Source organism: Psychrobacter sp. H26 (assembly GCF_059073035.1).
In genome coordinates, this window is the sequence record NZ_JCACRW010000001.1 from 3,056,588 (window position 1) to 3,114,258 (window position 57,671).

The following is a 57,671-nucleotide window of genomic DNA, read 5'->3' on the forward strand; positions in this document are numbered from 1 at the left end:
AGATAAGTGATAGGCCGAGTAAAAAGCCAGAAATATAATCGGGAGCATTCATAATAATAAGGTGCTTAGCGTTTAGAGCATCGGTGCAGAGAGTAAGAATGTTGACACTTTGCGTACTGGCAGGTCAGCAAAAACCTGTTAAGATACGCTATTGAATGAAGGTATGCAATACAGGCACAATAGGCATGTATTAGATGAGGGGCAGAGCGCGTCATGGTAGTCAGTTTGACAAGAATGCTAAAGACATTTGGGCAAGCTCAAGATGATTTGCCAACGCTCGCTGCCAAAAATGTGCAGCAGTTAGGGGCCAGTCATCATGTAGAGGATGTCAATCATACTAGCGATGAGCATAATAATAGCAGCGCTCTGTTGAACTCCGAACGTACTGCAAGCCCTGAACGTACTTCGCTGACACCGCCTGAGCGGATAGATCGTATATGTCATGCTTTGGCGCAAGTCAGCGATATTCACTCAGCAACGCCTTTGACTGATCAGTATTTAGCCAATCATGCTCAAATGCGCCCAACCAATAGACCGCCTTTTGACCCAGATACTTTGTGGTATCTCAAACATGGACGTTGTCCGATTATGACTGAGCTTATTGACGTGGTCGATGAGGCCACCCTAAATGCTATGCCTATAGAAGCCGTTGCGATACTCGACCGTATCAATGGTAAGCTAAAGCGCTATCGCGAGTGGAGTAGCGAGCTAAACGAACAACAACAGCAACAACATAATGAGCGCCAGTTCGTCATCGACAAGCTCGTATCCGAAAGTATCCCCGAAGCGCTATACCATTATGAGCAGCTACAACGATTTAGCCCGCACCGCACCAAGAACAACATGGCACAAGGTAAAATGACTGCTGGTGATATGTTGACCGATTTGTTTTTAGAGATTGATTATGAGCTTGATGAGTTGTTAGATGAGCTGCATCAAACGGTGTTGAATCGTCTTGCCTCGACACATCGTTATGTCAAGAGCCGTACGCAAAGCTAATGGTTTTCTTGTTTGCTGTGAGCAAGTCATAACTTATAAACACAATCGACTCAGTACATAACAATATAGGGCTTTAACAGAGCCTTATTTTTTTGTTTAATAAAAGCAGTGCCCTATATATGACTGGCTATATTGAAGCTACTTAGCTGAGCGTATGGGCTAACATAATAAAAATTTACCACACCATTCTGCCGAACCATAAGGATACTCTGATGACCCAAGTGACTGCCATGCTAGTAATGTTTGTACTATACGGGGTGCTGCCAGCCGCTGGGTTATATCTAGGATATCGCGGTATCAAAAAAGTCACAGCGCCCAAAATGCTCGAATATACGGCGATGCCGCAATTGGGATATATTCCAGAAAAAAGCTTGCCAGTTGACGTAAAAGCAGCACTTGATCAAATCAATCAAAAGGGCAAAAAGTTACGTTTGATTTATGGCGATACCAATAATGATGGCAAAATAGATGATAAAGATACCATCAATGAAACCTATATCATGATTCAGAATCTGATGGACAGACATATCCCGCAAGCAGTCGCAGACTATCGCCGCTTGCATGATTTAGATGGGGCAGACGGCGCGCGCGCTGATACTACCAAAATCAAACACTCAGACGTTACTGGTAAACAAGCCTTGCTAGGTGTGCTCAAAACCATCGATGTTCAGTTCGATGATCTGCTAAACGCGTCGTACCATCAAGATGGACAAAAACTACTCGCGACCAATCGCTATTTGCAGACGCGCTTTGATAATCCAAATGCGAACTCAACAATGCAGTCATTGAGTGAGCTGGATGAAAATACAGAAACAATCCAATCTCCTATATCAAAAAATTCTGGATCAAAGAATACCGTTGAGACAAGCGAAACAGTAGACAACATCAAGCTGTAAGTGATAACGATGAGTAGGGATATACAGAATTGATTAATAAGTAACGAGTGTATATGAGTATATTAATAGGTACTGGCATCGTAGCAACTGCCGCTGCCTTATATCTGGGCAAAAAAGGCTGGCACGCGCTACACAAGGCAGTTGGTATCACACCAGGTGTGCTCATGTATCAAGATAGTAATGCCGCATTATCATTAGCTACAACAAGTTGGCAACAGCTAAGCCTACATAAAAAGCATCTAAAAAACCTATCTGAACAGCAGCTAAGACAACTACAGAGTATAGATAACAAAGTCACTTACTATCAAGGATATCAGAAGTCACAATCAGCGCAGAACAAAGTACCAGCAGCGACTGAGCAGCAATTTGTGCTGAACAAACTACTGCAAACTCGGCTACCTGAAATGCTGGCCAGTCATCACCATTTAATGAATACTTATGCAAGTACTGACCACGCAAGTAACGAAAAAAGAATAGAAGCCAATAGATTGCTACAAAAAATGTTAGACAATATCGAGCAGCGTCTAGATATGTTAATGGCGCAAATAGAGACGCAACATCTACAGGACTTAAAAGCTATGGATAGTTACATGGACAGCCATGATAATTAAATCATTATCCATATGTTTTATATGCTTAGTACGAAAACCATGTATAAAGAATCTATCAGACAGACAAAATCTCAGACATACAAATATAGAAAAAGCTGCCAATGACTATGTATCATTGGCAGCTTTTTTATAACACGTCTAATGCTGTAAGTGTTTTACAGAAAACTTAGACTAGCGCTTATTATTGCGGTCACGAGTGTTACGTGTACCGCGGCTTGCAGGGCTAGCGCTACTTTTAGGCTTTGCACTGCTATTACGGTTGTCGCTACCGCTGCGGTTATCACTACGACTGTCCGTAGTACGGCGTGCTTTGAGCGGCTTGTTTCTGATACGTTCTTGCTTTTCTTTGGCTGCGCCATGCAGACCCGTACCATAACGTGGGCGTAAGCTTACTAAGTCCGTCAACGTATTGATTTCTTTTTTATCAAGCTCTAAGAAACGACCAGTACGTAGCTCTTTCGGTAGGGCAATCGTACCATAGCGCGTACGGAGTAGGCGGCTGACTTTTAGACCTTGAGACTCAAACAGACGACGTACTTCGCGATTACGACCTTCTTTTAACTGGACGTGATACCACTTATTGACACCTTCACCGCCACCGTCTTTGATATCATCAAACTGTGCCATACCGTCTTCTAACATGACACCAGAGGTCAATGTGCGAGCGATATCAGGAGTCACTTCACCCAATACACGTACCGCGTATTCACGAGTCACTTCACTAGAAGGGTGCATCAAGCGATGCGCCATTTCACCGTCATTGGTAAACAATAGTAGACCAGTTGAGTTGATATCCAAGCGTCCAACCATAACCCAGCGATCATGAGTCAGTTTTGGTAGGCGCTCAAACACAGTTGGACGACCTTCTGGGTCTTTTGCAGAGCAAACTTCGCCTTCAGGCTTATAGTATGCCAATACACGACGACGTTTCTCATTTTCAGCAGTATATTTAATCTGACGACCATCAACGCGAATCTCATCACCCTGTGAGACGCGATCACCAATGGTTGCCGGTCCGTTATTGACAGAGACGCGACCAGCTTTGATCACTTCTTCCATTTGACGGCGTGAACCAAGCCCCATACGGGCTAGTGCTTTCTGTAATTTTTCATCTTTCATCTTGATGTCCTTGAGTCGGTGGGTTTACATTTCTCAATGTATGACTGTTTATAGCTTCTAGACATTGGCCTAAGTATAGACAATGTTCACTACTACTAATTAATAGGTAGATAGCATATTTGCTTTTAGCGGCACATATTATACTAATAAATTGGAATGATTATCGGACTTTTTGATCTTTTATTTTATTTGCTTAATAGCTGTTATTCTTCACAAAATCCGCATATGACATGGTAAGTGTGAACTTACTTCCTAGATGGGTTTTGAACTTGGTTAGGTAACAGTTTTAGGCTAAGTTGACAGGTTTTTTATTGTGTCCTTAAAGACACTGCTTGAGATTAATGTATGTAAAACAATGAATTAACTGTAGAGTAAAAGTCAGTATGAGTACAGAAAGTATCGAAATAGCTTTTTGTATCAATCAATAAGAACATTGCTTACTGTTAGCTAACTTATGTTATGATGCCGATTATTTTTGTTAAAGATGTAAAGAAATAACATCAAGGCAAAAGCAGCAATATAGAATTGTTTTCTTAATCGTTTTACGTGATTGCAGTAACAGAAGAGGCTCTTTGATATGAGACAGACAACTAAGTTGTTAAGTACAGCGTGTTTGTTAGCTAGCAGTATGCTTTATGGGTGTGCTACTACAACCATCAATTCTGGGCTTCAAGCTGGAGAGTTACCACCGAGTGGCTCTTTTACTGCAGACAACGGTATTGATTTTAATGTACTGCCACTGACACTCGCCACATTACCGCCTAAGCAAATCGCTCGCTCACAAATGAGTAGCAACCTGTCTAACCTAGTACGATCGTCTAATAGGATGAATTACCGCATTACGCCATCTGATGTATTGAGTATTGTTTTGGTGGACTATCCTGATATTAATGCTGCAGGAGCATCTGGTTATCCTGTTGATCAGCAAGGGTTCATCCAGTTTCCGTTGATAGGACGTATACAGGCGAGTGGGCTCAGTGTGCCACAATTCACTGCAAACTTGAGTTCACGATTACAGCGCTATCTAAAATATGCAGACCCACAAGTGAAAGTTGCTGAATATCGGGGCAATAAGTTTTTTATCGATGGTGAAGTTAACAAGCCTGGTCAATTCAATATTGCCGATGAACCTGTGTCACTATATAGTGCAATATCTATGGCTGGTGGTACGACGAGAGAAGGTAACTCAAACAGTATCGTGTTGAGAAGAAACGGTACTGATTATCGTATGGGGTTACAGTCTCTGCAGCAGGCGGGATTATCAGCCAATCAAATTTATGTCCAAGATGGTGATTCTATTCGTGTCAGTAGCGAAGATATCAATAAAGTATATGTCTTGGGAGAGTTTGGCAAAGTTGCACCTGTACCTATTATTGACCAAGGATTGAGCTTAGCGCAAGTGATTGGGGAGTCAGCTGGACTGAACTCTAATACGGCTAATGCGGCTAAGATCTACGTAGTGCGCGATCAGCCTGAATATCAGCGTACAAATATATACTATGTAGATATGCAAGCGCTCACCAGTTTCCCACTGACTAGCCGGTTTGAGATGTTGCCGAATGATATCGTCTATGTTGACCCAACAGGTCTGACGCGCTGGAACCGTGTTATCAGTGCTTTGTTACCATCAACTTCAGCAATCAGAAGTTTCTCAACTTTATAGGAAACGATCAGTATGGCGTTTGATAATATTTTGGTTGTCTGTGTCGGTAATATTTGCCGTAGTCCAATCGCTGAAGCGTTATTAAAAGAACAATATCCGCAAAAAAACGTTGATTCTGCTGGACTCTCCGCAGTAGTCGGTAACCCAGTGGATCCAAATTCACAAGCAGTAATGGATCCATATGATATCAATATGTCGAATCATATCGCAAAGCAGATAAATGAAAAGCTGGTTATGAATGCAGATCTTATATTTACCATGTCAGATGGCCAAACCAAATGGATAGAGGAGCGGTGGCCACATTGCCGTGGCAAGACCTTTAAGATAGGGCATTGGATTAATAAAGAAATTGCTGACCCTTATAGACATGACATATCATTATTTGAGATAGCCAGGCAAGATATTGTCAACAGTCTCACGCCTTGGGCCGATAAAATTAGTTAAAAGTCTAATATCTAATGAACAGTATTAAGTGATAAACATATGGTTATGAATACAGATACAAAAAATGTGGGTCAATCTAGTACAGAGGCCGATGATGATATTGATCTTATGGCACTGCTATTTGCTATTCTGCGTGGCTGGAAAACCATATTGTTTTTCGCATTAATAGGTTTACTAATCGGTGTGCTTTACGGGCGCTATGTAAACCCTACTTTCAAGTCAGATGCTTTGATACAAATAGAAGAGAATTCTCAAGGTGTATCTGCGTTAGGTACAAGCGCATCAGAGCTAATTGCTCCACAGGCAAGTAAAGCTCAAACGGAATCTGAATTAATAAGATCTCGGATGATACTTGAACCTGTTGTTGAGAAGCTAAACTTACGCATTAGATTGACCGACCCTTCTATCGGTTATATAGATAGAATCAAGAGTGATCGTGTCAACACTCAAATAAACAATTCTGAAGGCGTGTCACTACGTACGGAAGATGGTGACGCTCAAATTAGCCAATTCAATGTATCACAGGGTTACCTTAATCAAACATTTACGCTAACCAAATCTGCAACTGGTTTTGTGTTGAGTAATGGGTTTGATGACTTTAAGGGTCAGTTAAATAAACCGCATTTGTTTAAAGGTACAGATGGTCAGATTCAGATCACTGTGACTGACTTACCTCGTAACGTTCATCCTATCAACGTAGTTAAGCAGTCGTTGCAGATCACTACTGATGCGATAAATAGTAAATTATCTGTGGTTGAGCAAGGTCAAAAAACAGGTATTGTTGAGATGTCTATGACCGGGTCTAACCAACAGCAGGTTAGTTTGATATTGAAAGAAATTATTCTTTCTTATATAGATCAAAACCAAACGCGAGGTTCTGAGGAAACAACCAGAACAATCAAATTCATGGAAACTCAGATTCCGAACCTGAAGAAAAAACTAGAAGACTCAGAAGCCGTTTTTAATAAGTTTCGTGAAAGTAATGGCACGATCGATGTGAGTAAAGAAGCCGAGCTACTATTGGCAGAGAACTCTCAGATTGATACACAGATTAACGAGCTTAGATTAAAAAAAGCTGACCTGACTACTTACTATACAGCAGAACATCCGTTAGTCATTCAGATTAATGAACAGCTCGAGGTGCTCAATAGTAGGAAACAGAATATAGATAGAACTATCGAAGGGTTACCGGAGATACAAAGAGAGTTCTTACAGCTTTCTGAAGATACTGCGATTAATAGAGAAATATATCTAACGCTACTAAAAAACTATGAGCAGCTAAAAGTCGTGAGAGCTGGTCAAATTGGCTATGCTCGTATTATTGATTTGCCTATCAATACTTTCAATGCTATTGCGCCAAACAAGCCGCAAATTTGGGTATTAGCAACACTATTAGCTACTATGCTAGGTATATTGCTAGTGTTAATAAAGAATTTACTTAGAAACGTGGTGAAAGATCCTGAACGTATCGAAGCAAAAACTGGTGTACCTGTGGTAGCCACTATCCCTCGTTCACCTCTACTGACAAGACTACGTAAAGATAAAAAGGCACCAAATCGTCTGTTAGCATATGCTGATAGCAACAGCTTAAGTTATGAAGCCATCAAAAGTTTAAGAACTAATTTGATTTTTGGTATGCCAACATTAGAAGAGTCAAGAAAAAGAGCAAAAGTTATACTGATTACTGGAGAAAGCCCTGGTGTTGGGAAATCATTTATTTCTGCTAATTTGACAGAAGTTTTTGCTCAGCTCGACAAAAAAGTGCTGGTCATGGATGCAGACATGCGCTTAGGCGAGTTGCATAAGATGTTCAGTATGAATCAAGATAATGGCTTAGCCGATTACTTATCACAACATGATAATACATCGAATACGATACCATCTGAGGAGCTGGGTCATTTTATTCATTCTACAGGTATAGATAATATTGATTTTATGCCAAGAGGCGAGCATCCACGCAATCCTGCATCGCTATTGTCTGATAGCAGGCTCAGTAATCTGATGACAGAATTAAGCTTACACTATGACTATATTATTGTTGATACACCGCCGATACTCGCGGCTTCTGATGCAATGATACTGGCACAATATGCCGACAAAGTATTAATGGTAACGAGATACGATAATTCAATTGAAGGGCAGTTGGTTTATGCTGTTAATCAACTGAATAAGGCCAATATAAAAGTAGATGGTATTATCTTAAACGACGTGCAGCAGGGTATCATGAGCAAATACAGCTATCACTATAGCTATGCATATGGTAACAATCAGTAGTATGCTTTTAGATACCTTAGTATTTAAAAGTAACAATGACTAAATAGACAAGTCATACGTTCAAACAGTCATCATACAGCGTTACATATAAACCAAAGCTTGAAGGTGTAAAATTGTTGCAATCTATCGCTCAGTACCTGTTGTCGCTACCAAGATATGTCAAGCGTATAATCCTTATTAGCGCAGACTTTGTCATGGCTATTGCGTGCCTGCTATTGTCACTGTTATTGCGCTATGGTTATGTCGAGCTTCATATTAGTTTATGGGCACTAAGTCTTTATGCGCTAATACCTGTTGTCGGGTTATATCTGGTGGGATTTTATCATGGTGTATCTAGAGGGTTTCTTGATACAGTTATGAGTGGTGTATTACAGTTATTTTTCGTGCTGATAATTTTTTATGAACTAATTATCTACCTTGATTTGCTACCACAGATACCTCGATCGACGCCTATTCTGTTTCTGTTTCTGCTCTATATATGGCTATGGAACAGCCGTTTAACGATCAAAGAGCTTTTGAAGCGATGGCAAGGCAAACGGCTTGAGGATGAGCCTATAGATTACGATAATATTTTGATTTATGGTGCAGGTGAAGCAGGTCAAGAGTTAATGAAAGGCTTGAGCAACTCACATAAGTATAGTGTGATTGCTTTTGTTGATGATGATAGGCAATTGACAGGTGCCCATGTAATGGGTAAGAAGATTTATCATACTGATAATTTATTGGATATCGTAAATACCCTTGATATTGCACAAGTGTTTTTGGCAGTGCCTTCTATTAGCCGTGCTCGCAAACGTAAGATTATTGAAAAACTTTCACACATCTCTATCAAGATAAAAGAGCTACCAAGTCTACAAGAATTGGCTGACGAAAAAGTCACGGTTAGCCATATGCGTAAGATTGATATATTAGATGTATTAGACCGTCAGACTGTAGAACCTGACGAAAACTTACTGAAGAAAAACATAGCAAAAAAGTCTGTCTTGGTAACTGGGGCTGGTGGCTCTATCGGTAGTGAATTGTGCCGTCAAATCATCAAAAATGAACCAACTTGTTTGGTGTTGTATGAGCTGTCAGAGTTTGCTCTTTATAGTATCCACCAAGAGCTTTTGGCAAAACAAGCCAATCACAATGAATATCAAGATATTCAAATCGTATCCGTCATCGGTAATGTCACTGACGAGCATAACCTTATGCGGATATTTCAGACTTATCATGTACAAACAGTTTATCATGCAGCGGCATATAAGCATGTACCTATGGTCGAACATAACCCATTCCAAGGGGTTATTAACAATACTCGTGGCACTTATCACTGTGCTCGTGCTGCCATTCTAGTAGATGTTGAAACATTTGTATTGATATCTACTGATAAGGCTGTTAGACCTACTAATGTCATGGGTGCCTCAAAACGGTTGGCGGAGCTCGTATGCCAAGCACTAAGTCATGAAGCTAACTCAATAAAGCCAGATAGTAAAACCTGTATCAGTATGGTGAGGTTTGGGAATGTATTAGGCTCATCAGGATCTGTGGTGCCTGTTTTTACCAAGCAAATCGAACAAGGTCTGCCTATCACTGTAACCCATCCTGATGTCACACGTTATTTTATGACTATCCCAGAGGCGGCCAATTTAGTAATTCAGGCAGGTGCTATGGCGCAAGGTGGTGAGGTTTTTGTATTGAATATGGGTGAGCCAGTAAAGATCGTTGATCTCGCTCAGCGTATGATTCATCTAAGTGGACATGAGGTAAAAGACGATAAACATCCCAATGGTGATATCGAAATTGTCTTTACTGGCCTTCGTTCTGGCGAGAAACTTTACGAAGAGCTCATAATTGGTGATGACAACGTTGAAAAAACGGCTCACCCTCTCATTATGCAAGCTATGGAACATAGGTTTGCTTTAGAAGAGCTTGAGCAGACCTTAGATAAGTTGTCAGAAAAATCTCAATTATACGACGTTGTGTGGTTGAAATTGCAGTTCAAATATTTTGTAGTTGGATATAAAGAAGACACTACAGTGCACTCCTAATTTGGAAAATACTCATTAATAAGGTTGGTTGATAAATTCTATGTTAAATATTAACAATATTAAAATTGCTGTTATTGGTCTTGGCTATGTGGGGCTACCGTTAGCGGTAGAGTTCGGTAAACATCACTCAGTTATAGGCTTTGATATCAATGCTGAACGTATTGCTGCTCTCAATACAGGTATTGATCATACTTTAGAGGTTAGCGAAGCGGAGCTAGCAGAAGCCACATACTTAAGATATAGCTCAGACATCAATGAGCTGAACGACTGTAACTTCTTTATTGTTACTGTACCTACTCCTATTGATGACTATAAGCAGCCTGACCTGACACCTTTGATCAAAGCGTCAGAAGCTATCGGTAGCCTAGTAAAGAAAAACGATATCGTAGTCTATGAATCAACGGTTTATCCGGGCGCGACTGAAGAAGTCTGTATCCCAGTATTGGAAAAAACTTCTGGATTGGTATTTAACCAAGACTTTTACGCAGGTTACAGTCCTGAGCGTATTAATCCGGGTGATAAAGAGCACCGTGTTACTAATATCTTAAAAGTAACGGCTGGTTCAACGCCTGAGATTGCAGACTTTGTCGACGAAGTCTATAACTTAATCATCACTGCTGGCACTCATAAAGCACCTAGTATCAAAGTGGCAGAGGCGGCTAAAGTTATTGAAAATACACAGCGGGATGTCAATATTGCACTCATTAACGAGCTAGCAGTTATATTTAATAAAATGAATATCGATACTGAAGCAGTGTTGGAAGCTGCTGGTACTAAGTGGAATTTCCTACCATTTCGACCAGGCTTAGTCGGCGGTCATTGTATTGGGGTTGATCCATACTATTTAACGCATAAAGCCCAAGCCATTGGATATAACCCAGAGATTATATTAGCAGGTCGCCGCCTAAATGACAGTATGGGCGAGTATGTCGTTACTCAATTAGTTAAAACCATGATAAAAAAGCGTATTCAAGTTGAAGGTGCTAGAGTTTTGGTATTAGGCTTGAGTTTTAAAGAAAACTGTCCTGATGTGCGTAATACTAAAGTAATTGATATTGTTCATGAGTTAGAGGAATATAACATTGAGGTCGATGTCTATGATCCTTGGGTAGATACTATAGAGGCTCAAAGAGAGTACGGTATTAAGCCTGTCAATGAGCCTGCAGCTAATAGCTATGACAGCATTATCCTAGCAGTGGCTCACAGTGAGTTTGTCGATATGGGCGTAGCACATATAAGAAGTTTAGGTAAGCCTAACCATGTGCTCTATGATTTGAAGTATGTATTCGACAAAGAAGACACAGATATCCGTCTATAAGCCTATATAGTCTTACAATAACAGCATGCGAGCAACACTATGACAGCGACAACCTATAATAAAGTGAAAGAAACATTAGTAAAGATGCCTAAGACGTGGCTCATCACTGGAGTAGCGGGTTTTATCGGCTCCAATTTGCTTGAGACATTATTATTGCTCAATCAAAAAGTGGTAGGGTTAGACAATTTTGCCACAGGTTTCCAGCATAACCTAGATGAAGTAAAAAGCTTAGTAAGCATTGAACAGTGGGATAGGTTTACTTTTATAGAGGGTGATATTCGTCAGTTGACTGATTGTTCGAAAGCATGTCAAGGTATTGATTACGTGCTGCATCAAGCAGCGCTAGGATCGGTACCACGCTCTATCGCTGATCCTATCGCGACCAATGAGACTAACATTTCAGGCTTCTTAAACATGCTGGTAGCCGCTCGTGATGCTAATGTTACTAGCTTTACTTATGCTGCTAGTAGCTCAACGTATGGTGATCATCCAGCACTGCCAAAAATTGAGGAAAATATTGGTAATCCTTTATCGCCGTATGCGGTGACTAAATATGTCAATGAGCTATATGCAGATGTTTTCTCACGTACTTATGGTTTTAAGACGATAGGTCTGCGATATTTCAATATTTTTGGTAAGCGTCAAACTCCTGATGGTGCCTATGCGGCGGTGATACCGAAATGGACGGCCGCTATGATCTCGGGTGATGAGGTGTTCATTAATGGCGATGGTGATACCAGTCGCGATTTTAATTTTATTGAAAATGCTGTACAGGCTAACATTTTGGCCGCAACTGCTACTGAAGAAGCTAAAAATCAAGTTTACAATGTGGCAGTAGGTGGACGTACTACCCTCAATACGCTGTTTTCAGCGCTTACAGAGCATTTAAGTACTAATGGCGTTAATTATACTCAAACAGCAATCTATCGAGATTTTAGAGCAGGAGACGTGCGGCATAGTCAGGCAGATATTACTAAAATACAAAATGCATTAGGCTATGCTCCTCAGTTTGATATAGTTGACGGTATTGAGAAGGCGATGCCTTGGTATGTTGAGTTTTTAAGTTGAAAAAGATAGGGTGGATCAATAGTTATTCTAAGAAGATACTGATGAGATTCTCCAAAAAATTAGGAAGTACTGACTCAGTAACCGTTTTCAAAGGAATGTTCACTTTAGCACTAGGTTCAAGTGCAGCGAGAATAATAGGTATTTTGAGCATTCCAATTATTACACGTATATATACTCCTGCTGATTATGGCTTGTTGGCGCTATATATATCTATTACTTCCATATTAGCTTCACTAACAACTCTAAAGTTTAGTACTGCATTGCCGTTACCTAAAGCAGACGCTCTAGCTATCAATTTGATGGCTCTGAGTATATTTATACTCATTAGCTTTTTGACACTTCTTTCTTTGTGTTTGTTTCTGTTTGGCGAAATAGTTCTTAGATGGTTTGATATGTCTGAGATTTTAAATTTGAGATGGTTAATAGTTCTCGGCGTTGGAGGCTCTGCTCTTTATGAAATACTCAGTCTATGGGCCACAAGGAAAAGAAAATATAAAATCATAGCTAAAACTCAATTTGTTCAATCTTTGTTAGGTAATGGAACTAAGATAATATTAGGACTATTGTCATTTAAAACAGTAGGACTAATAACTGGTCAATTTCTTGCACAGAGTACTGGATTGTTCAAACTCATTAAAGAGTTCATATATGATTTTAAAAAATTAATTCCTTTTATTACTAAAAAGAGGATGGCATTGGTTGCAGGATATTACAGAGAGTTTCCATATTTCCGATTGCCTTCTCAGGCATTGTTACAACTGTCTAGTAATGCACCTGTATTAATGATGGCCGCTTTATATGGTAAGGAAGTAACTGGTCAACTTAGTTTAGCTATTCTAGCAGTATCACTACCTACAGGTTTGATTGGTCAAGCTATGGCTAAAGCTTTTTATGCAGAAATAGCAGTCATTGGTAGAAGAGATCTAAATAGGATAAAAACACTGACGATAGACGTACAAAAAAAGCTATTTATCTTAGGCTTGCCACTAACAGTTTTAGTTATGGTACTCGCTCAACCTATGTTTTATCTAGTATTTGGTTCAGAATGGGCTATAGCTGGAAAATATACTACAATTTTGGCACCGTTTGTGCTGTTACAGTTTACTTCAAATCCTTTGATGCAAGTTCTAAATATTGTAGGCTCTCAAATAACTTTTTTAATAATAAATATTATTAGAATATTAGGGTTGGGGGCATTGTTCTTTTTGTTTAGAGGTTACACTTTGTCGCCTCAAAGTTTTGTAATTGTGCTTAGCTTTTATTTGTGTATCTATTACTTAGGTACAACAGCTTTTATTTTTTTTACGGTAAATAAATCTGCTTCTCAGCAAGTAAGAAGAGCGGTATGAGTTTTCTATATGATGATGGAGTTTGTAATGTCTAACAATACTTTAAAAGTATCAAAAGGTGTTTTAAGAGGTAAAGTGAGGGTAAGTGGAGCAAAGAATGCTGCTTTGAAATTGCTTACTGCTTCAGTATTAACTGATGAGAAAGTTGAATTATTTGACTCTCCTAATGGGTTGTTAGATATGCAAATCCATATCGGTATGCTTGAAAAAATGGGTAAAAGTTGCTCTCAAAAAGATGGTTATTTATGCATTGAGGAAGATAAAGGGCTGTTAAATGAGCTGTTATGGAATGATCGTTCTATTAGGAACTCTTTGCTAATTCTTGGGTCACTAACTACACGTTTTGGTGAAGGCAAAGTTCCACTTCCAGGCGGATGCCCACTGGGCGATAGAAAATATGATTTACACGTAAAAATACTTGAAAGTATGGGAGCTAAGGTTTGGGAAGAAGAAGGGTACTTATGTACGAAAGCTAGTAAGAGCCTGATAGGCTGTGATATACATTTGCCTATCCGATCAACAGGAGCTACAGAAAATGCAATACTTTGTGGAGTGCTTGCGGAAGGAAATACCAGGATATGGAATCCACATATTCGCCCAGAAGTTCTAGATTTAATAGAAATGTTGAATAAGATGGGTGGAAAGATTAAGGTGTTCGGCCAAAAATCAATTGAGATAAATGGCGTGAAGAAACTAAACGGTGTTAAGCATCGTGTTGTACCTGATAACATGGAAGCAGTTACATGGGCTATTGCTTCGGCAATAACAGGTGGAGATATAGAAATATTGAACTTCCCTTTTGAGCACTTAGAGGTACCCTTGATATTTTTGCGCGAAAGTGGAATGAAGTTATATAAGGGTGAAGATTCTTTGATTGTAAGAGGAAGTACTCCTTATCCTATAGAGATAAGTACAGGGCCATATCCAGGTATCAACTCAGATATGCAGCCTCTTTTTGCTGTTTATGGTGCTCGCTCTAAAGGTGATTCTAAGATTGTAGATTTACGATTTCCTGGTAGATATGGCTATGTAGAAGAGTTAGCAAAAATGGGTGTTCAGTATACAATTGAAGGTGATATGCTGAAGATTTCTGGCGGCAGTGAACTAAATGGGGCTAAAGTAAAGGCTGTCGATTTGAGGGCTGGTATGGCGTTGCTCTTAGCTGGCTTGATAGCAGAAGGTGAAACAGTAATTGAAGATGCTTGGCAAATATATAGAGGTTATGAAAACCTAGATGAAAAATTAAAAGTTTTGCTTTCTAGTAATTAATAAAGAAAGTTAATTTATGAGTAGTACTAGATATCATATCTAGTACTACTCATATAAAAATATTTTCCAAAAACGGTATTCTATTAACTGTATATGTATGAAAAAGCACTAAGTAATTGGTTTGGTAAAGAGTACATTTTGGGGAAACTACATTGTTTATATATTGATATTTAGTAAATGAGAGGAAGTATTTTGAATATTGAGAAAAATAAAGATCTAACTGAATTTAGCGCGTACAAAATAAAAAGCTCTTGCAAAGTAGCATATTTTCCTGAGTGCGAAAATGATTTAGTTGAGCTTTATCGAAACAATCCCAACTTAGAATTTACTATTATTGGTAACGGAAACAATATTCTTTTTGCAAAAGAATATTACGATCGTCCATTTATCATTATGAATGGAAATATGAATAAGTTTTCTGTAGAAGAAAATAAAATTTGTGCAGAAGCAGGTGTAACTTTACTAGAATTAAGCGAAGCTGCTCTTAAAAATAGCTTAACGGGATTAGAAGCTTTCTATGATATACCAAGCTCTGTAGGTGGGGCTGTTGTTATGAATGCTGGAAATAAAAATACAGAAATAAAAGATGTTTTAACGAAAGTTAGATACTTGAGTTTAGAAGATTTTGAAATTAAAGAGATGTCTAATTCTGAAATTAAATTTTGTTATAGAAGTAGTTTTTTTCAAAATAATAGCAATAATATTGTCTTGAAAGCTTGGTTTAAGCTAGAGCATGGTAGCTCTAGTGATATATATAGTTTAATGGAAGAAGAAAGAAAAGTTAGATGGGAAAAACAACCACGAGAGTATCCTAATTGTGGAAGTGTTTTTAAAAGGCCTAAGAATAAATTTGTTGGTCCAATGCTTGATGAATTAAATTTAAAAGGTTTTACTATTGGAGGAGCGCAAATTTCACATAAACATAGTGGGTTTATCGTGAATACAGGAAGTGCAACTGGTGAAGATATTATTTCACTAATCAATGAGATTCAGAGAAGGGTTAAATTGAAATTTAATATCGATTTAGAAGTAGAACAGAGAGTGATCATATAATGAAAATATTATTTTTTATCTCGTTACTTACACATGGAAGAGGCGGTCATTTATATAGTTTATTCCACATAGCTAATCGAATTGCATCAAAGCATGAGGTTGAAATAGTATCGATTGGTCCAGGCGATAATACCACAATTTCAAATCATCCAAACTATTTATGTCATGTTGATCTTGACGGCAAAAATTTAATTCAATTCAAAAGAAAAATGGATCATATTATTGAAGATTTTTCACCTAATATTGTTCATTGTTTTGATGTAACGTCTTTTAATATTATAAAGCCTTTATACATATCGAAAAATTTTAATATAGTTCTTACCAAATGTGGAGGATCTAATCCTAAGTTTTTTCCTTACGTGAAAAATCTTATTTTATTTAGTGTTGAAAATAAGCGTTGGTTTGAAAGTAATAACAGATATAAAAAATCAAATATAGCATTGATACCTAATAGAGTTTCTAAAATAACTACTGAATTTTCTGACATAAAAAGGTCTGAAGAATTTTTTACATTTGTTAAAATTGCTAGAATAGGTATAACGTATAAGCAAAGTATTTTACATTGTATAAATCTCATAGATGAGTTATATCGGAAAGACAAAAGTTTAAAAATCAGACTTTTTATAATCGGTGTTGTAGAGTCTGAAGAAATATTACTTGAAATATCAAATAGTAAGTATGTTCTTGATGGGACAGTAGTGATTTTAACGGATGATAAATACACTAGAAATGCTTCTAAAATGCTTTATCTAGCAGATGCAGCGATTGCTACAGGTAGAGGCGTTATGGAATCTGCATCATTAGGAATACCTACATTAACTGGAAACTCTTTGAGTAGTATACCTATGCTTATAACAATGGATACATTCGAAGATGGGTTTAAAACAAACTTTTCTGGAAGAAATGTATTCTCTGAAAAGGGTAACAAGGATAATTTACTAAATATACAAAGAGTAATAGTTGATCCTGCGTATCGCACAGAAATTTCAGAGTATATGAAATCAATATTTGAAGAGAATTTTAATGTAGAGAATTCATTAGCTAAATATGAAGATTTTTATATTTCTTTAGTAGGTGAAAATAATGGAAAGAGAAAATTTTTTCAGGATTCTCTTTTTGGACTAAAGAGCTTACGCAACTTTCATAAAAATTCTATAATAAAAAAGTAGTTTTCTTCCTATTTAATAGGAACAACGTAAAAAAAGGATATGGTTGTGAGTGTTTTTTTATTTACTCTCCCAGATGGTTCATTTGGTAGTGCAGGTCAAAGTTGGAAGATTTTAGACTTAAAGAAGCTAGTGTCTAAATTAGAATTTGAAGTTGTGATAAAAAATATTAATGAGATAGGAACTACCTCTTTCAATGATAATGATATCTTGATTTATACTTCTTCTGAAAATAAAGAAATAAGAACATTCCTAAAAAATAACCTTTTCTATTTAAAAGATAAAATTCGTCTTATTCCAAGCTACGATATATTAATGGCTCATGAGGATAAAAGCTTTCAAGAAGTATGGAAAAAGAAAGAAGGGTTTGGAAATATAATAGGTAAAAGTCTATTTGATATAAATGATCATATTCTCCCTTTTCCAAAAGTAGTGAAAAGTGCTCAGGGTGCTGGTAGCTCTGGTGTTTTTTTAGTCAGAAAAAATTCTGACCTGAAAAAAGTTGAAAAATCATTTTTCAGCAAAACTCCAAAAAATAAATTAATAAGCATTCAAAGGAAAATTAAACTAAATCGTGAAGAATACGAAAAATATCAATATAGAAGAAAAGCTTTCAATTTATTTATAGAGCAAGAATTCATACCAAAATTAAAGCATGATTTTAAAGTGCTAGTATTTGGGGATCGTTATTTTACTTTAAAAAGATCTATAAGAAAAAATGATTTTAGGGCAAGCGGGAGTGGGAAATTCGAATTTATTGTTCCACCTCAAGAAGTTTTGGATTATGCAAAGAACATAGCCAGTGTTTTAGACAATCCTTATTTGTCATTAGATATCGCACAATCAGAGTCTGGGTGTCACCTAATTGAATTTCAAGGTACCAATTTTGGCCCTTATACGTTGTTAAATGCTCCATATTTTTACAAATGTGTGAGTGGAGATTGGCAAAAGACAGATAACTCCAAGGATTTAGAAGACAATTATGCACATGCACTCAACCAATATATGAGTAATATATATGACTAAGAAAGTTGTCCATGTAATTATTGGATTAAACATTGGTGGTGCAGAGTTGATGCTAAAGCGTTTGGTACTAAATAGCCACCGCAAAGGGCTTTTTCAACATGAAGTGATATCTCTAATGGATATGGGACCCATTGGCAGAGATCTAGAGGAGCAGGGCATCACTGTGCATGCACTAAATATGTCTTCTATAATTTCTAGCCCGATCGTATCGTTACGTCTATATCAGTTATTGAAAAAAATAAAGCCTGATGTCGTGCAGACATGGATGTATCATTCAGATTTAATGGGTGGGCTTGCTGCTAAAAAGCTAGGTATCAAGAAGATTATTTGGGGCGTACGTACTACTGATGTTTCGCAAGGCAATTCTAAGTTGACATTTTATTTGAGTAAGATATGTGCAAGACTTTCCTATTATATTCCCGATAAAATAGTTTGTGCTGCTCAAGTGTCAAGTAATCATCACACATCTATGGGTTATGACACAACAAAAATGCTAGTCATTCCAAATGGTTTTGATATAGATAAATTATGTGCCTCGCAAGAAGATAGGGTCTACATTAGAAAGAGTAATAGCTTGTCTTCTGAAGACATTGTTATCGGATCCGTGGGACGGTTCAACCCAGTCAAAGATCAAAAAAAATTTATAGAAGTTGCTTCTATTCTAGTGAAAAAACTACCTAATTTAAAATTTATGGTTGTAGGTCGAGGTAATGACACTAAAAATCTAGAGTTAATGGGTTGGATAGAAAAGTACGGCTTGCAGAATAATTTTAGTTTACTTGGTCAAAGGGATGATGTACCAAAATGCCTAAAAGCAATGGATGTTCTTTGTCTGCATTCTAAAACTGAAGGTTTTCCAAATGTACTCGTAGAAGCGATGGCTACAGGCTTAACGTGTGTTTCTACTGACGTTGGAGATGCAAGACACATTTTGCAGCATTATGGAACTATTGTAACATCAAATAATGCAGATGCATTAGCAGATAGTTTGATAGAAACTATAAAAAGCATAAAAGAAAAAAATATGGATGAGTTCCAAGTAGTCTTAGAGAATTATATAGTTGATAATTATAGTATTGATAAAATAGAAAAACTATATTCAGCTATTTGGAATGATTAGTAATATTCTATTTTTGAAAGGATTTTTAGCATGATTTTAAAAGCTTAAGATTGTGATTTGTATTTCTAAGGACTAATATCTTGGGTGTTTTAATGAATGAATTCGCAATAGATTTTTATCAGAATATGTTGACAGTGTCGATAATTATAATTAGCTTTTCGGTTGTGCTATTAGTTGGTGTCAAAAATAGTAAAGATATAAATAAAGTGTTTTTGATTTTTGTTTGGCATACTTTTTTTTCTATAGTTTATTTTATTTATACTTTATCGAACCAAGCCGATGCAAGAAAATACTATAGAGTGTCTTTAGATAATGAATTTGGTTTTTTTCCAGGAACTAAATTCATCTATTACGTAACATCTATACCAACTAAGATTCTAGATGCTAGTTACATAAATACCGCTTTATTCTATAATTTTATAGGTGCATTAGGTTTAATTTTCTTATATAAGTCATTGAAGAATTTCTTAGTAAGTCTGCCTTGGTATTGGATTGTCGTATTATTTATACCATCTATGAGCTTTTGGAGTAGCGGTCTAGGTAAAGACGCCATTTCATTTTGCGCTACTTGTTTATTTTTATATGCTATCACTACAAGTAAAAAAACTACTTTATTAGCTGTTATTTCTTTTGTGATGATGTTTATGGTAAGACCTCATATTGCGGCTATAATGCTTATATCTTACGTTATTTATTTTGTAATTCGATCTAAGACCCATATAGTAGTCAAATCTATGGTCCTACCATTCATTGGTATTGGAGTTTTCTTATCAATTGGCTTTGTTCAACAATATATTGGTCTGGAGGATGCATCGTTAGATAGCGTGACTGGTTACATAGATGAAAGACAGGTATCAAATTTGGGTGGCGGATCATCTTTAGATATTGCTTCTATGAGTTATCCAATGCAAATGTTTACATATATTTTTAGACCGTTACCCTTCGAGGCACATAATATTGTCTCTCTAGTGACTGCCATCGAAAATACTGCAATATTGTCTTTGTTTTTGTATATTTTATTTAAAATAAAATTTAATTTAAAAATATTTGTACAAGGTAAACTTCTATGGCTATTCACGTATGCATTTTTAACTTGTACAATATTAGCAGTGACAACAGCAAATTTAGGTATTGCAACGCGTCAAAAATGGATGTTCATGCCTGTTCTTCTTTATCTACTTATTTTTGCTTTCTGTCAGTATCGAACAAATAATAACCGAGTAAATCCATGAAGTTTCTAATAATAGCCAGTTACCCTGCATCCATTTTACAATTTCGTGGCGCTCTCATTACCGCTATCAAAGATGCAGGGTTTGAAGTACATATCGCCGCGCCTGACTTTGGCGACTATCCTGATGAGCACCAAGCGCTAAAAGATTTGGGCTATCAGGTGCATGACATTGCTATGGAGCGTACGGGTACCAATCCTAAAAAAGACTTAAAAACTGTTATTGAGCTGTATCGCTTGATGATGAAGCTTAAGCCTGATTATGTGCTTGGCTATACCATCAAACCGGTTATTTATGGTTCGCTTGCTGCTAAGCTTGCCCGTGTACCGCATATTTTTGCGCTGATAACAGGGCTTGGCTATGCCTTTAGTGGGGCAGATGAGGTAGGGTACAAAAAGTCTAAACTACAAAAATTTATGCATAAACTTTATGCAGTGGCTCTGAATTCGACGCAAAAAGTATTCTTTCAGAACCCAGATGATGAAGCACTATTTAGAAAGATGGGTATTTTGAAACCTTCCATACCGAGTAAAGTGGTAAGTGGATCTGGTGTCAATGTGAGTGAGTATAGTGTAGCAGCACTGCCTACTATTGATGGTAATCCTGTTCCAAAATTTCTACTAATCGCAAGGTTGTTGACGGCAAAGGGTGTCCGCGAATATGCGCAAGCTGCTTTGATCATTAAAGCTAAATATCCGCAAGCCCAATTTTATCTAGTCGGTTGGATCGATGACAATCCAGATGCAATTGAGCAGCGTGAACTGGATACTTGGATTAAGGATGGTCTGTTTAACTTTTTGGGCAAACTCTCTGACGTTAAACCCGCGATTGCTAATAGCTCTATCTATGTGTTGCCCTCTTATCGCGAAGGTACACCGCGTACGGTACTTGAGGCAATGGCAATGGGTCGCGCTGTGATCACGACAGATGCACCAGGCTGTAGAGAGACGGTGATTGATGGTCACAACGGCTATTTAGTACCAGTTAAAGACGCTGATGCCCTGGCAGTATCGATGGAAAAATTTATACTCGATCCACAGCTTATTACTCGTATGGGTAAGGCAGCTAGGCAAGTGGCGGAAGATAAGTTCGATGTAAATGCTGTAAATCGAATAATGTTAATGGAAATGGGGTTGTAAAAAATAAGTATGATAAAACGACTTTTTGATATTACCGCTGCTACTACAGCCTTAATTGCATTATCTCCAGTGTATGCCATCACTGTCTATAAAGTGAATAAAAACTTAGGTTCGCCAGTACTCTTTCGTCAAACGCGTCCTGGTAAGAATGGTATACCTTTTGAGATGATCAAATTTCGCTCAATGAAAGATGCGACTGATGCAGAGGGTAACGTATTGCCAGACAGTGAGCGTCTGACAGATTTTGGTAAGCGTCTGCGTGATACTAGTTTAGATGAGTTGCCAGAGCTGTGGAACGTAATCAAAGGTGACATGAGTCTTGTAGGGCCACGCCCATTATTGATGGAGTACTTGCCACTATACACTGATGAGCAAAAACGTCGCCATCACGTGCGTCCTGGCATTACAGGCTATGCGCAGATTAATGGGCGTAATGCGATTGGCTGGGATGAAAAATTCGAGCTTGATGCGTGGTATGTCGATAACCAATCGCTATGGCTTGATATAAAGATTTTATTGAAAACAGTCAAAAAAGTGGTCGTCAAAGACGGCATCTCTGCCGAAGGCGAAGCGACAATGCCAAAGTTTGCTGGTAGTACGGTAGAAGAGACAAGCAATGCATGAGGTTTATGCGGTCTATGGCGCATCGGGCTGCGGGCGGAGTCTAATGCCGGTGGCAAAAGCAAGGCTACTGCAAACCAATCCTAAAGCAGACTTACTCTTTATTGATGACAGTCTGCAAGCAGTCTCGACTATCAACGGTTACCAAGCAATAAATTATCAAGACTTTATTGCGCTAAGTGGCAAAAAAGCTGTTTTAATCGCCATCGCTAACAGTATAGTACGAGAAACAATTACGAATAAGTTAGCTGCTGATGGTATAGTGCTTTGGTCAGTACAAGCAGACAGTACTATTATTATGGATGACGTGACCATAGAAGCAGGTGCAGCGCTTAGTCCGTTTGTGACTGTTGGTTCTAATGTCATTATTGGGAAGTGCTTTCATGCCAATCTCTATAGCTATGTAGAGCATGACTGCATCATCGGTGATTATGTGACTTTTGCGCCGCGTGTTAGTTGTAATGGCAATATCAATATTCATGACCATGCTTATATTGGTACTGGGGCAGTTATTAAACAAGGCACACCCGATAAGCCCTTGATCATTGGCGAAGGCGCTATTGTAGGTATGGGCGCAGTCGTGACCAAAGATGTTCCAGCGGGAGCAATCGTCGTAGGAAACCCTGCTCGTCCGCTTATAAAGGCCTAGATACTATCTATGCAGTTAGTGATTAATTATTATTCGTTATTACCGAGGAACGTATGTTAAATACCGATTTTTCACCGTGGCCTAGCTTTACTCAGCAAGAAGCAGACAAAGTCAGTCAAGTGTTGCTGTCCAACAAAGTTAACTATTGGACGGGACAGGAAGGGCGCGAGTTGGAAAAAGAGTTTGCCGAATGGGCTGATTGTGCGCATGCAGTAGCTGTCAGTAATGGTACACTGGCATTGGATGTGGCATTAAAAGCACTCGATGTAGGTGCAGGTGACGAGGTTGTAGTCACGCCGCGTACGTTTATTGCTAGTATTTCATGCGTTGTTAATGCAGGTGCAGTTCCCATTTTTGCAGACGTAGAAGCGGCAACGGGTAATATTACCGCTGACTCTATTAAAGCGGTATTGACCAAAAAAACCAAAGCAATAATTTGTGTCCATTTGGCAGGCTGGCCGTGTGACATGGACGCTATCATGTCACTGGCAGATGAGTATGATATATATGTGATTGAAGATTGCGCTCAGGCACATGGTGCATGCTATAAAGGTCGCAGTGTGGGAAGTATTGGTCATATTGGCGCTTGGAGTTTTTGCCAGGATAAAATCATGACCACAGGCGGTGAAGGCGGCATGGTCACTACCAATGACGAGCAGCTGTGGCGTAAGATGTGGGCATATAAAGACCATGGTAAAAGTTATGCTGCTGTGTACGAAACAGAGCACCAACCAGGGTATCGCTGGCTACATGAGAGTTTTGGTACCAACTGGCGTATGCCTGAGATGCAGTCAGCGATTGGACGTATTCAGTTGACGCGTATGGGTGAGTGGACTGCGAGCCGTACTGCTAATGCGCACGCTATCTTAGGTGCCTGCACAAGTTGGGCAGACAAAGATTATATGTCGGTTCCTAGGTTAGAGGATATGTCTGAGTCTACAGATACTAAGCATGCTTACTATAAGCTATATGTCTATGTTCAGCCTGAGAATCTACCAGCAGGATGGGATCGTGATAGCATTATTGCAGCTATTAATGAGCAAGGTGTGCCATGTTTCTCTGGTTCCGCCTCCGAGGTGTATTTAGAAAAAGCATTTGATAATACTGGCTTACGTCCAGAGGTCAGATTACCAATAGCTAAGCAATTGGGTGAGACAAGCTTAATGTTTTTGGTACATCCAACACTCACTGAGTCAGAAATCGACAAAACAGTTCAAGCACTAGATATGGTGTTAGCAAAAATTGAAACTGATAATTAAAGCTTGGATAAGTCAACACTCGCACCAAGTATACAAATTATAGTTATTATATTATTCATTACCGCTTATCTGCTATCGAAAAGCGTCCTTCATAAAGAGTAGGTAATTATGTCTAAACCACAAAAATTTAAGCAGATGAGTTTGTTAGTCGCTCTCGGTACCGCATCGATGTTGGCTTCAGCACAAAATCTGTATATGAATGATATGAAACTCAAGTCCGAGCTTGATTGGTTAAATGCGCAAGGTGTGACGCATATTAGCACCAGCACATGGCCGTTGACTGCTAATGAGATTACAAATGCACTCAATACGGCTGAAGTGACGACTGATACCCAGCAAAGAGTATTGCAGTCTGTACGTGTCAAGCTGGCTCAAAACCCAAATTCTTTAGTCAAAGCAGAGGCGGAAGCTTACTTACAAACAAACCGCCAACAGCTGCCGCAGACTTTTGCAGATGACAATCTGGCAGGCCAGCAGATATCAGCTGCGATAGGACTCAGTGAAGAGAACTGGGAGATGAAGCTACAAGCCAACGTAAAAAACGATGAGCTTATCGATGATGATAGTGATGTTAGTTTTGAGGGGTCGTATATCGCTGGTACAGCAGCCAATCAGTGGTTAATAGCAGGTAAGATTCCAGCATGGTGGGGCCCAGGAAATGATGGTAGTCTTATCCGAGGGGATGCCAGCATCCCAGTCACAGGTATTACTATGCAGCGTGATACGCAAACTGCACCGACTAACCAGTATTTGAACTGGGTTGGTCCTTGGCAGTATCAGCTGTTTGCAGGTCAGCTAGATGATTATGAGGCTATACCAGATGCTAAGCTATTTGGTGCCCGCCTGACCGCGAGTCCATGGGAGTGGTTAGAAGTTGGTGCGTCTCGAACCTTTATGTGGGGCGGGGAAGGTCGTCCAGAGAGTTTTAGCTCCTTCGGTGATGCTGTTTTAGGGACTAAAGATAACGGTGACAATGGTGCTACGATTGGTGAAGATCCTGCTAACCAACTAGGTGGTTTTGATGCACGCTTAAGCCTAGCGCCTTTGGTTAACGTACCAGCTGGTGTTTATGCACAGTACATAGGTGAAGATGAAGCGGGTGGTTTACCAGCCAAAAATATGTATTTGGCTGGTATCGATTATGCTTCTGCCGCCTATGGTAAGCCATATCAGCTGTATACTGAATATGTAGATACACGTACGAGCGGTGAAGTCCGAGGCGTATCTTACGATCATGGTACCTATACTGATGGTTACTACCAGCAAGGCTATCCACTTGGACATTCTTTAGGTGGTGATGCAGAAAGCATATCAGTAGGTGGAAAATTATGGTTAGATGGGCGTAACTTTCTTCATGGCAAGCTACAGCATGCTAAAGTCAATCAGTCAGGAGAGTTAGATCGTCGCACCGGAAAGTCTGATAACCAAGCATTTCCAATAAAGGATAAATTAACCGCTATTGACGTATCATGGGCGCATCAATGGCAGCCCAATACATTGATTACAAGCAGAATATGGGCAGTAGACTCTGATACTCAGTCAACCGATATTGGCGCAGGTGTAGGGTTAGAGTTCCAGACTTATTAAATAAGAATGAGTAAACAATTTAGTGCTCTAAAGATTAAGAAACGGTCTACTAATATCACAGTAGGCCGTTTTTTGTTTGAGCTGTTGCTAGAACTATGTGTTGGTAAATTGATGTGTATGTTCTATAAATAATCGTCAATTTGATAGATCTTTACTTGTATATTGCACAGTAATAGCTAAAGAATTACTTTTTAGTTGTACTCTAATACATGCTAGGATTTTGCAGCGTACACAGGTACAATATTATTCTTAGTCAAAGGTTGACGAAGCAAAGGACAGGCATGCAAAGTATTTGCGCGCGCTGTCTTTATTTTTTTATATCGTACCCCCTATTGGAGTTACTATGTCTACTGCTCAAGAATCCGCCACCGTTTTGGACGGCAAAGCACTTGCCAAACAAATAGAACAGGATCTGCGTACACGCGTTGATACGATAAAGGACAAGACTGGACGCACCCCAAGCCTTGCCACGATATTGGTTGGTGATGATCCTGCTTCTGCAACTTACGTTCGCATGAAAGGTAATGCTTGTAAGCGTGTTGGTATGGATTCTATACGTGTTGAGATGCCAAGTGCGACAACCACTGAGCAGTTGATGGCAAAGATAGAGGAGCTAAACAGTAATCCAGATGTACATGGTATTTTGCTGCAACATCCAGTCCCTGAACATATCGATGAGCGCGCGTGCTTTGAGCAAATTGACTTGGCAAAAGATGTCGATGGCGTGACTTGTCTTGGTTTTGGTCGTATGGCTATGCAGCAGCCTGCCTACGGCTCATGTACACCGCAAGGCATCATGCATTTGTTAGAGCATCATAATGTCGAATTATCAGGTAAAGAAGCGGTAGTTGTGGGACGTAGTGCTATCTTGGGCAAACCAATGGCGATGATGCTACTCAATGCCAACTGTACGGTGACCATCTGTCATTCAAGAACCCAAGATCTAGCAGCACATATCAAGCGTGCCGATATCGTAGTTGGTGCTGTGGGTGTGCCTGAGCTGATTAAAGCGGAGTGGATCAAAGCAGGCGCCGTGGTTGTTGATGCAGGCTTCCATCCAACAGATGATGGCGGTGTTGGTGATATTGAAATGAAGGGTATGGAAAGTATTGCCAGTGCTTATACCCCAGTGCCAGGCGGCGTTGGTCCAATGACTATCAATACGCTTATTCGCCAAACGGTCGATGCTGCTGAAAAGTCAGCAGGTCTAAACATCAGCTGAAAGTAGTGACATGAATGCTGATCGCCGATAGTTAAGAGGCTTGAGGCAATATAGACTCAGGCTAAATCAACCACCTTTTAGTTGATAGGACCTAAAAATGTCTAAGAAAAACGTAGGTTTTCATGAGCGATTGCAAGGTATTGGCAGAGAGTTTGTCGATATCTGTCATTACGTCATCTTGTTTTTAATCAGCGTGGTGGTGGTTTGGACGGCAGGCAAGGAGTTTGTCGATATTGTCCAAAAGGGTTCAGCGGACTTAAAAGATATTTTGATGCTATTTATTTACCTTGAGCTGTTAGCTATGATAGGTATCTATTTTAAGACCCATCGTTTACCCGTTCAATTTTTGATATTTATTGCCATAACTGCATTATCACGGCATTTAGTGGTCGACGTACAGGCGGTCTCGGATTATTTTCACCTATGGCTGCTGGCGACAATTTCTGTAGCGATCATGCTATTGAGTGGCGCTATTGTCGTGCTGACGTGGACCGCAAAAACCTTTGGTCGCCCAGAGGATAATCTCGACAAACAGTATGCAAATTTAACGGTCAAAGCCATGCTACCTGACGATGCGCAAGCACCAGATAGTCACACAAAGCATCGCCGTGAGTAATGTTTGATACCTATATAAAAAAAAGGCTACCAGTGGTAGCCTTTTTTTTATATAGGAATGGGCTATCATAGCCATTTTAGTTTTTTGAAATTGTAGTATAAGAAGCTACACAACGCGATGATGATAATCATGATCACAAGGTAAGCGTATTTCCAATGCAGCTCAGGCATAAAATCAAAATTCATCCCATAGATACCAGCAATAGCGGTCGGCACCGCTAAGATACCTGCCCATGCTGCAAGCTTACGTACGACTTCATTCTGTCCCATATTGACCATAGCCATATAGGTATTCATAACCACACTTAACATTTCATTCAGACCGTTGATAGCATCTAGTGAGTGTAAAAGGTGGTCATTGACATCGCGGAAATATGGCTTGGCTGCTTGAGAGAAACCAGAGACAATTTCGCTCTTTTTGTGATTGATAAAGAAGCTACAGATGTCTTGGACTGGTAAGATAATAGCTCGCATATGTACCAGTTGCGACTTGAGTTCATAGAGGTTTTTTAGTGTGCCTTTATCAAACTCATACGTAAAGACATAGCGCTCTTGCTCGCGCAAATACCGCCCCAAGCGATCAGTGATCGGCATATAGTTATCAACGATAAAATCAAGTATGGCATGTAATACAAAGATAGGACCCATACGTAGCTTTTCAGGGCGACGGTGGCAATGCTCACGGACAGGGGCGTAGGAGTTCGATGGACCATTACGAATAGTAATCAAGTAGTTTTTGCCCATGAATATCGCAGTCGTACCATAACGAATGACATTGTCCTCAAGTTTAGCAGTACGTAGCACCACAAAGACCATATCGTTGTCGTAGTTTTCTACCTTGGCACGCTGATGATCAGCAAACGCATCTTCAATTGCTAACTCATGGATATCAAAAGCGTCTTTTACTTTGACCATGGTTTCTAGACTGGGGTCATAGAGACCAAGCCAAATAAACTGACCGTTATTACTAAGAGCACGGCTCACATCATTAAGTGCCACCTTATCTATATTTTCGCCTGTCTTGCGAGAGTAAGCGTAACAGTTGACCACTTCATCGGCACTTGATGAATCAATATCTTCATAGCGTTCAGAGTCAGGATCGTAGACCGTCATGGTCTCGATAGTATCTTCTGTTGTCGCATCAATATCGCCATAGATATAGCTGTCATCACCATCTAGATAGAGGTGCTTGTCATTCATGTTGGCATAAATGTGGCTCATATTAGAGTCAGGAGCAATATGAGCCGTTTTTTTGATTAATTGGTTATTGTCGTTTTCCATACATCCTCCTGCCACATAATAAAAAAACGGCAATAATCTAAAATCTGATGTCTAAAAGCCGTGAGCATGGCTGCTGTGACTGAATATGGCTATGTACTAGTGCCCTTTATTTAGTAACCCTTTATAAGGCATAGCTTTTTAGAGTATCAATATCTACCAATGCCAATAGGCTCTCGTGACACGCTTCTAGTTTGATTTGTGGGGCGATATCAAAGTCTAGCGCTTCAACCCAGCGCAGCGCACAAATACACCAATAATCACCAGGCTTGAGACCTGCAAAATTGTATTCAGGTAGCGGGGTAATAAGATCATTGCCGCGACTGGCTGAAAAGTTCAAAAATTCACTGGTCATCTTGGCGCAAACCGTATGCTGACCGACGTCGTGATTGCCGGTATGACAAAAGCCGTTGCGGTAATAGCCGGTGATAGGGTCGAAGCAGCAGCTGGCAAGGGCAGTGCCTAATACATTGGTTTGGTTATTGGCAGGATTTGGGTGATAATCAGATGACATAAGGCTTCCGAGATAAAAATATGTGTTAGTGTACCATGAGTATGTGCCAAAGACGCTGCCGTAAACATGCGCAGCACCCGATGGATAACAAAAAGTACACGCTATTGTCAGCCACCCCTTTAGCAAATAAACATCGCGTTAAATCCTCTCGTAGGCAGGTCCTAGATAGAGCTGTATCTGCTTTACTTATAAGGTGTCATTAGATGCTAATTAGATAACGATTGGAGATAATTGTCACTAGGCGAACCTTAAGTGCTATGCTAAACTAAAGCATAAAGTGCCTTGATTATTTGTCGCAATTTTTTAGCGCATAAAGATACTCGTCTTATCATTCAAAATTATACTTATTATTCACCCTTTTGCGGTTACCTGGTTTGTTTATAAATAATTGGGTCAATGATGTTGCGTGTTGAAAAAACACGGCGTCAATATTTGGCAAAACAACCCTTTGAGTACCGCTTCAGTACCGCGTTTTTGGTAAGCGATACGCCAAACAAGGATTTATTGTGTCTGTTAGTTCTGATTCTGCAAAACCTACCCAGCAAAACTCCATAAACGAGACAGCGACTCAGTCTGCAAAAGACAGCGCTGCATCTACCAGCATGCCCTATCTAAGTGGTTTTGCGAGCGATGTTGCCAACAGCTGGCTATTACCTGATGGGGTAGTCGATGTACTGTTCGAAGACGCGCATAAGCAAGAGGTGCTTAGGCATCAATTGATTGAGCAACTCATCACTCATGGCTATCAGCTTGTTTGTCCACCAATGCTCGAGTTTACTGAATCCTTGCTCAGTGATGCATCAGAAGATCTCAAGCGTCAGACCTTTAAGATCATCGATCAGCTGACCGGACGTCTAATGGGTGTGCGTGCTGATATTACGCCGCAGATCTTACGTATAGATGCGCATCATGGCGGTACGGGTATTGCACGTTATTGTTACGTTGGTGATGTGATCCATACCTTACCATCAGGACTGTTTGGCTCGCGTACACCGTTACAGTTAGGTGCTGAAATATTTGGTTGTGAATCACTGGCAGCAGACATTGAGCTGATTGATGTGTTGTTTACGATGGTAAATAACTTAAATATGAGTGCCGCACTTCATATTGACTTGGGTCATGTAGCGATATTTAAGCGCCTAGCTGAATTGGCTGAGTTGCCAGATAACGCGACTGAGCGCTTGATGTATTTATATGCCAATAAAAACCTTCCAGAACTCAAGCGCGTCTGCAAAGACTTACCAATGGGTGATGATTTTTATGTGTTGGCACGCTTCGGTCATGATATCGCAAACTTGTTGGCCAAATTGTCAGACGCAGCGCAACAAGACAGCCAAATCGCAACCGCTGTGGATGAGCTACAACGTCTAAAATCTCATTTAGAAGATCAGTGGCAGTGCCCAGTCAGTATCGATGTGACCGAACTATCAGGCTATCACTACCATACGGGTATCGTATTCAACGGCTATATCAATAGTGAGACCCAGTCACTAGTACGTGGTGGTCGCTTTGATGGTATGCAGAGCCAAACGCAAACCCTACGCGCCGCCACCGGCTTTAGTATGGATATCAGTCGCTTGCTCGCTCATACACAGCTTGATGCGCCGACTATCGTACTGGTTGATTTTGAATCGCTGGCTGACGCAACTGCAGATGAGACACAAACGCTATCTGTGCAAGTTGAGAGTCTGCGTCAGCAAGGCTACCGTGTCACCATGCCATTGAACGCAGATGATCGTCCACATGATGTTACTCATCGACTGGTTATGACGGACAATCAATGGCATCTACAAACTGTTTAGTTGCCAGTTCAATAAATACAATTTATTAAGTACACGTTATTAGAACGCTCAATGGTTCGTTAGATAAAAAGATACAGTAAATAAAGCACAAAGCTATTTTAGCTTTCCAACTGTTATTGCACACACCTCAATACATAAAGGTAAGGATTGATCATGGGTAAGAATGTTGTAGTCTTGGGTAGCCAATGGGGCGACGAAGGTAAGGGTAAAATCGTTGATTTACTTACCGAAAAAGCCTCAGCAGTAGCCCGCTTCCAAGGCGGTCATAATGCTGGTCACACGTTGGTTGTCGATGGCAAAACCACTGTCTTGCATTTGATTCCATCAGGTATCTTGCGTGAAGGCGTGACCTGTTTTATTGGTAATGGCGTGGTGCTCGCACCTGACGCACTACTAAAAGAGATGAAAGAGTTAGAGGACAACAACGTACCAGTACGCGAGCGTCTACGTATCTCTCCAAACTGTCCACTTATCATGCCTTATCACGTGGCACTTGATCAAGCTCGCGAAGCCAAGCGTGGCAGCGGTAAAATCGGTACAACGGGTCGTGGTATCGGTCCTGCATACGAAGACAAAGTAGCACGCCGTGCAATCAAGCTTGCTGATTTGTTCCGTGAAGATCTAGAAGAGAAGCTACGTAACCTCATCGAATATCACAACTTCCAACTGACTGAGTACTACAAAGTTGATGCGATTGATTTTGATGAGACACTCAAGCTATGCCAAGAGTGGAAAGAAGAAATCAAAGGTATGGTTACTGATGTCACCGAAGACCTAAATCAGTTACGTCTTGCTGGCAAGAACCTCATGTTTGAAGGTGCGCAAGGTACACTACTTGATATCGATCATGGTACTTATCCGTTTGTGACCAGCTCAAGTGTAACAGCAGGCGGCGTATCTACTGGTACTGGTATCGGTCCATTATACTTAGATTATGTACTTGGTATTACTAAAGCTTATACCACGCGTGTTGGTAGCGGCCCGTTCCCAACTGAATTGTTCGATGATGTTGGTGCTCATCTTGCCAAAGTTGGTCACGAATTTGGTGCGACCACTGGTCGTGCCCGTCGCTGTGGTTGGTTCGATGCTGAAGCACTACGCCGTGCCGTAGTACTTAACTCTATGTCAGGTATCTGCCTGACCAAGCTTGACGTACTAGATGGTCTTGAAGAGTTGCTCATTGGTGTGGGTTACAACCTACCTGAAACTGAGTGTGCAGGCGCGCATGATGCTGAATTCTACGAGTCAGTAACGCCTAAGTACGAGACTATGCAAGGCTGGAGCGAATCTACTGTTGGTGTTACTAACTATGACGACCTACCAGAGAACGCTAAAAAATACATCAAACGTATCGAAGCGTTGATTGGTTGCCCAGTTGATATCATCTCAACTGGTCCTGATCGCGAAGAGACGATTGTATTACGTGACCCATATGATGCTTAATTTTCACTATACATCTTAGTGAGCCATTTCTAGTATTAATAAAAATCCCAGTGCTGAGCATTGGGATTTTTACTTTTTTGCAAGGTGTGGTCATAAATTAACCCTATCATTTATAGCCTTAATCATTATAATAGGCAGCAATCCTATGTTGGCACTCAGGTATTAGATTTGACTGACCATGAGTTAGTCAAGTCAGCTGAGGCCAATATGGCGGCTAAAGATAAAACAAAGTATTAACCCTTTCATTTTTATCGAATTTATCATTTATTAGGAGCTTTCATGGCTAACGAACGTACTTTATCTATCATCAAACCTGACGCAGTTGCTGGCAACCACATCGGCGCTATCTACAGCCGTTTCGAACAAGCGGGTCTAAAAATCGTTGCCGCTAAAATGCTACAACTTGATGACGAAAAAGCAGGTGGTTTTTACGCTGAGCATGCTGAGCGTCCATTTTATAATGACCTAAAGTCATTTATGATGTCAGGTCCAGTATTGGTATCAGTACTAGAAGGCGAAAATGCTATCGCTCAGCACCGTGAAATCATGGGCGCTACTAACCCAAAAGAAGCGGCTGAAGGCACTATCCGTGCTGACTTCGCTAGCAGTATCGATGAAAACGCAGTACATGGTTCAGACTCAGCTGAATCAGCAGCACGTGAAATCAGCTACTTCTTCAGCGATGACGAAGTTTGTGCACGTACGCGTTAATAGCAGCAGTTATTAATGTCAGCTACTCACTAGCATAGTGATTGTTAATAATTGGTTTGGCAAGACGGCTTATATCTTATGGGTATAGGCCGTTTTAGCTATTTGCTGATGGGCAACTTAGATTATAATAGAGCAATCTAGATTGAAATTATCTGAAGAGCCCCTCATTATTAGTTTTAATCAGCGTTATCAATCCTTTATCAGCATGTTTTTAGTCAATATAATTTGATATTGTAAGTCGCTTTAGTGACTTAATAAAAACGACGCTCATAACGGATTGCTCATGCATTCAAGCCATACGTGTGTACGGCAACGCTCATATCAATAATTGCATCGCTTATTAGACTGATGCAAAAAGGTTACCTATTATGTCAACTGTTCAAGCACCAACCCAGCACATACCTGCCAAGCTTACTGATAGCATCAAATTAGTAGACGAGGCCCATGCCAAAACCAATCTACTGGGTATGACCCAAGCACAGCTGGCTGATTACTTCAAAAGTATTGGCGAAAAACCATTTCGCGCTACTCAGGTTGTTAAATGGATCTATCAGCATGGGGTTACCGACTTCGAGCAAATGACCAATTTGAGTAAATCATTGCGTGATAAGTTGTCACTTAATGCTTGTGTGGTACCGCCAAAGGTTATTCATCGTCAATACAGCGATGATGGTACACGTAAATGGGTGTTTGAAGTGACGGGCGGCTCATTGGTTGAGACTGTATTGATTCCAGCAGATGACAGCAAACTAAATGGCCGCAAAACATTGTGTGTGTCTTCACAAGTTGGCTGCGCGCTTGATTGTAGTTTTTGTAGTACAGGGAAGCAGGGGTTTGAGCGTGACTTGAGTGCCGCTGAGATCATTGGACAGCTATGGGTTGCCAATGCCTCATATATGACTGACGAAAACGAAAGCCTAGAAAACGTCGATCATAGCCTATGGGAAAATAACGTCACCAATGTCGTCATGATGGGTATGGGTGAGCCGTTATTAAACTATAAACCAGTGGTTGGTTCAATGGAGTTGATGCTTAGCGATCATGCTTACGGATTATCGAAGCGCCGTGTGACATTATCAACGTCAGGTGTCGTCCCCAAAATGTATCAACTTGCTCAAGATATTGATGTGGCATTGGCGATCTCATTGCACGCGCCAAACGATGAGCTACGTAATGAGCTGGTACCAATCAATAAAAAATACCCACTAGATGAGCTGATTGCCGCTGCAAAAAACTACGTCTATGATGTGAACCCGCGTCACAAAAAGCACGTCACTATTGAGTATGTGATGCTTGATGGGGTCAATGATAGCAATGAGCATGCTCACCAGTTGGTCGCACTATTGGACGGTCTACCAAGTAAGATCAATCTTATTCCGTTCAATCCGTTCCCACACGCGCCGTACGATAAGTCGAGCAACAACCGTATCCATACATTTAGTAATATACTTAGCGAAGCTGGATTTGTCTGTACTATTCGCCAGACACGTGGTGATGACATCGATGCAGCTTGTGGTCAGTTGGTTGGACAAGTGGCTGATCGTACCAGACGTTCGGCTGCATGGCAGCAAAGTATCAAAGATCGTGAAAACGGTTGATACAAGTCATAGAAGTGCCAAACGTAAGCGCTTAGCTGTCATTTGTCTGTCGCAATGGTAACAAAAATGTATCAATAACGCTCGAGAATGAAGAACACAGCAATTAACAACAACTAAATTGTACTTATAGGGGTTAAATCTATTAAACTGATGCCTCGATGATCAAATGCATTGAACCACAGTTTTATGATGGCGGCTATGATGACTTCTAAAAATTCTTGTCAGTTTGAACCTAACAAACCATTTTTTAAACGTTATAAGCAGATAGGTGCGATGACGACTCATGTCAATGTATCGAAGAATGTACCGAAACAAATGTTGTTTGTGGCTGTGCTCGCAGGATCATTATTAAGTGGTTGTCAGAGCACGCCAAGTAATGATCTGACAGGTGGTACAGTCTATCAAACCTCTACGGGCGCAAGCGGTGATCGCGACTCAGACCAACAAGAAGCTGCACGTGTGCGCACCTCACTGGCGGCGCAATATATCCGCAAGAATGAGCTGGATGCGGCGCAGCGTCAGCTCGAAAAAGCCTTTGCTGCCGATAGCCGTTACGCGCCAGCCTATGATATGATGGGCGTTTTGTTGCAACAAGAAGGCAGCCGCATCAATCTTGCAAAAGCCGATCAGTACTTCAAAAAAGCAATCGCGCTAGACAAAGATTTTGTGCAAGCACACAATAATTATGGTGTTTACTTGTCACAGGCGAAGCGCTATCGCGAGGCGGCAGAGCAGTTCGAGATTGCAGGCGCATCATTAGGCTATGAAGGCCGTATCGGTGCATTAGAAAATCTAGGGCGCACATACCTTCAGCTGGGTGATAACAGCGCTGCTGCTAAAGCGTTCTTGCGAGCGCTTGATGGTAACCGCAATAGCATCATCGCCCATATCGAATTGGTTGATTTGTTGCTTGAACAACAGCGCGTACCTCAGGCTCAAAGGTTATATGATGAGACATTGATATTGGTTCAAGGGCAGGGCATCAGCCCCCGCTTGCTCCTACAAGGTATCAAACTTGCGGCAGCACAAAAAAACACGACAACGCGCCAGCAATTGGCCCAGCAGCTTTTATCTGCTTATCCACTGAGCGATGAAGCGAAACAACTTAAGACTTGGCTTAACAATCCAGAGGCACCATGGAAATGACCACCCCATCATCGAACACTCAATCTAACGCTCAGGGATCATTTGGTGCCATGTTGCAGCAAGCCCGAAAAACTAAGCAAGTCAGTTTAGATGAGGCGGCCGCCGAGTTATTTATTTTAAAACGCCATCTAGAGGCATTAGAGAGCGAGAACTTCTCTGAACTACCACAAGCCGCATTTGCTCGTGGCTTCGCCATCAACTATGCCAAATACTTAGGTCTGGATTCAGCCAAAATCGCAAGTAGCTTCGATGCCGCCTATCCTAATGAGCTTAAAGCCAAGTCAGTAAATAACACGGATACGCCACTGCGACCAATGGGTACATTACAGCGTGATACGCATAGTCGTATCCGTTTCAATCCACTATTGATCATCGGCGTGATTGGACTCATTATTTTGGCGATATTTTTATTCCGTATGGTGAGTAATGCGAGTAAAGAAAATAACCAAGAGCCTGTCGCTGCTGTGGAAGATGTATCAGCCATAGAGCAAGCGCAGGGGGCCGCGATTAACATTGATAATGATGCCAGTAGCGTTGGCGCTTCTGGCTCTGCGCTGAATCTGGGTGATGCCAATGCTAGTACGGCTTTTCTGAATGTTAAGTTGAGCGATGATGCCGTAGTTAGTATCACTGATGCCTCTGGCAATAATCTGATTAGCGGCGCCCAGACAGCTGGCGACTATGATCTATCAGGTATGCCACCATTCGATGTGCAAATCGATAATATCGATAATGTCAGCTTGATGCTCAATCAAGAAACGGTCGCTTTAGAGACTTATGCAACTGATAAGCAAGCGGCTTTTGAGTTAACGCCTTAATTATTGATGAAAGGTTTGATTGCCTGTTTTCGCTAAAGTGGTCACATGTGCAAGCTCGTTTATATATACAAGCCAGTGGCTTTTTTATTTTTGATTCAAGGATTTATGTATGTCAATGCCATCACCTATCAACCGTCGTTTGACCAAAAAAATCTATGTGGGTGATGTTGCAATTGGTGGTGATGCGCCAATCAGTGTGCAGAGCATGACCAATACTGACACCTGTGATGTGGCCGCAACGGTTGCCCAAATTGAGCGCTGTGTTGAAGCTGGCGCTGACCTAATGCGAGTGTCAACGCCAACGATGGACACGGTAAAAGCCTTTGGCGAGATTCGAAAACTTGTGAGTGTGCCTCTCATTGCAGACGTACATTTCGATCATAAAATCGCCCTAGCAGTTGCTGAAGCAGGCGCTGATTGCTTACGTATCAACCCTGGTAACATCGGTAGCGATGCCAAGGTGCGTGAAGTGGTTGCTTGTGCTAAACATCATAATATTCCTATCCGTATTGGCGTCAATGCAGGCTCTCTAGAAAAAGACATTCAGCGTAAATATACTGAGCCAACTGGGGAGGCGATGCTTGAGTCAGCGATGCGCCATATCGATATTTTAGAGCGCCTTAACTTTGATCAGTACAAAGTATCTGTCAAAGCCAGTAATGTGTTTTTGACACTAGATGCTTATCGTCTAATATCAGCACAAATTGATAATCCACTTCATCTTGGGGTAACCGAAGCTGGGGTATATCGTACTGGTGCGGTGAAGTCTGCAATTGCCCTTGGTGGTCTCTTGTTAGACGGTATTGGTGATACAATTCGCATCTCTTTAGCTGCCGAGCCTGAAGAAGAGATTAAGATTGGTTTTGATATCTTAAAATCGCTGAATATCCGCTCAAATGGCGTCAACTTTATTGCTTGCCCAAGTTGCTCGCGTCAAGAGTTTGATGTGATCAGAGTGATGACAGCGTTAGAGTCGCGTTTAGAAGATATCCGTGAACCGATGGATTTATCCGTCATTGGTTGCAAGGTAAACGGTCCAGGAGAAGCCAAAGAGGCAGATATCGGTATCGTTGGCGCCGCACCAAGATCGCTAGTATATCGTATGGGCGAAAAAAGCCATCTTATTGATACCGACAATTTGGTCGATGAAATAGAAAGCATGGTTCGTGCTCACGCAGAAGATTTGGCAAAAAAGCGCGAAAACGAAATCATTCGCGTAAGATAGGCCAGTGTGTTGATACATGTGTCACACTGATACACAACGTCAAGCAGTTAAGTTAAAACACAATGAACATTTAGATAGATAACAACAATAGGCATACCTGTTAAATTTTTAAGGATACGACCGTACCATGATCAAAGCTATTAAAGGGTTCAATGATATTTTGCCTGATCAATCAGCAAAATGGCTACATCTAGAAGCAATATTGGCTGATGTACTTGGTAGATATGGTTACGAGCATATCCGCCTGCCTATCGTTGAGCAGACTGATCTGTTTGCACGTGCCATTGGCGGTGCTACTGATATCGTCGAAAAAGAGATGTATAGCTTTACGGATAAGTCTGAGCCGCCCACGCCTTTGACGCTACGTCCTGAAGGTACGGCAGGCGCAGTACGCGCTGTCATTGAGCATAACCTACTGCGCGGTGACACTCCTAAGCTTTGGTACATCGGTCCAATGTTTCGCTATGAGCGTCCGCAAAAAGGCCGCTATCGTCAGTTTCATCAGTTGGGTGTCGAAAGCTTTGGTAGTGCGTTACCAGACGCTGACGCTGAACTGATTGCGATGACCCATCTAATGTGGCAAGAGTTGGGTCTAAAAGATGAGATGCATTTGCAGCTTAATAGCTTAGGTGAGAGTGATGAGCGTTATGCTTATCGCGAAGCATTGGTCGCTTATTTAACTGACAAAAAAGATCAGTTGGATGAAGACAGTCAGCGCCGTTTGACGACCAATCCGCTACGTATCCTAGATAGTAAAGAGGCGAGTACACAAGCACTGTTGGCAGACGCGCCAAAGCTGGCAGAATTCTTGGGTACAGAGAGTAAAGCGCACTTTGAGCAAGTTCAATCATACTTAACAACACTTGGCATTAGTTTTGAAATTAACCCGCATCTGGTACGCGGGCTTGATTACTATAATAAAACGGTCTTTGAGTGGGTAACGGATAAGTTAGGTAGCCAAGCGACAGTTTGTGCTGGTGGTCGTTATGACGGTCTGATCGGACAGTTAAAGTCTACAGGCACTGATGGTAGTAAGCCTGCAAAATCTGAACCAGGCGTTGGTTTTGCGATGGGGCTTGAGCGCTTGTTATTACTTATGGAAGCGGTTGCACCAATTGCTGATGTACCTGCTTGTGATGTGTTCGTTGTCGCTCACCCAGAGGTTTATGGTGCTGGTGTTGATTATGCACAACGTTTACGCTACAGTCGCCCAGATGTACGTGTAAAAATGGCAAGTGCCACTAGCTTAAAAGCCCAAATGAAAAAAGCAGATAAGTCAGGTGCTGCATTGACGGTCATTATTGCGCAGCAAGAGCTAGATGATAATACAATCAGTGTTAAAGACATGCAGACAGGTGAGCAGCAAACGGTCGTACAAGACTGGTTATCGAGCGAAGACAACTTTTCTCGTGGCTAATCATCTTGTCATACCGTGGTTTTGATTTTGGTATCAGTAAATTAATGTACATTTTATCAGGTAAATATATATGGCTCTGACCCCCAACTCGCCGAATGCAGACAACTCCATGCAAGCACTAAAGCAGTATGGCAGTTATATCGTCACTGCGATTTTGTTGGCGCTGGCCGCTTATTTTGGCTGGACATACTGGCAGAATAACCATGCGCGCGTAGATACGGTCGCCGCCGATCAATACGCAGATATCCAGCGATTGAATGAAGAGGTCAGCATCGCATCGCAGAACCCAGATCTAGAAGCACAAGCGCAAGAAGCTCTGGCACAGAGCCGTACACAATTAGACGAGAATATTGATGCATTAGTAAGCACCCATGGCGACTCAGTTTATGCGTGGCAAGCACTAATGATTAAGGCTCGCCAGCAAGTAGACAGCGATGACTTCACTGCAGCAGCTGAGACGCTCAAGCAAGCACTCGCAATTGACTTGGGGGATGCGGGGTTAGAGGCGATTACTCGTCTGCGTTATGCCAAGACATTACTGGCTACTGGGGACGCAGATGCAGCTTTATCAGAAGCCAATAACGATATGCCAAGCTCGTTTGAAGCCAGTCAGCAAGAATTACTAGGTGATATTTATTTGGTTCAAGACAACAAAGACTCAGCGATTAAGTCTTACAATAATGCTTGGGAGCTGTTACGTAGCCGTCAAGAAACGCGTGCAGTATTGGCATTAAAAATGGAAAGTCTAGGTATCACGCCTGAGCCTATCGCAGAGCAAGCGAGTCTTGTTCAAGAGTCAGCGACTCCTGAACAGCCATTAGTGGTTGATAGCTCAGAAAGTATGGCCGTTGAGACGGTACAGTAAATAGGATTGTATTGAACGATAACACTAATAGTAGTCGCTTAAATAATAGTTAGTAGTCGATCAAAAACTTGTAAATAAGATTACTAATGTGCGGTTAGCCAATGTACTAATTAATAATAATTCATCTGTAGTGAGAACGTATAATGACCCAATCTATTCGCGCAAGCAAAATGTTAAGTACCAGGTTCAGTACTAAGACTGTCAAAAAGACAGTCATGCATGTAGCAGTACTTGCTGTGATGAGCACTGCAGTGATAGGGTGTACTCGCGGTATCAAGCCCGTGGTCAATGACCCAGTAAAGTTAGTACAAATTGCGCAGCCAATCAGCGTGCTACAGCCAGTATTTAGCACCGATGTGGGCAATAAAAAAGCCAGCAAAAAAGACCCATTAGATTTGCAGGTTGGTTATGCCAATGGGCAAGTCGTTACTGCCTCACGCGGTGGCGACTTAATAGGCTTTAATCAAGCAGGTGAGCGCTTGTGGTCAATAAACGTTGGTGATCAAATCACAGGCGGCGTTGCTTTAGACGCGCTCAGTCAAACTGCTGTTATCAGTACTCGCAGTGGTCAAATTATGGCATTTGATAGTGCTACGGGCGCCAAACGCTGGCAGCAACAGTTATCAGGGTCGGTCTTGTCTCCTGCATTGATCAGTAATAATCGCGTGGTGCTATCAGCAAATGATGGTTTCTTGCATGGCTTATCACTACAGACGGGTCAATCAGTATGGCAGTTTGCGACCCAAGTACCAGCCATTAGCGTTCGCGGTAGTGCAGCACCGACATTATTAGATAATGAAACAGCATTGTTGTCTACTGCTGATGGTCGTCTGCATGCGATTACCGTTGATAATGGCTTACCGCAGTGGTCAAGACGTGTCGGTATCGGTTCTGGTAGTAGTGAAGTTGAGCGCATGAGCGATGTCGATGGCACGCCAATTGTAGATAAGCAGCAGATGTTTGCCATCAGTTATAGCGGACAGCTACTAGGTATTGATTTGGCTTCACGTCAAGTAATGTTCGTCAACGAGCTTGCAAGCCTCAAGTCGCTTGCCGTAAATGCTCAGCAAGTTATTGCGACTGGTTTGGATGGCAATGTGGTCGCTTACGATCGCAATAGTGGCGAGACGTTATGGGAAAGTAAAGCGCTAGCGTATCGTGATCTCACCAACCCTGTCATGATTGGTAATTATATTGCAGTTGGTGATTTCGATGGTGTGGTGCATTTATTTGATCCTGCGACTGGCGATATCGTTAGTCGCGTGGAGACAAAAGGCGCACTGACCAACCTGCAAGTACAGGGCAGCCGCCTTATGACCCAAAGTACATCAGGACAAGTGGCTATTTGGCAGCTGGTGCGTTAGTCAGCTAACTAAGTGCTTATTGTTTTAGAACACAAACGCTGCTTGGTCAGCGTTTAGTGCTTTGTGTAAATCGCTTGTTTATAGACAGGCTTTCGCGTACTCTATGCGACCGATGCGCTAGCCATGTATACTGTATATCGTTTAGCCATTCCAGATATTTTTTAAAACTACGATTATTTTTGATTGTAAGATAGCTATCTACTATTTTTGCTATTGTTTTATTATTCATTTTAATTTGCGGTTAAGTACAGCCTATTCGCTGCTACCGTTATGTTGCTGGTTATAAGAACAGCTGTACTGTCCGTCATTGTGCCTTTCACTGAGAGTAATCCATGAGTATCAAGCCTGTGGTCGCCTTAATTGGTCGTCCAAACGTCGGTAAATCCACCTTATTTAATCAGTTCACAAAGAGTCGGCAGGCATTGGTCGCTGATTTGTCAGGATTGACTCGTGACCGTCAATACGGTGACGCGACCTATGAAGACAAATCTTTCATCGTTGTGGATACTGGTGGTATTGGTGAAGCGGACGATGGTAGCGGTAATATTGACGACTATATGTCTGAGCAGTCGCATACTGCGATTCATGAAGCAGATATTATTGTATTCGTTGTTGATGCCCGTGCTGGTATGATTGGCGCTGATGCCGAAATTGGCAAGTTTTTGCACACGTTAGGCAAGCCTGTTTATGTCGTTGCCAACAAAGTTGATGGTGTTCATGACGCCGCGCCTGCCGAATTCTATGCATTAGGGTTGGGTGAGCCTTACCCGATGGCCGCCAGTCATGGTCGCGGTGTGGGTAACTTACTCGAAATCTTAACGGCTGATATGCCTGAGCAAGAGAACATCGTAGAGCCAAGAGGCTTAAAGCTTGCGATTATCGGTCGTCCAAACGTCGGTAAATCAACCCTAGTGAACCGTTTGCTGGGTGAAGACCGAGTAGTGGTGTACGATATGCCAGGCACCACACGTGACAGTATTTACATCCCTTATCAGCGCGAAGGCAGAGACTACGTATTGATTGATACTGCTGGTGTGCGTCGCCGCGGTAAAATTGATGAAAAAGTAGAGAAGTTCTCCGTCATCAAGACGTTGCAAGCAATCGAAGACTCTAACGTGACTGTGATTGTGATTGATGCGCACGAAGGTATCGTTGACCAAGACTTACACATGATTGGTTATGCCTTGGATGCCGGTCGCGCTTTGGTAGTAGCGATCAATAAATGGGACGGCCTGACGCCAGATCAAAGAGATTATATCAAGCTTGAGATGGATCGTCGTTTTAACTTTATTCCCTACGTAAAAGTGCATTTAATATCAGCGCTTCATGGTACTGGCGTTGGCAATCTATACCCCTCTATTTTGCGTGCGTATAAGTCTTCAATGTTTGAAGTGTCAACCAATCGCTTGACGCAAATCTTACAAGATGCGGTTACGGCCAATCCGCCACCAACTGTTGCTGGTCGTCGTATCAAGTTGCGCTATGCACACATTGGTGGTCACAATCCACCAGTTATCGTGATCCATGGTAACCAGACAAGTGCGCTTCCTAAGAGCTATCAGCGTTATTTAGAGAACCAGTTCCGTCAGGTGTTCAAACTTGAAGGCACACCGCTCAATGTTATTTTCAAGCAAAATGACAACCCATATGCTAATAAAAGCGATACGCCAACCAAGGCAAAAACACAGCAGTTGCGCCAACGTGAGCGTAATCGTGCAAAGAAATTCACCACAAAAGACAAAAAGTCTCGTTAGTAAATTTTTATCTAACCCTTCTGTTTGATTCATTGCGTTGTCTAACAGTTACTCATTTTACCGTGTCACTATACACGGTAAAATGAGTATCAAGCATTATTTAGCAATGGTGCTGCATCCGTCCGGTCAACGCAGTCATAAATTACCTCAATCTTTCGCTTATAACATCTCCCAAATACCTGTACTATAAGTAAAAGTTTTCTTTACTCAGTAGAGTGATATGAACAACCGTTCGTCTCAAACCATTTCTATGCTTATCTGGCGCTCTGTTGGGCAGGCCGTAACTTTGGCCGTGCTAGCAGGATTTGTGCTGCCTTTTAGTTATGGGTTGGTGCATCATTACCAAGAAAAGCAGCAGCATATCCAGCAGTTGGCTTCGCTATTGACGACCAGTGCATCGACAGCAGATGGTGCAGATATTGTGGCTGATCAAGTCAATGTTTTGCTAGAAAACGAACCTACGATTCAAAGTATTGTCTTCTATTCAACCTCTAAACCGATCAGCGATGTGAACCAGTCCCTTGATGACTGGCGAAATGCTTTATTTGCCGATACTGTCAGCTTTAATTATCCAGTCGTGAGTAAGTATGAAGATGACAATGAGGCAGGTGCTGATAATGCAGCATATGACCGACAAATAGCCAGCACTTTGTCAGAAAGTATGGCGAACGCGCCAAGTACCAATCAGTTGACTGATGACTCTACCAAAAACAGTGCGCTGATTGGCTATATCAACATTACAATGGACGTAAAGTTGCTACGGCTGCACTGGTTCCAAAGTGTCTTATGGTTATGGCTCACAACCGTCGTACTGATTGTTATATTTGCTTTATATATCTTTAGAAAGCTTAACTGGCCTGTCAAAGATATCGAAGCATTGACAGATATCTGCCAAACCATCACAAAAAACTCGGAGTTAGAGCAGCTACCGATCATCCCGCAGCGCTTCAATTTCCAAGAGCTTACGCAAATAAAAAAAGCATTAGTCATACTATTTGGTCGACTACAAGAGGCCAAAATAGGGTATGAGACATTAGCGGCTTTTGAGCAGCAGCTACATAACAAGGATGTCTCGCTTGATGTACAGCTGCATAATTTTCAGAGCATGATCACCCATGAGCTAAAAACATCGCTCAATGCGATTGTGGGTGGCCTGCAGTTGTTGGATTATGAGAGTCTAACCAGAGAGCAGAAAGATGCTGTTGAAATTATCAGTGATGGTAGTGATAAATTGGTCTTATCGCTCGACCATATTATTCAGCTCAATCAGATACAAAAGGGTCAAATAAGGATTCATACCAACGAATTTAATCCGCTACAATTAATCTCTGATCTATTAGTGAAATTTGAGCCTATTGCCAGTCAAAAAGGCTTAGAGCTTATTAGCAATATCCATCACATAGACTATAGCTTGCATGGAGATTCGACCAAAATTCAACAGATACTATCGATCCTGCTCAATAACGCTATCAAGTTTACCCCTACCGGACAGGTCATTATATCGTCGCAATTGACTCATTTTGATAAGAGTAATCGCTGGAAAATCAGCGTAAAAGATACCGGTATCGGTATCGATAGCGATCATATTGAAGATATCTTCAATCCATTTTTTCAAGTGGATTCATCACAAACACGTCAATATGAAGGCTCAGGTATTGGTTTGCCTGTTGTGAAGCAAATGGCGCAGCTTATGGGCGCTACAATCGAAGTTGATAGTACATTGGGCTTGGGCACTGAGTTTACGCTTACTGTAGCAATGCCAAACCAGCAGCAGTCCCGTCAGCAGCGCCTTTTATCTGGACTGACCATTGTTTATTACTATTATCAGGAGGCAGGTGCTTTATTAAGTGAGCTGGAGTATCTAGGAGCTACTATTATTTGTCATCAATGTCCACAGCAGGTGATAAATGAGGTTAGAACCCAAAAAGTTGATATGGTGATGTTTGCTGAGGATGTATTTGTAGAGAAAGCTGAGCTGCTAGCCAAGAGTATTCGTCAGTACGAAAGTGAAGAGGGTACGCAGCGCACTCTATTGGTATATTGGTATCCACCGCACCGAGCGCGCTATGTTGACAGTTTTGAATACGGACTAAAAGCAGCTGGCATTGACTACTGCCACAGTTCCAATTATACAGACAAGGCATTGAGCGATTTATTAAAGCGCTGGTTGGTATGGACGTAATGCGACTGCTCAATACGTGATTAGCTCTGTTAAATTCGTATGGTGTGCTCGGTAGTACGCTAGATATAATTAGCCAGCAATAGTCTCGTATAGAGTTTCCTACCGCTACTATGTTTGCTAGCGATTAAGCAAACGTTTTATAGTACAAAAAAGACGCCCAATTTTGAGGCGTCTTTTTTGTTAACGGGTCTTTACTGATTCATACGTTGTTAGCGTTATTATTTATGTTGTTATCTATAAAGAGAGCAACTTCTAAAAGAATAAAGTATGTCCTATAAAGATAAACTACGCTCTATAAAGACAGAGTGACGCTTAAAAAAGATTCTTTGCCCAGCGTACAACATGTTGCCAAGTCCGGCTGAAGAATCCCGACTGTTCGATATCACTGGTCGCGATAACAGGAACGGACGCCACCGCTTTACCATCAATAACCGCCATCATCTTACCGATTTCTTGACCTTTCTTGATAGGTGCTTCTAAACTCTCAGGAATATCAACTACCGTAGTGATTTTATTCTTTTGTGTTTTGCTGGTTAGGATCTGTAAATTATCGCCAGTAGCCAGCTCTATCTCATCCGCTTCCCCAAACCATACTGGGATTTTGCTGACAAACTGACCAGCAGGTGCTTTGGTGACTGTGGTGAAGTGACCAAAACCCCAGTTGAGTAGTTCACGCGATTGATCCGCACGCGCTTGTTGGCTCTTAGTGCCCATAATGACAGAAATTAGACGCATACCGTCGCGGTTACTAGAGGCCACTAAGCAATAGCCTGCAGCATCCGTATGACCTGTTTTTAGACCATCAACAGTTGGGTCAGTGATGAGTAGAGCGTTACGGTTACCTTGGGTGATGCCATTGTAGGTAAACTCTTTTTCGGCATAAATACTATAGTAATCGCCACTATTTTTGATAATAGCGCGGGCAAGTTTAGACAAATCTAAGGCTGATGCTAAATGACCCTCATCAGGCATACCGGTTGCATTGACGAAGTTGGTATTTTCCATACCAATCTTCTGCGCCTGCTCATTCATCAAAATAGCAAAAGATGTTTCGCTACCAGCAATATGCTCAGCCATTGCTTTTGAAGCATCATTACCTGATTGGATAATGATACCGCGTAGCATGTCGATAACGCTGGCTGTCTTATTAACTGGAACATACATACAAGACTGGCTGCTACTACCACGGCACCATGCATTTGGACTCATGAGCACTTGGTCGTCTTCTTTGAGGTCACCCGATGCTAGGCGCTGCTCAATGATGTAACTGGTCATCATCTTGGTTAGAGACGCTGGCGGTAACGCTTCATTAGCATTCTTTTGAGCCAAAATCTCACCAGTATTATAATCCATCAATACATAGGCGGTATTATCCATCTCAGGTGGCTGTATGGCTGCGTTTGCCATCACTGTACTCATTGAGATACTTACACCCACTACCAACTGTACCAGCTGATTTTTCACACGCTTTACTGTCATATATCGTTACACCGCATCATGGAACCAAATGTATCTACCGCTTATGCTCAGTACCAATTTTCATATATTATTTTAGGCAATATACCTTAGACATCATGTCTAAAATCATGTATCTACAAAAATAGGGACGACGGCACGATAGACATAAAATTAACGCCTTATCTTAGCAAAATGCCAACCGATGGGGAATCGATAAATGCAAAAAAGTAAGACAAGAATAAAAAGAAAAATGAATACTAATCAAGTGCTTGCTTTTGTTGAAGTATAACTGGTTTGCGCTTGTCATAAATGTGATAACCACAAAAAAGCCTGCCGTGCCATCTGTGATTTATAAATGGCGTTACGGCAAGCTTTGTATGACATAAACCACAAGATATAGTCTATATCATCATATTCTATAACGACTTTAATAGCTAATGGTTAACAGTGTTCTTTTATCTGCTAATACACTCTATTAATATTCAGCGTCTGCCAAATCTTCGCACAGAGCTTTGTTTTCTTGCTTTGAGAAGCCCATTGTCCAGCTGCGGATACCTTGCAATATCTGACGGTAGTCTTGCTGCGTTGACAGATATTGAATGGCTGCTTTTGGATCTTCTAGAGTTGGCATTAATTCGTGCAGTTGTACAGTGTATGACTTATAAAAACGTTGTTTTTGCTTACCGTTCAGCATTGATGGACAGATCTCTGATAGTACCTGCATCACAGCGATTTCATGCTTAGTGATATTAATGCCAGACAGATCTAACGGAATAGTAGTCGCAGGATTGTTTGCAGCATTAGACGCTTGAGACAGCATGGCAACAGACGTTATCAGTCCTGCAAGCCCGATTTTTGAGGCAGTCTTTGCTATCACAGAAGCTATAGATAATATCGATTGATTCTTCATTCAGTATTACACTCGCTTATCTTTATTTGATGGTGATATGTTAATGGGTAAAAAAACAAAAGTCACATAAAATATTGATTTATGTGTAGATATCTTGTGAGCCGATGGCACTTTATAGAAACATATCAGTAGCATATACCAACGAGGTCACCTCAGTATAAATGCATCAGTTTGTATTGTTGTATGGTGTTGCGTATTGTAACGCACTGTTTGTTCCTACTTTTTCTCAGTTTGGTTTGATAGCAATAGCACAGTTATCGACAAAAAACGCAATACATTTTCTAGTGAAAACCGGGGATTTCAGAGTACATTATTAAGATATAGTCACTCGAGCAATTAAAGTGAGCTATCTTACGATGGTTGACGTCATTTAGATGAGATACAAGTGGAAGAGGTATAAGGTAACTAAGTGCAGGTGCCTAGTATAGATATATATTGAATACTTCAAGTGCAGTTAACGCTAGCACTCTTTTATAGAGGGTTGACCATATAATGATATGGCAAGGCTTTTAAGATGGAAGCGTTAAATTTTATCTCATTTATAGTTGCAATTTTTGCATCAATAAAGATATGGTACGGTAACAAAACCACGGGCAGATAGAACGTCTGATACAAACATAACGAGCTGATATGAAATTTTTGATTAGTAATGATGATGGGGTGCATGCGCCAGGATTATTGGCTTTGTTTCAAGCACTATCGACTATTGGTGAGGTCGTAGTGGTTGCCCCAAACGACGAACAAAGTGGCTATGCTAGCGCACTGAGTGTCTCAAAACCATTACATACGCATCAATTACCATCAGGGTTTGTAGCAGTAAACGGAACCCCTGCTGACTGTATTCACTTGGCACTGCATGAGCTACACCGTGATATGGAATTTGATTGCGTCATTACGGGTATCAATTCAGGAGCAAACTTAGGTCAAGATGTGATGTTTTCTGGGACCTTTGGTGCGGCGTTGACAGCACAGCTCTTTGGAATACCTGCTATCGCGACGTCTTTGGTAGGTGGCGGCGTAAAAAATGGCGGGCAAGAATCAGCAGACGATTATAAGGTAGCAGCCAATGAAATCGTCAAACTGCTTACTGATACACCGATTTTAGATACTCTCAAAAGTTTGCCCTATCATGTATTAAACGTTAATATCCCTGATGTGGGTAGCGCAGATGACATTAGAGGTCGAAAGATAACTTCATTGGCACACAAACAGATTGCTCAGCCTGTACGTCATATGATTGATCCGCGTGGCCGGGATGCATACTGGCTGTCTTTACGAAAACGTAAAAACGACGAGTGTATGGAAGAATCGCCTCTAGATACTGCCGCTCCGTTATCAAGACCCAAAGATGGCGGGTTTGGAAGTGACGGCAAGTGCGGAGATATCGCTACGCCGGTGATGACAGATGATCAGGCTGTAGTGGCAGGGTATGTCAGTTTATCGCCAGTACGTCTGCACCATACGCCGACGGTGGCATTGGCTCAGTTTTCGACGCTGTTTAGGCACTAAAGCTATAAGTTAGGCAATAAAGCCATAAGCTCGATACGATGTAATCCAAACCATATAAATAGCCATCATGGTTACTTTACCATCTACTGTGTTAGTGATATAAGTCATTTGATGGATGGCTAAGTGTAGTGTGCAGTCAAAATATCAAAAGAGCTTTTAGTGATGTCAAAAGCTTTTGGATGATAAAACAATAGATCAGCAATACAAAGAACAGGAACCTTGTATGAAAAAAATTACGACCGGATCGCACCTTGCCAAAGCGGCGTTAATTGGCACAATGGCAGTTGCTACCTTGTCTGTGGTGGGCTGTGCAACTAAGCCGACTTATCAATCACCTAATCAAGCTGGCCCTAAGATCATAACCAACGCGCAAGGCGTCCCTAACTACCATCGCGTACAGCGCGGCGATACGGTCAGCCAAATTGCGGCGCGCTATCGTCTCAACTATCGTCAAATTGGGGCGCTGAATAACCTAGATAGTAAATATACGATTTATAGTGGGCAGTGGCTCAAGCTATGGCAGGGCAGTGCGGCAACGACGGCTAGCAATAATAGCTACAGCAGACCAGCACAGCCACAACCTACTTATACGCCTCCTGTGACGACGGCTCCAACGCCAGCGTACGGAGCAACTGCCAGTTCGACCTCTGGCTATGACTATCCTACTCGTAATCCAGTGACTCGCAACATTGATCCTGCGGCAGGCAACATGGGTATGTGGTTTGCTGGAAACATTGGTGATCCAGTACTTGCCAGCCAATCAGGAACAGTGCTTTACTCAGGTAACGGTCTACCAGAATATGGCAATTTGATTATGATTCGTCATAGTGATGACTATATCACTGCCTACGCGCATAATAGCCAATTGCTTGTAAAAGAAGGGGATACGGTACAGCGTGGTCAACGCATTGCCAATATGGGCAGCAGTGGTCAAACCAATCAAGTCGGCTTAGAGTTCCAAGTTCGTTTGAATGGTAATCCGATAGATCCGCGTACGGTACTTGATCGTTAGTACTAAGATATCATTATTAATACATTAACATTGAGGCATTGTTGCTGATGGCTAGGCGACTTTGAGTCATTCATTTATTCATATTTGAGATTTTTATGAAATTAAAAAAACAATACCTCACCCTGATGCCAGCATTAGTAATGGTCGGGTGTACAAGTCAACAAGCAATGCAAAAAAAGCCTGTCCGTCAAGGCGGTGTTGAGATCACTCAGACTCAAACTGTTCAGGTAAGGCCGACACCTGCACCAGTTGTCAAGCCGCAGCCCGCCCCAAAGCCTAGTTATAGTAGTTTTTCTGATTGGAAGTCAGACTTTTCTATGCGCGCGATATCAGCAGGCTATGATGCTCAGGTTATTCGCCGGATGTTGGATTCGGCGTATCTGAATCAGCAAGTCATCTCGCTAGACTCAGGACAGCCTGAGTTTTCTAAAATGCCGTGGGAGTATGTAGACTCTGCGGTATCAAGTGGACGTGTCAGCGTCGGCAAGCGTAAATTTGCAGAGCAGCGTGCGTTTTTGTCGCAGCTAGAGTCGCAGTATGGTGTTGATGCCGAGATTATTGCAGCGATATGGGGTATGGAGTCATCATATGGCGCGGTCACTGGCAACAGTGATTTGCCAAGCTCGCTTGCCAGTCTTGCCTATGATGGTCGTCGTCAAGCCTTTGCGGAGGCCCAGCTGCTATCGCTAGCAACGCTGCTACAGCGCGGTGATGTCTCATGGTCACAGCTCGATGGCTCTTGGGCAGGTGGTATGGGACAGACGCAGTTCATTCCTGAGACGTGGCTCAAACAAGGTGTGGATGGTGATAATAATGGTCACCGCAACCCATGGGCAACAGGCGATGCATTAGCCTCTACAGCCAACTATCTTAGTAACTCAGGTTGGGTTCGTGGTCTAGCGCCTTTTTATGAGGCAACCGTGCCAGCGTCATTTGACTACTCGGTCGCTGGTAGCAAACAACCTGCAGCTAGATGGGCGGCAATGGGTGTGGATACGATCGCTGATGTGTACCTAGATGCCAATACCGAGATGGAGCTGTGGTTGCCAGCTGGTAAAGATGGTCCAGTGCTACTCCTAAGTCCCAACTTTGATGTGATTAGAGTGTACAATAACTCATCGAGCTATGCATTAGGGGTGAGTCTGCTGGGCAAAACGATTGATGGACAGAGTGGATTGCAGAAATCATGGCCTCGTTATGAACGTCCATTATCTACCGCGCAAGTCATGAATCTACAACGTCGTTTGACCAGCATGGGTTATGATACCAAGGGCGCTGATGGCATCGTGGGTACCAATACGCGTATGGCATTTCAACGCTGGCAGGCAGACAATGGGCGAACCGCAGATGGATTTATCACTCAAAACAGTGCATCTTCATTGGCTGGATGGTGAGGGACACTGGCGGTATTGATACACTGGATAAAAGCAGCTTTTGCTAACTGTCTTTGATTGCTGTTGACTAGCCATTGGTTCTCTAATAGTTACCTATCAGCTCTCAAACACCCATTTTACTTTGCTCTACAAAAAGCACCTTGCCAAGGTGCTTTTTTTGCTCCAGTCTATGTTTGATCTTGCCATACCTCATTACTGCAATAGATGTGGTTACGAGTATTGAATGTTGAGGGTACTCTAATTAACGACATATGCTCGTTTTTTCAAAACTTATCAGGACAAGGTTAATACAAGAAAGTTGATACTTTGGGTGATAGACTCTAGATACTGCATCTTTAAAAACTTTATGTTTAATAACATCTTTATCTTTAATAACTGCTTTTAGTTAGAGCTATCGATAGTAATAATTGCAGCTATTGATAGTATGTATATGTATTTTATAAAAAATAATTAGAACGATCAAAAGAGCGTGCCTTTATGATTACCATGGAAGAATTACAAGCGGCAATAAAGCTGCGTATCAACGATTATAATAATACGGATTTTCCGCTACAAAAAAGAGCCATCAATACTTGCGATTTATTGGACAGTCGCAATCATATACTGGCGCAAGATATTACCTCACCTTTCGATGTACCCAGACAGAATCTTTCTGCTATGGATGGTTATGCCATTGCTAATGGTAGCGATCTATCAGACGGTAATACTATCGAAATCATTGGTGAATCTCAGGCGGGTAGTGCTTATACTGGTGTGACAGCAGCAGGGCAGGGTGTCCGTATTTTTACGGGAGCAGTTGTACCTGATAGCTGCAATACGGTTGTCATGCAAGAGAATACCAACTTTGCTGATATCAGAGATACCATCGATAAGTCGCAGCCCTATAACATCACGCTCACACAAACGACTAAAATCAACAATAACATCCGCGCGCAGGGCGAAGAGATTGAGTCTGGCGAAGCTGTTTTAAAGATAGGTAAGCGCCTCAACTCTGCTGATATCAGTTTGCTTGCCAATTTAGGCATCAGCCAAGTTAGCGTGTTTCAACCACTCGTCGTCGGTGTGCTCGCAACCGGCGATGAGCTAGTCACTATCGGTGATGGGCTGCAAAGCCTAGCACAAATATACAACTCAAATACCCCAACGCTCAAAAGTCTATTGTCGGATTTGCCAATTGTTATTCGTGACTATGGCATCATTCCTGATAATCTAGACAAGACCACAGCCGCTGTCCATGAAGCCATGCAACACTGTGATGTGCTGATATCGACAGCAGGTGTCTCAGTTGGTGACTATGACTTTTTGACAACGGTGATCGAGACACTTGGGCAGATTAACCATTACAAAGTGGCAATGAAGCCGGGTAAGCCTTTTGTATTTGGTGAGTTGAACAAGAATCTTGATAAGCCTGTATTGTATTTTGGACTACCCGGTAATCCACTCTCTACGGTTGTGGGTACGCTACAGTTCGTCATACCTGCACTATGGCAGATGTCGGGTGCTACTGTATTAGAGCAGCCTATGCCGCTAACCATCAAAGCGATGCTTACCAATGACATCAGAAAATCTCCTGGTCGTAAAGACTTTCAGCGCGGTATATTGTCTGAAGATGATGGAGGTAACTATCAAGTTGAATGCTTCTCTAATCAGCAATCGCACAGGATTAAGCAGCTAAGCCGTGCTAATTGTTTCGTTGTTTTGGACAAAGACAGCAGTAACGTGATAGCGGGTAGTGACGTTGTTGTACAACCATTTCCTTGGCTACATCGCTAGCTTGGCGTTTGCTAATTTTATATAAGCTGATTGAATACAGTGAAAAAAACAACATAGTAATGGCATGCTAAACACGAATAATAAAGTAACGCTTATGACAAGCAATACTGATGGCAGTGAAATATGAATGATGACCACATCCAAATAGACAGTCCGCAACTATACTCTCCTGTGTCAGCGCCGGCGTTTGCAGACAGCTATACAAAGTCAGCGCTAGTAGCACCGACGGATCAAATACACGCTCATCAACCTTTGACCGATGGGTTTTCGCGACGTCTGACCTATCTGCGCCTATCGATCACCGATTTTTGTAATTTTCGCTGTGAGTATTGTTTGCCTAATGGCTACCAAGGTAAGCGTCCTGACGATGAGCTGAGCATTTCTGAAATTGCGACATTGGTGCGCGGCTTTGCGCAAGTAGGTACCAAGAAAGTAAGAATCACTGGTGGTGAGCCCTCTATTCGTCGTGATGTTGTCGAAATCATCGAAACGATCAAGCAAACGGATGGCATCGAAACAGTAGCAATGACCAGTAATGGTTATAAATTAGGTAAGCACCTAGCCAGCTGGCAAGCTGCTGGACTCGACCAGCTCAATATCAGTATGGACAGCTTTGATGCCGCTACTTTTCACAAGATGACGGGCTTCGATACCTTGCCGCAGATATTGGCTGACATGGATACGTTGTTAGAAACGACCGATATCAAGCTCAAAATAAATAGCGTTTTGATGGCGGAGACTGCTTTTGAGAATTTAATTACGGCGATCGACTATGTCAAAGACAGACAGGTCACGTACCGTTTCATTGAATTCATGCAGACCAGCGACAATAGCGATTTGTTTTTTGCGCAGCATGCTCAATCTGATATTATCACGGACTATTTGCTAGCGCATGGCTGGCACCCGCACGAGCGCGGTAGTGCCGATGGCCCAGCAGTAGAGTACAGCCACCCTGAGTATGTCGGTCGTATTGGTATGATTGCCCCATATGCGGCACACTTCTGTGATACCTGTAACCGCTTGCGCGTAAGCAGCCAAGGTAAGGTGCATTTATGTCTGTTTGATCAAGGCAACTACGACATCCGTCCATACTTACAGCAAGACGATATCCAGGGACTGGTGAACACTTTACATAGCTTTATGCCGATCAAACCTGAGCATCATCATCTGCATGATTCTAACAGTGGCATCATGCACAATCTATCGATAATCGGCGGTTAAGATATTTTGAGTCTGCAATCATGACGCTGATAGAGATTGTTTTCCAACGCAATCGTTTTTCAACATCGCTTTTTTGATACAACTGATATTTAATACAATTATAAAATGACATCTATAAAGGATTGTTTATGAGTAAGCCTGCTGCACAATTTACACCGCTCAATATTGCTGTATTGACCGTTTCTGATAGCCGTACGTTGGCAGAAGATACGTCAGGTCAGTACTTGGTAAACAGTTTGACCGAAGCAGGGCATCATTTGGCAGATCGCCAATTAATCACCGACGATATTTACCAGATTCGCGCAGTCATCAGTGGTTGGATTGCTAGTGCAGACGTGCACGCGGTCATCACTACTGGCGGCACAGGCTTCTTTATTAGAGACAGTATGCCAGAGGCGGTGAGTGTATTATTCGACAAGTCTATTGATGGTTTTGGTGAAATGTTCCGTCTGATTTCAAAAGATGAGATTGGGATGTCTACGGTGCAGTCAAGAGCAGTAGCTGGTATGGCCAATGGTACGGGTATATTCTGTCTGCCAGGCTCATCTGGTGCCTGCCGTACTGGTTGGGAAAATATCTTAAAAGAGCAGTTTGACAGCCGTACGCGCCCATGTAATTTTGTGCCACATTTTTTGGCACAAAATCCTAGCCATGATTGAGTATTAAGCGATACATAATCAAGACTGATGGTAATAGCATGATGGATGTACATATGGACGTGAAGCACGCAAAGCATTCAGACAGCTTGGCAGGGGTCGTTATCTTGGCAGGCGGGGCATCCAGACGCATGGGCACGCCTAAAGCGACACTCACGTTGCCATCAGGTGAGCAGTTATTGGACTACCATGTCCGTCAAGCAAGTAAGCTACAAGTTCCTATTTTGATTGCAGATAACGGACGCGGTTTCGATATTCATTCGGATGTCATTTTGAGTGAATGCAGCGCGCCCGTTATGCGTATCGCTGACTACAATTCTAATAGTAACGCCAGTAAATGCGACGATACGATCAACACTGGCGGCGCTCTAGTCGCTATTGAATCAGCACTGCAAACACTGCTTAGATTGCAGAATTCACATGAATCAAAAAATAAGAATGAATCATGGTTGCTGGTTATTAGCTGTGACAGCTTAATACCTGCAATCGATCTATGGTTGACATTACAGCAATCGGTGCACCATGCCATTAATACACAAGCTGTCGATAAACAGGTCATTTGTTTAGAAGATAACAGTCATCTTTATCCACTACTGGGTTTATACCGTTTAGATATCGAGCCTGATCTAAAAGCCTATATTGATAGTGGTCAGCGTCGAGTGATGCCATTTATTCAGCCGAGGGTGGAGGCTGTGCCATTTATTGTAGAATGGCAGCATTTAACCAACTTTAATACGCCTAAAGATTTTAAGCAGGCATGTGCCGCTCTACCAAAAGAATAAAAATACTAATAAAGAGATTACTAAGAAAAGGCTATATCAATGAGTAACAGTGCACAAAAAAATCAGCAATCTGCTTTATCGCATTTAGATGGTAACGGCGACATTACTATGGTTGATGTCAGTGGTAAGACGGCAACAACACGAGAAGCCAATGCCACTGGACAGGTTCGTTTTCCTAGCGAGATTTATGCGCAGATTAAAGCGGCTGATGGTATGACCAAAAAAGGCAGCATCACCCAAACGGCACATATCGCTGGTATCATGGCGGCCAAACGTACTCATGATCTGATACCGCTTTGTCATCCACTACCGCTAGATAAAATAGGCTTGAGCTTTGAGTACAACGATGCACTTAGCAGTATTGTGGTAAGCGCTACTGTCAAAGTCACGCACAAAACAGGGGTGGAGATGGAAGCGCTAACCGCCGTGAGTGTTGCCTGTTTAACCATTTATGATATGACCAAAGCGCTATCGCATGACATCGTTATAGATGATATTCATCTAGTCAAAAAGACAGGCGGTAAGTCCGACTATAGTCATGCTTAATACAAAAAAAATGAGCTTATGTTCAGAGAGATATTGACTATTAAGCAAGGAAGCTTGCAAAGAGAGGAGAGGGTTATGAGTGCTATCGATACAAAAGCTGATATCGAATCGACGATGGATATCAATGTCATCTATTTTGCGAGTTTGGCGGATGAAGCCAATCGTCAGCAAGAGACAGTAAAAGTGCAGCAGAATACTTCATTGACCGGACTGTACGAACAGCTCAATCAAAAGTATCACTTTAGCCGTCCGCAGGCAGACCTACGCGTCGCTGTGAACGACTACTTTGCTAAGTGGACAGATCGCATAAACGATGGCGATAGTGTGGTATTCATCACTCCAGTCGCTGGTGGTTAGGTTTGTATTTATGAGCGTCGATAACGCCACTATTAGCACAAAAGAGACAAGATATGACAGATAACGTCCATGATCATTCAATGACTATTAAACGTAACGCTGATGAAGCTTATCTTATCGCTGAGCGCGATGGCTTTGCACTGCTAGACATTGCTATTGATGAAGATAAGCTCAAAAGTACGCTAGACAATGACAGCTGCGGTGCGT

Annotated in this window: 51 protein-coding genes (2 of these 51 running past the window's edge); 45 read left to right on the forward strand and 6 right to left on the reverse strand. The window is 41.6% G+C overall.

Annotated features, from left to right (window positions below):
• On the reverse strand, window positions 1-52 hold the start of the coding sequence (locus AC5JPT_RS12775) for a LysE/ArgO family amino acid transporter (protein WP_493858315.1). It extends 551 nt beyond the left edge of the window; the window shows 52 of its 603 coding nt (coding positions 1-52); it begins with the start codon at window positions 50-52; its stop codon lies off the left edge, out of view.
• Window positions 53-234: 182 nt separating this feature from the next.
• On the opposite strand from AC5JPT_RS12775, the gene AC5JPT_RS12780 reads away from it, so the two are divergent.
• From AC5JPT_RS12780 to AC5JPT_RS12790, 3 genes are all read left to right on the forward strand, one after another.
• The gene (locus AC5JPT_RS12780; protein WP_493858483.1) at window positions 235-999 is read left to right on the forward strand and encodes a hypothetical protein; all 765 of its coding nucleotides are present in this window, start codon (window positions 235-237) and stop codon (window positions 997-999) included.
• 212 nt (window positions 1,000-1,211) lie between these two features.
• Complete coding sequence (locus AC5JPT_RS12785) at window positions 1,212-1,895, forward strand: hypothetical protein (RefSeq protein ID WP_493858316.1); 684 nt, start codon at window positions 1,212-1,214, stop codon at window positions 1,893-1,895.
• Window positions 1,896-1,948: 53 nt separating this feature from the next.
• A complete protein-coding gene (locus tag AC5JPT_RS12790; RefSeq protein WP_493858317.1) occupies window positions 1,949-2,506 on the forward strand; it encodes a hypothetical protein in 558 nt (185 codons plus the stop codon).
• A 171-nt stretch (window positions 2,507-2,677) separates the two neighbouring features.
• Here AC5JPT_RS12790 and rluB read toward each other — a convergent pair whose 3' ends face one another.
• Complete coding sequence (gene rluB / locus AC5JPT_RS12795; RefSeq protein ID WP_319049937.1) at window positions 2,678-3,625, reverse strand: 23S rRNA pseudouridine(2605) synthase RluB; 948 nt, start codon at window positions 3,623-3,625, stop codon at window positions 2,678-2,680.
• A gap of 577 nt (window positions 3,626-4,202) precedes the next feature.
• Between rluB and AC5JPT_RS12800 the strand changes: the two genes are divergently transcribed.
• From AC5JPT_RS12800 to AC5JPT_RS12895, 20 genes are all read left to right on the forward strand, one after another.
• Window positions 4,203-5,288 (forward strand): polysaccharide biosynthesis/export family protein, encoded by a 1,086-nt coding sequence (locus AC5JPT_RS12800; protein WP_493858318.1) that lies wholly within the window; start codon window positions 4,203-4,205, stop codon window positions 5,286-5,288.
• 12 nt (window positions 5,289-5,300) lie between these two features.
• A complete protein-coding gene (locus AC5JPT_RS12805; RefSeq protein WP_493858319.1) occupies window positions 5,301-5,732 on the forward strand; it encodes a low molecular weight protein-tyrosine-phosphatase in 432 nt (143 codons plus the stop codon).
• A gap of 45 nt (window positions 5,733-5,777) precedes the next feature.
• A complete protein-coding gene (locus AC5JPT_RS12810) occupies window positions 5,778-8,006 on the forward strand; it encodes a polysaccharide biosynthesis tyrosine autokinase (protein WP_493858320.1) in 2,229 nt (742 codons plus the stop codon).
• Window positions 8,007-8,521: 515 nt separating this feature from the next.
• Window positions 8,522-10,039, forward strand: coding sequence for a polysaccharide biosynthesis protein (locus tag AC5JPT_RS12815; protein WP_493858321.1), 1,518 nt, complete (start codon window positions 8,522-8,524; stop codon window positions 10,037-10,039).
• 40 nt (window positions 10,040-10,079) lie between these two features.
• Entirely contained in the window at window positions 10,080-11,357 is a 1,278-nt protein-coding gene (gene tviB, locus AC5JPT_RS12820; protein WP_493858322.1) for a Vi polysaccharide biosynthesis UDP-N-acetylglucosamine C-6 dehydrogenase TviB, read from the forward strand.
• A 39-nt stretch (window positions 11,358-11,396) separates the two neighbouring features.
• Window positions 11,397-12,425, forward strand: coding sequence for an NAD-dependent epimerase/dehydratase family protein (locus tag AC5JPT_RS12825; RefSeq protein WP_493858323.1), 1,029 nt, complete (start codon window positions 11,397-11,399; stop codon window positions 12,423-12,425).
• A gap of 41 nt (window positions 12,426-12,466) precedes the next feature.
• Window positions 12,467-13,774: a lipopolysaccharide biosynthesis protein gene (locus tag AC5JPT_RS12830; protein ID WP_493858324.1), complete on the forward strand. Its 1,308-nt coding sequence runs from the start codon at window positions 12,467-12,469 to the stop codon at window positions 13,772-13,774.
• A 27-nt stretch (window positions 13,775-13,801) separates the two neighbouring features.
• On the forward strand, window positions 13,802-15,043 hold the full coding sequence (locus tag AC5JPT_RS12835; RefSeq protein WP_493858325.1) for a UDP-N-acetylglucosamine 1-carboxyvinyltransferase: 1,242 nt from the start codon (window positions 13,802-13,804) through the stop codon (window positions 15,041-15,043).
• 192 nt (window positions 15,044-15,235) lie between these two features.
• Complete coding sequence (gene murB / locus AC5JPT_RS12840) at window positions 15,236-16,096, forward strand: UDP-N-acetylmuramate dehydrogenase (RefSeq protein ID WP_493858326.1); 861 nt, start codon at window positions 15,236-15,238, stop codon at window positions 16,094-16,096.
• Window positions 16,096-17,265: a glycosyltransferase family protein gene (locus AC5JPT_RS12845; RefSeq protein WP_493858327.1), complete on the forward strand. Its 1,170-nt coding sequence runs from the start codon at window positions 16,096-16,098 to the stop codon at window positions 17,263-17,265. The genes murB and AC5JPT_RS12845 overlap by 1 nt, the downstream gene beginning before the upstream one ends.
• Before the next feature lie 45 nt (window positions 17,266-17,310).
• Window positions 17,311-18,288: an ATP-grasp domain-containing protein gene (locus tag AC5JPT_RS12850; RefSeq protein ID WP_493858328.1), complete on the forward strand. Its 978-nt coding sequence runs from the start codon at window positions 17,311-17,313 to the stop codon at window positions 18,286-18,288.
• Entirely contained in the window at window positions 18,281-19,408 is a 1,128-nt protein-coding gene (locus tag AC5JPT_RS12855) for a glycosyltransferase family 4 protein (RefSeq protein ID WP_493858329.1), read from the forward strand. The genes AC5JPT_RS12850 and AC5JPT_RS12855 overlap by 8 nt, the downstream gene beginning before the upstream one ends.
• A gap of 92 nt (window positions 19,409-19,500) precedes the next feature.
• On the forward strand, window positions 19,501-20,640 hold the full coding sequence (locus AC5JPT_RS12860) for a hypothetical protein (RefSeq protein ID WP_493858330.1): 1,140 nt from the start codon (window positions 19,501-19,503) through the stop codon (window positions 20,638-20,640).
• The gene (locus AC5JPT_RS12865) at window positions 20,637-21,776 is read left to right on the forward strand and encodes a glycosyltransferase family 4 protein (RefSeq protein ID WP_493858331.1); all 1,140 of its coding nucleotides are present in this window, start codon (window positions 20,637-20,639) and stop codon (window positions 21,774-21,776) included. Before AC5JPT_RS12860 ends, AC5JPT_RS12865 begins: the two co-directional genes overlap by 4 nt.
• A gap of 9 nt (window positions 21,777-21,785) precedes the next feature.
• Window positions 21,786-22,400, forward strand: a complete 615-nt coding sequence (locus AC5JPT_RS12870) for a sugar transferase (protein ID WP_493858332.1) — start codon at window positions 21,786-21,788, stop codon at window positions 22,398-22,400.
• Window positions 22,393-23,046: a NeuD/PglB/VioB family sugar acetyltransferase gene (locus AC5JPT_RS12875; RefSeq protein WP_493858333.1), complete on the forward strand. Its 654-nt coding sequence runs from the start codon at window positions 22,393-22,395 to the stop codon at window positions 23,044-23,046. Before AC5JPT_RS12870 ends, AC5JPT_RS12875 begins: the two co-directional genes overlap by 8 nt.
• A 53-nt stretch (window positions 23,047-23,099) precedes the next feature.
• The gene (locus tag AC5JPT_RS12880) at window positions 23,100-24,305 is read left to right on the forward strand and encodes a DegT/DnrJ/EryC1/StrS family aminotransferase (protein ID WP_493858334.1); all 1,206 of its coding nucleotides are present in this window, start codon (window positions 23,100-23,102) and stop codon (window positions 24,303-24,305) included.
• Window positions 24,306-24,413: 108 nt separating this feature from the next.
• Complete coding sequence (locus tag AC5JPT_RS12885) at window positions 24,414-25,892, forward strand: capsule assembly Wzi family protein (protein ID WP_493858335.1); 1,479 nt, start codon at window positions 24,414-24,416, stop codon at window positions 25,890-25,892.
• Window positions 25,893-26,235: 343 nt separating this feature from the next.
• Window positions 26,236-27,114 (forward strand): bifunctional methylenetetrahydrofolate dehydrogenase/methenyltetrahydrofolate cyclohydrolase FolD, encoded by an 879-nt coding sequence (gene folD, locus AC5JPT_RS12890; RefSeq protein WP_493858336.1) that lies wholly within the window; start codon window positions 26,236-26,238, stop codon window positions 27,112-27,114.
• 97 nt (window positions 27,115-27,211) lie between these two features.
• Window positions 27,212-27,730, forward strand: a complete 519-nt coding sequence (locus AC5JPT_RS12895; RefSeq protein WP_319049962.1) for a phosphate-starvation-inducible protein PsiE — start codon at window positions 27,212-27,214, stop codon at window positions 27,728-27,730.
• Between the two features lie 65 nt (window positions 27,731-27,795).
• Here the strand turns inward: AC5JPT_RS12895 and corA are convergent, their stop codons facing one another.
• Window positions 27,796-28,950: a magnesium/cobalt transporter CorA gene (gene corA, locus AC5JPT_RS12900; RefSeq protein ID WP_493858484.1), complete on the reverse strand. Its 1,155-nt coding sequence runs from the start codon at window positions 28,948-28,950 to the stop codon at window positions 27,796-27,798.
• 181 nt (window positions 28,951-29,131) lie between these two features.
• Window positions 29,132-29,521 carry a DUF2237 family protein gene (locus AC5JPT_RS12905; protein WP_319049964.1) on the reverse strand — a complete coding sequence of 130 codons (390 nt, stop codon included), beginning with the start codon at window positions 29,519-29,521 and terminating at the stop codon, window positions 29,132-29,134.
• A gap of 506 nt (window positions 29,522-30,027) precedes the next feature.
• On the opposite strand from AC5JPT_RS12905, the gene AC5JPT_RS12910 reads away from it, so the two are divergent.
• The 12 genes from AC5JPT_RS12910 to AC5JPT_RS12965 all read left to right on the forward strand — a co-directional run bounded on the left by AC5JPT_RS12910 (window position 30,028) and on the right by AC5JPT_RS12965 (window position 45,846).
• Window positions 30,028-31,323 (forward strand): ATP phosphoribosyltransferase regulatory subunit, encoded by a 1,296-nt coding sequence (locus AC5JPT_RS12910; protein WP_493858337.1) that lies wholly within the window; start codon window positions 30,028-30,030, stop codon window positions 31,321-31,323.
• A 153-nt stretch (window positions 31,324-31,476) separates the two neighbouring features.
• Window positions 31,477-32,766: an adenylosuccinate synthase gene (locus AC5JPT_RS12915; RefSeq protein WP_493843547.1), complete on the forward strand. Its 1,290-nt coding sequence runs from the start codon at window positions 31,477-31,479 to the stop codon at window positions 32,764-32,766.
• A gap of 279 nt (window positions 32,767-33,045) precedes the next feature.
• On the forward strand, window positions 33,046-33,477 hold the full coding sequence (ndk, locus tag AC5JPT_RS12920) for a nucleoside-diphosphate kinase (RefSeq protein WP_057759031.1): 432 nt from the start codon (window positions 33,046-33,048) through the stop codon (window positions 33,475-33,477).
• 368 nt (window positions 33,478-33,845) lie between these two features.
• The gene (rlmN, locus tag AC5JPT_RS12925; RefSeq protein WP_443524705.1) at window positions 33,846-35,075 is read left to right on the forward strand and encodes a dual-specificity RNA methyltransferase RlmN; all 1,230 of its coding nucleotides are present in this window, start codon (window positions 33,846-33,848) and stop codon (window positions 35,073-35,075) included.
• Between the two features lie 198 nt (window positions 35,076-35,273).
• Window positions 35,274-36,221 (forward strand): type IV pilus biogenesis/stability protein PilW, encoded by a 948-nt coding sequence (gene pilW / locus AC5JPT_RS12930; RefSeq protein ID WP_493858338.1) that lies wholly within the window; start codon window positions 35,274-35,276, stop codon window positions 36,219-36,221.
• Window positions 36,212-37,039, forward strand: a complete 828-nt coding sequence (locus AC5JPT_RS12935) for a helix-turn-helix domain-containing protein (RefSeq protein ID WP_493858339.1) — start codon at window positions 36,212-36,214, stop codon at window positions 37,037-37,039. The genes pilW and AC5JPT_RS12935 overlap by 10 nt, the downstream gene beginning before the upstream one ends.
• Before the next feature lie 109 nt (window positions 37,040-37,148).
• The gene (gene ispG, locus AC5JPT_RS12940; protein WP_319049972.1) at window positions 37,149-38,264 is read left to right on the forward strand and encodes a flavodoxin-dependent (E)-4-hydroxy-3-methylbut-2-enyl-diphosphate synthase; all 1,116 of its coding nucleotides are present in this window, start codon (window positions 37,149-37,151) and stop codon (window positions 38,262-38,264) included.
• A gap of 127 nt (window positions 38,265-38,391) precedes the next feature.
• Window positions 38,392-39,681, forward strand: coding sequence for a histidine--tRNA ligase (gene hisS, locus AC5JPT_RS12945; protein WP_493858340.1), 1,290 nt, complete (start codon window positions 38,392-38,394; stop codon window positions 39,679-39,681).
• 70 nt (window positions 39,682-39,751) lie between these two features.
• Window positions 39,752-40,546 (forward strand): YfgM family protein, encoded by a 795-nt coding sequence (locus tag AC5JPT_RS12950; RefSeq protein WP_493858341.1) that lies wholly within the window; start codon window positions 39,752-39,754, stop codon window positions 40,544-40,546.
• A gap of 143 nt (window positions 40,547-40,689) precedes the next feature.
• Window positions 40,690-41,910: an outer membrane protein assembly factor BamB gene (gene bamB / locus AC5JPT_RS12955; RefSeq protein WP_493858342.1), complete on the forward strand. Its 1,221-nt coding sequence runs from the start codon at window positions 40,690-40,692 to the stop codon at window positions 41,908-41,910.
• A gap of 332 nt (window positions 41,911-42,242) precedes the next feature.
• On the forward strand, window positions 42,243-43,664 hold the full coding sequence (gene der, locus AC5JPT_RS12960) for a ribosome biogenesis GTPase Der (protein ID WP_319049976.1): 1,422 nt from the start codon (window positions 42,243-42,245) through the stop codon (window positions 43,662-43,664).
• Between the two features lie 220 nt (window positions 43,665-43,884).
• Window positions 43,885-45,846: a sensor histidine kinase gene (locus AC5JPT_RS12965; protein WP_493858343.1), complete on the forward strand. Its 1,962-nt coding sequence runs from the start codon at window positions 43,885-43,887 to the stop codon at window positions 45,844-45,846.
• Window positions 45,847-46,158: 312 nt separating this feature from the next.
• On the opposite strand, the gene AC5JPT_RS12970 is transcribed toward AC5JPT_RS12965, so the two are convergent.
• Window positions 46,159-47,325, reverse strand: coding sequence for a D-alanyl-D-alanine carboxypeptidase family protein (locus tag AC5JPT_RS12970; RefSeq protein WP_493858344.1), 1,167 nt, complete (start codon window positions 47,323-47,325; stop codon window positions 46,159-46,161).
• Between the two features lie 454 nt (window positions 47,326-47,779).
• Entirely contained in the window at window positions 47,780-48,214 is a 435-nt protein-coding gene (locus AC5JPT_RS12975; protein WP_443524695.1) for an MCR_0457 family protein, read from the reverse strand.
• 630 nt (window positions 48,215-48,844) lie between these two features.
• On the opposite strand from AC5JPT_RS12975, the gene surE reads away from it, so the two are divergent.
• The 10 genes from surE to AC5JPT_RS13025 all read left to right on the forward strand — a co-directional run.
• Window positions 48,845-49,723, forward strand: coding sequence for a 5'/3'-nucleotidase SurE (gene surE, locus AC5JPT_RS12980; protein ID WP_493858345.1), 879 nt, complete (start codon window positions 48,845-48,847; stop codon window positions 49,721-49,723).
• Between the two features lie 223 nt (window positions 49,724-49,946).
• The gene (locus AC5JPT_RS12985) at window positions 49,947-50,735 is read left to right on the forward strand and encodes a peptidoglycan DD-metalloendopeptidase family protein (RefSeq protein ID WP_493858346.1); all 789 of its coding nucleotides are present in this window, start codon (window positions 49,947-49,949) and stop codon (window positions 50,733-50,735) included.
• A gap of 95 nt (window positions 50,736-50,830) precedes the next feature.
• A complete protein-coding gene (locus AC5JPT_RS12990; RefSeq protein ID WP_493858347.1) occupies window positions 50,831-52,129 on the forward strand; it encodes a lytic murein transglycosylase in 1,299 nt (432 codons plus the stop codon).
• A gap of 477 nt (window positions 52,130-52,606) precedes the next feature.
• On the forward strand, window positions 52,607-53,902 hold the full coding sequence (locus tag AC5JPT_RS12995) for a molybdopterin molybdotransferase MoeA (protein ID WP_493858348.1): 1,296 nt from the start codon (window positions 52,607-52,609) through the stop codon (window positions 53,900-53,902).
• A 123-nt stretch (window positions 53,903-54,025) separates the two neighbouring features.
• A complete protein-coding gene (moaA, locus tag AC5JPT_RS13000) occupies window positions 54,026-55,123 on the forward strand; it encodes a GTP 3',8-cyclase MoaA (protein ID WP_493858349.1) in 1,098 nt (365 codons plus the stop codon).
• Window positions 55,124-55,251: 128 nt separating this feature from the next.
• Window positions 55,252-55,782 (forward strand): molybdenum cofactor biosynthesis protein B, encoded by a 531-nt coding sequence (gene moaB, locus AC5JPT_RS13005; RefSeq protein WP_493858350.1) that lies wholly within the window; start codon window positions 55,252-55,254, stop codon window positions 55,780-55,782.
• Window positions 55,783-55,835: 53 nt separating this feature from the next.
• Window positions 55,836-56,561: a molybdenum cofactor guanylyltransferase gene (mobA, locus tag AC5JPT_RS13010; protein ID WP_493858351.1), complete on the forward strand. Its 726-nt coding sequence runs from the start codon at window positions 55,836-55,838 to the stop codon at window positions 56,559-56,561.
• Between the two features lie 39 nt (window positions 56,562-56,600).
• Window positions 56,601-57,107, forward strand: coding sequence for a cyclic pyranopterin monophosphate synthase MoaC (gene moaC, locus AC5JPT_RS13015; RefSeq protein ID WP_493858352.1), 507 nt, complete (start codon window positions 56,601-56,603; stop codon window positions 57,105-57,107).
• A gap of 75 nt (window positions 57,108-57,182) precedes the next feature.
• Window positions 57,183-57,464 (forward strand): MoaD/ThiS family protein, encoded by a 282-nt coding sequence (locus AC5JPT_RS13020; protein WP_493858353.1) that lies wholly within the window; start codon window positions 57,183-57,185, stop codon window positions 57,462-57,464.
• 53 nt (window positions 57,465-57,517) lie between these two features.
• Window positions 57,518-57,671: the beginning of a molybdenum cofactor biosynthesis protein MoaE gene (locus AC5JPT_RS13025; RefSeq protein ID WP_493858354.1), read on the forward strand. The gene runs 338 nt beyond the window's last position; the window shows 154 of its 492 coding nt (coding positions 1-154); the start codon lies at window positions 57,518-57,520; its stop codon lies off the right edge, out of view.

What these genes read in the sequence shown, in the direction of transcription:
- AC5JPT_RS12780 (WP_493858483.1), top strand. Translation starts at nt 235, where the DNA reads ATGCTAAAGACATTTGGGCAAGCTCAAGATGATTTGCCAACGCTCGCT.
- AC5JPT_RS12785 (WP_493858316.1), top strand. Translation starts at nt 1,212, where the DNA reads ATGACCCAAGTGACTGCCATGCTAGTAATGTTTGTACTATACGGGGTG.
- AC5JPT_RS12790 (WP_493858317.1), top strand. Translation starts at nt 1,949, where the DNA reads ATGAGTATATTAATAGGTACTGGCATCGTAGCAACTGCCGCTGCCTTA.
- rluB (WP_319049937.1), bottom strand. Translation starts at nt 3,625, where the DNA reads ATGAAAGATGAAAAATTACAGAAAGCACTAGCCCGTATGGGGCTTGGT.
- AC5JPT_RS12800 (WP_493858318.1), top strand. Translation starts at nt 4,203, where the DNA reads ATGAGACAGACAACTAAGTTGTTAAGTACAGCGTGTTTGTTAGCTAGC.
- AC5JPT_RS12805 (WP_493858319.1), top strand. Translation starts at nt 5,301, where the DNA reads ATGGCGTTTGATAATATTTTGGTTGTCTGTGTCGGTAATATTTGCCGT.
- AC5JPT_RS12810 (WP_493858320.1), top strand. Translation starts at nt 5,778, where the DNA reads ATGAATACAGATACAAAAAATGTGGGTCAATCTAGTACAGAGGCCGAT.
- tviB (WP_493858322.1), top strand. Translation starts at nt 10,080, where the DNA reads ATGTTAAATATTAACAATATTAAAATTGCTGTTATTGGTCTTGGCTAT.
- AC5JPT_RS12825 (WP_493858323.1), top strand. Translation starts at nt 11,397, where the DNA reads ATGACAGCGACAACCTATAATAAAGTGAAAGAAACATTAGTAAAGATG.
- AC5JPT_RS12830 (WP_493858324.1), top strand. Translation starts at nt 12,467, where the DNA reads ATGAGATTCTCCAAAAAATTAGGAAGTACTGACTCAGTAACCGTTTTC.
- AC5JPT_RS12835 (WP_493858325.1), top strand. Translation starts at nt 13,802, where the DNA reads ATGTCTAACAATACTTTAAAAGTATCAAAAGGTGTTTTAAGAGGTAAA.
- AC5JPT_RS12845 (WP_493858327.1), top strand. Translation starts at nt 16,096, where the DNA reads ATGAAAATATTATTTTTTATCTCGTTACTTACACATGGAAGAGGCGGT.
- AC5JPT_RS12855 (WP_493858329.1), top strand. Translation starts at nt 18,281, where the DNA reads ATGACTAAGAAAGTTGTCCATGTAATTATTGGATTAAACATTGGTGGT.
- AC5JPT_RS12860 (WP_493858330.1), top strand. Translation starts at nt 19,501, where the DNA reads ATGAATGAATTCGCAATAGATTTTTATCAGAATATGTTGACAGTGTCG.
- AC5JPT_RS12865 (WP_493858331.1), top strand. Translation starts at nt 20,637, where the DNA reads ATGAAGTTTCTAATAATAGCCAGTTACCCTGCATCCATTTTACAATTT.
- AC5JPT_RS12870 (WP_493858332.1), top strand. Translation starts at nt 21,786, where the DNA reads ATGATAAAACGACTTTTTGATATTACCGCTGCTACTACAGCCTTAATT.
- AC5JPT_RS12875 (WP_493858333.1), top strand. Translation starts at nt 22,393, where the DNA reads ATGCATGAGGTTTATGCGGTCTATGGCGCATCGGGCTGCGGGCGGAGT.
- AC5JPT_RS12880 (WP_493858334.1), top strand. Translation starts at nt 23,100, where the DNA reads ATGTTAAATACCGATTTTTCACCGTGGCCTAGCTTTACTCAGCAAGAA.
- AC5JPT_RS12885 (WP_493858335.1), top strand. Translation starts at nt 24,414, where the DNA reads ATGTCTAAACCACAAAAATTTAAGCAGATGAGTTTGTTAGTCGCTCTC.
- folD (WP_493858336.1), top strand. Translation starts at nt 26,236, where the DNA reads ATGTCTACTGCTCAAGAATCCGCCACCGTTTTGGACGGCAAAGCACTT.
- AC5JPT_RS12895 (WP_319049962.1), top strand. Translation starts at nt 27,212, where the DNA reads ATGTCTAAGAAAAACGTAGGTTTTCATGAGCGATTGCAAGGTATTGGC.
- corA (WP_493858484.1), bottom strand. Translation starts at nt 28,950, where the DNA reads ATGAGCCACATTTATGCCAACATGAATGACAAGCACCTCTATCTAGAT.
- AC5JPT_RS12905 (WP_319049964.1), bottom strand. Translation starts at nt 29,521, where the DNA reads ATGTCATCTGATTATCACCCAAATCCTGCCAATAACCAAACCAATGTA.
- AC5JPT_RS12915 (WP_493843547.1), top strand. Translation starts at nt 31,477, where the DNA reads ATGGGTAAGAATGTTGTAGTCTTGGGTAGCCAATGGGGCGACGAAGGT.
- ndk (WP_057759031.1), top strand. Translation starts at nt 33,046, where the DNA reads ATGGCTAACGAACGTACTTTATCTATCATCAAACCTGACGCAGTTGCT.
- rlmN (WP_443524705.1), top strand. Translation starts at nt 33,846, where the DNA reads ATGTCAACTGTTCAAGCACCAACCCAGCACATACCTGCCAAGCTTACT.
- pilW (WP_493858338.1), top strand. Translation starts at nt 35,274, where the DNA reads ATGATGACTTCTAAAAATTCTTGTCAGTTTGAACCTAACAAACCATTT.
- AC5JPT_RS12935 (WP_493858339.1), top strand. Translation starts at nt 36,212, where the DNA reads ATGGAAATGACCACCCCATCATCGAACACTCAATCTAACGCTCAGGGA.
- ispG (WP_319049972.1), top strand. Translation starts at nt 37,149, where the DNA reads ATGTCAATGCCATCACCTATCAACCGTCGTTTGACCAAAAAAATCTAT.
- hisS (WP_493858340.1), top strand. Translation starts at nt 38,392, where the DNA reads ATGATCAAAGCTATTAAAGGGTTCAATGATATTTTGCCTGATCAATCA.
- AC5JPT_RS12950 (WP_493858341.1), top strand. Translation starts at nt 39,752, where the DNA reads ATGGCTCTGACCCCCAACTCGCCGAATGCAGACAACTCCATGCAAGCA.
- bamB (WP_493858342.1), top strand. Translation starts at nt 40,690, where the DNA reads ATGACCCAATCTATTCGCGCAAGCAAAATGTTAAGTACCAGGTTCAGT.
- der (WP_319049976.1), top strand. Translation starts at nt 42,243, where the DNA reads ATGAGTATCAAGCCTGTGGTCGCCTTAATTGGTCGTCCAAACGTCGGT.
- AC5JPT_RS12965 (WP_493858343.1), top strand. Translation starts at nt 43,885, where the DNA reads ATGAACAACCGTTCGTCTCAAACCATTTCTATGCTTATCTGGCGCTCT.
- AC5JPT_RS12970 (WP_493858344.1), bottom strand. Translation starts at nt 47,325, where the DNA reads ATGACAGTAAAGCGTGTGAAAAATCAGCTGGTACAGTTGGTAGTGGGT.
- AC5JPT_RS12975 (WP_443524695.1), bottom strand. Translation starts at nt 48,214, where the DNA reads ATGAAGAATCAATCGATATTATCTATAGCTTCTGTGATAGCAAAGACT.
- surE (WP_493858345.1), top strand. Translation starts at nt 48,845, where the DNA reads ATGAAATTTTTGATTAGTAATGATGATGGGGTGCATGCGCCAGGATTA.
- AC5JPT_RS12985 (WP_493858346.1), top strand. Translation starts at nt 49,947, where the DNA reads ATGAAAAAAATTACGACCGGATCGCACCTTGCCAAAGCGGCGTTAATT.
- AC5JPT_RS12990 (WP_493858347.1), top strand. Translation starts at nt 50,831, where the DNA reads ATGAAATTAAAAAAACAATACCTCACCCTGATGCCAGCATTAGTAATG.
- AC5JPT_RS12995 (WP_493858348.1), top strand. Translation starts at nt 52,607, where the DNA reads ATGATTACCATGGAAGAATTACAAGCGGCAATAAAGCTGCGTATCAAC.
- moaA (WP_493858349.1), top strand. Translation starts at nt 54,026, where the DNA reads ATGAATGATGACCACATCCAAATAGACAGTCCGCAACTATACTCTCCT.
- moaB (WP_493858350.1), top strand. Translation starts at nt 55,252, where the DNA reads ATGAGTAAGCCTGCTGCACAATTTACACCGCTCAATATTGCTGTATTG.
- mobA (WP_493858351.1), top strand. Translation starts at nt 55,836, where the DNA reads ATGGACGTGAAGCACGCAAAGCATTCAGACAGCTTGGCAGGGGTCGTT.
- moaC (WP_493858352.1), top strand. Translation starts at nt 56,601, where the DNA reads ATGAGTAACAGTGCACAAAAAAATCAGCAATCTGCTTTATCGCATTTA.
- AC5JPT_RS13020 (WP_493858353.1), top strand. Translation starts at nt 57,183, where the DNA reads ATGAGTGCTATCGATACAAAAGCTGATATCGAATCGACGATGGATATC.